Annotated in this window: 57 protein-coding genes, 3 tRNA genes and 3 pseudogenes (2 of these 63 cut by a window edge); 27 read left to right on the top strand and 36 right to left on the bottom strand. The window is 70.9% G+C overall.

Annotated features, from left to right (window positions below):
- On the top strand, nt 1-688 hold the 3' portion of the coding sequence (locus ACIQMR_RS29380; protein ID WP_401393513.1) for an adenosine deaminase. The gene continues 338 nt to the left of window position 1, outside the view; only the last 688 of its 1,026 coding nucleotides appear in the window; its start codon lies off the left edge, out of view; its stop codon occupies nt 686-688.
- A 2-nt stretch (nt 689-690) separates the two neighbouring features.
- On the opposite strand, the pseudogene ACIQMR_RS29375 reads toward ACIQMR_RS29380, so the two are convergent.
- Nucleotides 691-822, bottom strand: a pseudogene (locus ACIQMR_RS29375) (TetR/AcrR family transcriptional regulator); the annotation flags it as partial.
- Nucleotides 823-859: 37 nt separating this feature from the next.
- Here ACIQMR_RS29375 and ACIQMR_RS29370 point away from each other — a divergent pair.
- A pseudogene (locus ACIQMR_RS29370) lies at nt 860-1,048 on the top strand (NAD(P)H-binding protein); the annotation flags it as partial.
- A gap of 49 nt (nt 1,049-1,097) precedes the next feature.
- On the opposite strand, the gene ACIQMR_RS29365 reads toward ACIQMR_RS29370, so the two are convergent.
- The 8 genes from ACIQMR_RS29365 to ACIQMR_RS29330 all read right to left on the bottom strand — a co-directional run bounded on the left by ACIQMR_RS29365 (nt 1,098) and on the right by ACIQMR_RS29330 (nt 6,008).
- Nucleotides 1,098-2,216, bottom strand: coding sequence for a UDP-N-acetylmuramate dehydrogenase (locus ACIQMR_RS29365; RefSeq protein ID WP_401393510.1), 1,119 nt, complete (start codon nt 2,214-2,216; stop codon nt 1,098-1,100).
- Nucleotides 2,213-3,658: a DHA2 family efflux MFS transporter permease subunit gene (locus ACIQMR_RS29360; RefSeq protein ID WP_401393507.1), complete on the bottom strand. Its 1,446-nt coding sequence runs from the start codon at nt 3,656-3,658 to the stop codon at nt 2,213-2,215. Before ACIQMR_RS29360 ends, ACIQMR_RS29365 begins: the two co-directional genes overlap by 4 nt.
- Before the next feature lie 119 nt (nt 3,659-3,777).
- Nucleotides 3,778-4,347: a TetR/AcrR family transcriptional regulator gene (locus ACIQMR_RS29355; protein WP_401393505.1), complete on the bottom strand. Its 570-nt coding sequence runs from the start codon at nt 4,345-4,347 to the stop codon at nt 3,778-3,780.
- Nucleotides 4,348-4,555: 208 nt separating this feature from the next.
- Nucleotides 4,556-4,984 (bottom strand): MaoC family dehydratase, encoded by a 429-nt coding sequence (locus tag ACIQMR_RS29350; RefSeq protein ID WP_401393502.1) that lies wholly within the window; start codon nt 4,982-4,984, stop codon nt 4,556-4,558.
- A 5-nt stretch (nt 4,985-4,989) separates the two neighbouring features.
- Nucleotides 4,990-5,442, bottom strand: a complete 453-nt coding sequence (locus tag ACIQMR_RS29345) for a MaoC family dehydratase N-terminal domain-containing protein (protein ID WP_401393499.1) — start codon at nt 5,440-5,442, stop codon at nt 4,990-4,992.
- Nucleotides 5,443-5,562: 120 nt separating this feature from the next.
- The gene (rpmG, locus tag ACIQMR_RS29340) at nt 5,563-5,727 is read right to left on the bottom strand and encodes a 50S ribosomal protein L33 (protein ID WP_003948671.1); all 165 of its coding nucleotides are present in this window, start codon (nt 5,725-5,727) and stop codon (nt 5,563-5,565) included.
- A gap of 89 nt (nt 5,728-5,816) precedes the next feature.
- Nucleotides 5,817-5,889, bottom strand: a tRNA-Met gene (locus ACIQMR_RS29335).
- 46 nt (nt 5,890-5,935) lie between these two features.
- Nucleotides 5,936-6,008 (bottom strand) — tRNA-Thr (locus ACIQMR_RS29330).
- Between the two features lie 317 nt (nt 6,009-6,325).
- Here ACIQMR_RS29330 and ACIQMR_RS29325 point away from each other — a divergent pair.
- From ACIQMR_RS29325 to ACIQMR_RS29300, 6 genes are all read left to right on the top strand, one after another.
- A complete protein-coding gene (locus tag ACIQMR_RS29325) occupies nt 6,326-7,573 on the top strand; it encodes an amidohydrolase family protein (protein ID WP_401393496.1) in 1,248 nt (415 codons plus the stop codon).
- Nucleotides 7,574-7,655: 82 nt separating this feature from the next.
- Nucleotides 7,656-8,312, top strand: coding sequence for an SDR family oxidoreductase (locus tag ACIQMR_RS29320; RefSeq protein ID WP_401393493.1), 657 nt, complete (start codon nt 7,656-7,658; stop codon nt 8,310-8,312).
- Between the two features lie 188 nt (nt 8,313-8,500).
- Nucleotides 8,501-9,001 (top strand): GyrI-like domain-containing protein, encoded by a 501-nt coding sequence (locus ACIQMR_RS29315; protein WP_401393490.1) that lies wholly within the window; start codon nt 8,501-8,503, stop codon nt 8,999-9,001.
- A gap of 637 nt (nt 9,002-9,638) precedes the next feature.
- On the top strand, nt 9,639-10,097 hold the full coding sequence (locus ACIQMR_RS29310; protein ID WP_401393487.1) for a transglycosylase SLT domain-containing protein: 459 nt from the start codon (nt 9,639-9,641) through the stop codon (nt 10,095-10,097).
- 116 nt (nt 10,098-10,213) lie between these two features.
- Nucleotides 10,214-10,831: a hypothetical protein gene (locus ACIQMR_RS29305; RefSeq protein WP_401393485.1), complete on the top strand. Its 618-nt coding sequence runs from the start codon at nt 10,214-10,216 to the stop codon at nt 10,829-10,831.
- A gap of 47 nt (nt 10,832-10,878) precedes the next feature.
- On the top strand, nt 10,879-11,124 hold the full coding sequence (locus ACIQMR_RS29300) for a hypothetical protein (RefSeq protein ID WP_401393483.1): 246 nt from the start codon (nt 10,879-10,881) through the stop codon (nt 11,122-11,124).
- An 8-nt stretch (nt 11,125-11,132) separates the two neighbouring features.
- Here ACIQMR_RS29300 and ACIQMR_RS29295 read toward each other — a convergent pair whose 3' ends face one another.
- The 3 genes from ACIQMR_RS29295 to ACIQMR_RS29285 form a co-directional block, all read right to left on the bottom strand.
- On the bottom strand, nt 11,133-12,875 hold the full coding sequence (locus ACIQMR_RS29295; RefSeq protein ID WP_401393481.1) for an FAD-dependent monooxygenase: 1,743 nt from the start codon (nt 12,873-12,875) through the stop codon (nt 11,133-11,135).
- Between the two features lie 156 nt (nt 12,876-13,031).
- Nucleotides 13,032-13,295 carry a hypothetical protein gene (locus ACIQMR_RS29290; protein ID WP_401393480.1) on the bottom strand — a complete coding sequence of 88 codons (264 nt, stop codon included), beginning with the start codon at nt 13,293-13,295 and terminating at the stop codon, nt 13,032-13,034.
- A gap of 186 nt (nt 13,296-13,481) precedes the next feature.
- Entirely contained in the window at nt 13,482-14,507 is a 1,026-nt protein-coding gene (locus ACIQMR_RS29285; RefSeq protein ID WP_401393478.1) for an alcohol dehydrogenase catalytic domain-containing protein, read from the bottom strand.
- A gap of 422 nt (nt 14,508-14,929) precedes the next feature.
- On the opposite strand from ACIQMR_RS29285, the gene ACIQMR_RS29280 reads away from it, so the two are divergent.
- From ACIQMR_RS29280 to ACIQMR_RS29265, 4 genes are read left to right on the top strand one after another with little or no spacing between them, the layout of a single operon-like run.
- A complete protein-coding gene (locus ACIQMR_RS29280) occupies nt 14,930-15,322 on the top strand; it encodes a hypothetical protein (RefSeq protein WP_401393476.1) in 393 nt (130 codons plus the stop codon).
- Nucleotides 15,323-15,336: 14 nt separating this feature from the next.
- Nucleotides 15,337-16,905, top strand: a complete 1,569-nt coding sequence (locus tag ACIQMR_RS29275) for a peptidoglycan-binding protein (RefSeq protein ID WP_401393474.1) — start codon at nt 15,337-15,339, stop codon at nt 16,903-16,905.
- An 8-nt stretch (nt 16,906-16,913) separates the two neighbouring features.
- On the top strand, nt 16,914-17,345 hold the full coding sequence (locus ACIQMR_RS29270) for a hypothetical protein (RefSeq protein WP_401393472.1): 432 nt from the start codon (nt 16,914-16,916) through the stop codon (nt 17,343-17,345).
- A 22-nt stretch (nt 17,346-17,367) separates the two neighbouring features.
- Nucleotides 17,368-17,778, top strand: coding sequence for a hypothetical protein (locus ACIQMR_RS29265; protein ID WP_401393469.1), 411 nt, complete (start codon nt 17,368-17,370; stop codon nt 17,776-17,778).
- Nucleotides 17,779-18,105: 327 nt separating this feature from the next.
- Here the strand turns inward: ACIQMR_RS29265 and ACIQMR_RS29260 are convergent, their stop codons facing one another.
- The 4 genes and pseudogenes from ACIQMR_RS29260 to ACIQMR_RS29245 all read right to left on the bottom strand — a co-directional run bounded on the left by ACIQMR_RS29260 (nt 18,106) and on the right by ACIQMR_RS29245 (nt 22,290).
- Nucleotides 18,106-18,360 carry a hypothetical protein gene (locus tag ACIQMR_RS29260; protein ID WP_401393466.1) on the bottom strand — a complete coding sequence of 85 codons (255 nt, stop codon included), beginning with the start codon at nt 18,358-18,360 and terminating at the stop codon, nt 18,106-18,108.
- Between the two features lie 775 nt (nt 18,361-19,135).
- Nucleotides 19,136-19,540: a hypothetical protein gene (locus ACIQMR_RS29255; RefSeq protein WP_401393463.1), complete on the bottom strand. Its 405-nt coding sequence runs from the start codon at nt 19,538-19,540 to the stop codon at nt 19,136-19,138.
- 1,223 nt (nt 19,541-20,763) lie between these two features.
- Nucleotides 20,764-20,973, bottom strand: coding sequence for a hypothetical protein (locus ACIQMR_RS29250; protein ID WP_401393460.1), 210 nt, complete (start codon nt 20,971-20,973; stop codon nt 20,764-20,766).
- 754 nt (nt 20,974-21,727) lie between these two features.
- Nucleotides 21,728-22,290 (bottom strand): annotated as a pseudogene (locus tag ACIQMR_RS29245) (DinB family protein).
- Here ACIQMR_RS29245 and ACIQMR_RS29240 point away from each other — a divergent pair.
- Complete coding sequence (locus ACIQMR_RS29240; RefSeq protein ID WP_401393676.1) at nt 22,249-22,440, top strand: hypothetical protein; 192 nt, start codon at nt 22,249-22,251, stop codon at nt 22,438-22,440. The pseudogene ACIQMR_RS29245 and the gene ACIQMR_RS29240 overlap by 42 nt on opposite strands.
- Nucleotides 22,441-22,582: 142 nt before the next feature.
- On the opposite strand, the gene ACIQMR_RS29235 is transcribed toward ACIQMR_RS29240, so the two are convergent.
- Nucleotides 22,583-22,664 (bottom strand) — tRNA-Tyr (locus tag ACIQMR_RS29235).
- Between the two features lie 192 nt (nt 22,665-22,856).
- On the opposite strand from ACIQMR_RS29235, the gene ACIQMR_RS29230 reads away from it, so the two are divergent.
- The 3 genes from ACIQMR_RS29230 to ACIQMR_RS29220 all read left to right on the top strand — a co-directional run bounded on the left by ACIQMR_RS29230 (nt 22,857) and on the right by ACIQMR_RS29220 (nt 24,678).
- On the top strand, nt 22,857-23,345 hold the full coding sequence (locus ACIQMR_RS29230) for a YajQ family cyclic di-GMP-binding protein (protein WP_401393458.1): 489 nt from the start codon (nt 22,857-22,859) through the stop codon (nt 23,343-23,345).
- Nucleotides 23,346-23,503: 158 nt separating this feature from the next.
- The gene (locus ACIQMR_RS29225; protein WP_401393455.1) at nt 23,504-24,010 is read left to right on the top strand and encodes a methylated-DNA--[protein]-cysteine S-methyltransferase; all 507 of its coding nucleotides are present in this window, start codon (nt 23,504-23,506) and stop codon (nt 24,008-24,010) included.
- Nucleotides 24,007-24,678, top strand: a complete 672-nt coding sequence (locus ACIQMR_RS29220) for an alpha-ketoglutarate-dependent dioxygenase AlkB family protein (RefSeq protein ID WP_401393453.1) — start codon at nt 24,007-24,009, stop codon at nt 24,676-24,678. Before ACIQMR_RS29225 ends, ACIQMR_RS29220 begins: the two co-directional genes overlap by 4 nt.
- 9 nt (nt 24,679-24,687) lie before the next feature.
- On the opposite strand, the gene ACIQMR_RS29215 is transcribed toward ACIQMR_RS29220, so the two are convergent.
- A complete protein-coding gene (locus ACIQMR_RS29215; RefSeq protein WP_266381467.1) occupies nt 24,688-24,957 on the bottom strand; it encodes a GlsB/YeaQ/YmgE family stress response membrane protein in 270 nt (89 codons plus the stop codon).
- Nucleotides 24,958-25,063: 106 nt separating this feature from the next.
- Here ACIQMR_RS29215 and ACIQMR_RS29210 point away from each other — a divergent pair, with 106 nt between their 5' ends.
- Entirely contained in the window at nt 25,064-26,323 is a 1,260-nt protein-coding gene (locus ACIQMR_RS29210) for an APC family permease (RefSeq protein WP_401393450.1), read from the top strand.
- A gap of 106 nt (nt 26,324-26,429) precedes the next feature.
- Here the strand turns inward: ACIQMR_RS29210 and ACIQMR_RS29205 are convergent, their stop codons facing one another.
- The 13 genes from ACIQMR_RS29205 to ACIQMR_RS29145 form a co-directional block, all read right to left on the bottom strand.
- Nucleotides 26,430-26,825, bottom strand: coding sequence for a YccF domain-containing protein (locus tag ACIQMR_RS29205; protein ID WP_401393447.1), 396 nt, complete (start codon nt 26,823-26,825; stop codon nt 26,430-26,432).
- Entirely contained in the window at nt 26,822-27,685 is an 864-nt protein-coding gene (htpX, locus tag ACIQMR_RS29200) for a zinc metalloprotease HtpX (RefSeq protein ID WP_401393444.1), read from the bottom strand. Before htpX ends, ACIQMR_RS29205 begins: the two co-directional genes overlap by 4 nt.
- Before the next feature lie 155 nt (nt 27,686-27,840).
- Nucleotides 27,841-28,299: an MscL family protein gene (locus ACIQMR_RS29195; protein ID WP_401393441.1), complete on the bottom strand. Its 459-nt coding sequence runs from the start codon at nt 28,297-28,299 to the stop codon at nt 27,841-27,843.
- Between the two features lie 152 nt (nt 28,300-28,451).
- Entirely contained in the window at nt 28,452-29,987 is a 1,536-nt protein-coding gene (locus ACIQMR_RS29190) for an NADH-quinone oxidoreductase subunit N (RefSeq protein WP_401393440.1), read from the bottom strand.
- Nucleotides 29,984-31,585: an NADH-quinone oxidoreductase subunit M gene (locus tag ACIQMR_RS29185; protein ID WP_401393671.1), complete on the bottom strand. Its 1,602-nt coding sequence runs from the start codon at nt 31,583-31,585 to the stop codon at nt 29,984-29,986. Before ACIQMR_RS29185 ends, ACIQMR_RS29190 begins: the two co-directional genes overlap by 4 nt.
- A gap of 27 nt (nt 31,586-31,612) precedes the next feature.
- Nucleotides 31,613-33,601, bottom strand: coding sequence for an NADH-quinone oxidoreductase subunit L (locus tag ACIQMR_RS29180; protein WP_401393437.1), 1,989 nt, complete (start codon nt 33,599-33,601; stop codon nt 31,613-31,615).
- Nucleotides 33,598-33,957, bottom strand: a complete 360-nt coding sequence (nuoK, locus tag ACIQMR_RS29175) for an NADH-quinone oxidoreductase subunit NuoK (RefSeq protein WP_401393434.1) — start codon at nt 33,955-33,957, stop codon at nt 33,598-33,600. Before nuoK ends, ACIQMR_RS29180 begins: the two co-directional genes overlap by 4 nt.
- Entirely contained in the window at nt 33,957-34,559 is a 603-nt protein-coding gene (locus ACIQMR_RS29170; RefSeq protein WP_401393432.1) for an NADH-quinone oxidoreductase subunit J, read from the bottom strand. The genes nuoK and ACIQMR_RS29170 overlap by 1 nt, the downstream gene beginning before the upstream one ends.
- Complete coding sequence (locus ACIQMR_RS29165) at nt 34,556-35,146, bottom strand: NuoI/complex I 23 kDa subunit family protein (protein WP_401393429.1); 591 nt, start codon at nt 35,144-35,146, stop codon at nt 34,556-34,558. The genes ACIQMR_RS29170 and ACIQMR_RS29165 overlap by 4 nt, the downstream gene beginning before the upstream one ends.
- Nucleotides 35,146-36,114, bottom strand: a complete 969-nt coding sequence (locus tag ACIQMR_RS29160; RefSeq protein WP_266381439.1) for a complex I subunit 1 family protein — start codon at nt 36,112-36,114, stop codon at nt 35,146-35,148. The genes ACIQMR_RS29165 and ACIQMR_RS29160 overlap by 1 nt, the downstream gene beginning before the upstream one ends.
- Nucleotides 36,111-37,538, bottom strand: a complete 1,428-nt coding sequence (locus ACIQMR_RS29155; protein WP_401393425.1) for an NADH-quinone oxidoreductase subunit C — start codon at nt 37,536-37,538, stop codon at nt 36,111-36,113. Before ACIQMR_RS29155 ends, ACIQMR_RS29160 begins: the two co-directional genes overlap by 4 nt.
- The gene (locus ACIQMR_RS29150) at nt 37,535-38,296 is read right to left on the bottom strand and encodes an NADH-quinone oxidoreductase subunit B (protein ID WP_401393422.1); all 762 of its coding nucleotides are present in this window, start codon (nt 38,294-38,296) and stop codon (nt 37,535-37,537) included. Before ACIQMR_RS29150 ends, ACIQMR_RS29155 begins: the two co-directional genes overlap by 4 nt.
- Nucleotides 38,287-38,688, bottom strand: a complete 402-nt coding sequence (locus ACIQMR_RS29145; RefSeq protein WP_401393419.1) for an NADH-quinone oxidoreductase subunit A — start codon at nt 38,686-38,688, stop codon at nt 38,287-38,289. Before ACIQMR_RS29145 ends, ACIQMR_RS29150 begins: the two co-directional genes overlap by 10 nt.
- 189 nt (nt 38,689-38,877) lie before the next feature.
- Here ACIQMR_RS29145 and ACIQMR_RS29140 point away from each other — a divergent pair, with 189 nt between their 5' ends.
- The 5 genes from ACIQMR_RS29140 to ACIQMR_RS29120 all read left to right on the top strand — a co-directional run bounded on the left by ACIQMR_RS29140 (nt 38,878) and on the right by ACIQMR_RS29120 (nt 45,808).
- Nucleotides 38,878-40,134, top strand: coding sequence for a sensor histidine kinase (locus ACIQMR_RS29140; RefSeq protein WP_401393416.1), 1,257 nt, complete (start codon nt 38,878-38,880; stop codon nt 40,132-40,134).
- 223 nt (nt 40,135-40,357) lie between these two features.
- On the top strand, nt 40,358-41,674 hold the full coding sequence (locus tag ACIQMR_RS29135) for a sensor histidine kinase (protein WP_401393413.1): 1,317 nt from the start codon (nt 40,358-40,360) through the stop codon (nt 41,672-41,674).
- Between the two features lie 135 nt (nt 41,675-41,809).
- Entirely contained in the window at nt 41,810-42,481 is a 672-nt protein-coding gene (locus ACIQMR_RS29130) for a LuxR C-terminal-related transcriptional regulator (RefSeq protein WP_401393410.1), read from the top strand.
- A gap of 329 nt (nt 42,482-42,810) precedes the next feature.
- Nucleotides 42,811-44,754 carry a 2-oxoacid:acceptor oxidoreductase subunit alpha gene (locus tag ACIQMR_RS29125; RefSeq protein WP_401393408.1) on the top strand — a complete coding sequence of 648 codons (1,944 nt, stop codon included), beginning with the start codon at nt 42,811-42,813 and terminating at the stop codon, nt 44,752-44,754.
- Nucleotides 44,747-45,808 carry a 2-oxoacid:ferredoxin oxidoreductase subunit beta gene (locus ACIQMR_RS29120; protein ID WP_401393405.1) on the top strand — a complete coding sequence of 354 codons (1,062 nt, stop codon included), beginning with the start codon at nt 44,747-44,749 and terminating at the stop codon, nt 45,806-45,808. Before ACIQMR_RS29125 ends, ACIQMR_RS29120 begins: the two co-directional genes overlap by 8 nt.
- 41 nt (nt 45,809-45,849) lie before the next feature.
- On the opposite strand, the gene ACIQMR_RS29115 is transcribed toward ACIQMR_RS29120, so the two are convergent.
- Nucleotides 45,850-46,218, bottom strand: coding sequence for a winged helix-turn-helix transcriptional regulator (locus ACIQMR_RS29115; protein WP_401393403.1), 369 nt, complete (start codon nt 46,216-46,218; stop codon nt 45,850-45,852).
- Nucleotides 46,219-46,365: 147 nt separating this feature from the next.
- Here ACIQMR_RS29115 and ACIQMR_RS29110 point away from each other — a divergent pair, with 147 nt between their 5' ends.
- From ACIQMR_RS29110 to ACIQMR_RS29100, 3 genes are all read left to right on the top strand, one after another.
- A complete protein-coding gene (locus ACIQMR_RS29110; RefSeq protein WP_401393400.1) occupies nt 46,366-47,232 on the top strand; it encodes an SDR family oxidoreductase in 867 nt (288 codons plus the stop codon).
- A gap of 119 nt (nt 47,233-47,351) precedes the next feature.
- A complete protein-coding gene (rarD, locus tag ACIQMR_RS29105; protein WP_401393397.1) occupies nt 47,352-48,428 on the top strand; it encodes an EamA family transporter RarD in 1,077 nt (358 codons plus the stop codon).
- Nucleotides 48,429-48,591: 163 nt separating this feature from the next.
- Nucleotides 48,592-49,041, top strand: a complete 450-nt coding sequence (locus ACIQMR_RS29100) for a VOC family protein (protein ID WP_401393394.1) — start codon at nt 48,592-48,594, stop codon at nt 49,039-49,041.
- A gap of 3 nt (nt 49,042-49,044) precedes the next feature.
- On the opposite strand, the gene ACIQMR_RS29095 is transcribed toward ACIQMR_RS29100, so the two are convergent.
- Nucleotides 49,045-49,305 (bottom strand): hypothetical protein, encoded by a 261-nt coding sequence (locus ACIQMR_RS29095; RefSeq protein ID WP_401393391.1) that lies wholly within the window; start codon nt 49,303-49,305, stop codon nt 49,045-49,047.
- 320 nt (nt 49,306-49,625) lie between these two features.
- On the opposite strand from ACIQMR_RS29095, the gene ACIQMR_RS29090 reads away from it, so the two are divergent.
- Both ACIQMR_RS29090 and ACIQMR_RS29085 read left to right on the top strand, forming a co-directional pair.
- Entirely contained in the window at nt 49,626-50,954 is a 1,329-nt protein-coding gene (locus ACIQMR_RS29090; protein WP_401393388.1) for a M28 family metallopeptidase, read from the top strand.
- 112 nt (nt 50,955-51,066) lie between these two features.
- Nucleotides 51,067-51,615, top strand: coding sequence for a flavodoxin family protein (locus tag ACIQMR_RS29085; protein WP_401393385.1), 549 nt, complete (start codon nt 51,067-51,069; stop codon nt 51,613-51,615).
- Between the two features lie 24 nt (nt 51,616-51,639).
- Here ACIQMR_RS29085 and ACIQMR_RS29080 read toward each other — a convergent pair whose 3' ends face one another.
- The 3 genes from ACIQMR_RS29080 to ACIQMR_RS29070 form a co-directional block, all read right to left on the bottom strand.
- Nucleotides 51,640-52,653 carry an ABC transporter permease gene (locus ACIQMR_RS29080; RefSeq protein WP_401393382.1) on the bottom strand — a complete coding sequence of 338 codons (1,014 nt, stop codon included), beginning with the start codon at nt 52,651-52,653 and terminating at the stop codon, nt 51,640-51,642.
- Nucleotides 52,640-53,584: an ATP-binding cassette domain-containing protein gene (locus ACIQMR_RS29075; RefSeq protein WP_401393379.1), complete on the bottom strand. Its 945-nt coding sequence runs from the start codon at nt 53,582-53,584 to the stop codon at nt 52,640-52,642. The genes ACIQMR_RS29080 and ACIQMR_RS29075 overlap by 14 nt, the downstream gene beginning before the upstream one ends.
- A 113-nt stretch (nt 53,585-53,697) precedes the next feature.
- Nucleotides 53,698-54,553, bottom strand: partial view of an outer membrane lipoprotein carrier protein LolA gene (locus ACIQMR_RS29070; RefSeq protein WP_401393377.1) — the 3' portion only. The gene runs 422 nt beyond the window's last position; 856 of the gene's 1,278 nt are visible here — the last part of the coding sequence; its start codon lies off the right edge, out of view; it ends in the stop codon at nt 53,698-53,700.

Genomic DNA, 54,553 nt, shown 5'->3' with positions numbered 1-54,553 from the left:
GCTGATCCCGGCCCTGGAGGTGATCCTCGACGCGGTGGAGGGCGCGGCCCGCGAGACCGGCCTGGGGATGCGGGTCGTGGTGGCGGCCAACCGGATGAAGCACCCGCTGGACGCCCGCACGCTGGCACGGCTGGCCGTGCGCTACGCGGACCGGGGCGTGGTCGGCTTCGGGCTCTCCAACGACGAGCGCCGCGGCATGGCCAGGGACTTCGACCGTGCCTTCGCCATCGCGCGCGAGGGCGGGCTGCTGGCGGCCCCGCACGGCGGCGAACTGACCGGCCCCATGTCCGTACGGGACTGTCTGGACGATCTGCACGCCTCCCGGATCGGCCACGGGGTGCGGGCGGCCGAGGATCCGCGGCTGCTGCGCAAGCTGGCGGAGCGCGGGGTGGCCTGCGAGGTCTGCCCCGCGTCCAACGTGGCCCTCGGCGTGTACGAGAAGCCCGAGGACGTGCCGCTGCGGACGCTGTGGGACGCGGGCGTACCGATGGCGCTGGGCGCGGACGACCCCCTGCTGTTCGGGTCGCGGCTGGCGGCGCAGTACGAGATCGCCCGGCTCCATCACGGCTTCACCGACGCCGAGCTGGCCGAGCTGGCCCGCCAGTCGGTGCGGGCGTCGGCGGCGCCGGAGGACGTACGGGGCAAGCTGCTGAGCGGGATCGACGACTGGCTGACGAACACCCCGTAGCCGATCCCGCGCAGCAGCGTCCGGGCGAGGGCCGAGGCGAAGGTGTCGACGTCCTGCTGGGGCGGGCGCCTGCCCGCCGTCGCGTCGTACGCGAAGGCACGGTGCGCACAGGCGCCGAGGAGGAGCGAGGCGGCGGGGGCTCCGGCGGGGCGGAGTGGGCGGCGGGGGCTCGCGACGGAGTGGACGGCGGTGCGCCCGCCGCGGCTGACCGACGGCCCTGAGACCGGGCGCTACCGCACCGCGGTGGGCACGAGTCTGCGTGGCGGCGCCAGGATCTCGCGCGCGGATGTGGCCCACGCCATGCCGGCGATGGCGCAGGCCCCCGCGACGTTCAGGCGGCCGGTGGCCGTGGCCTGCTGACCGCCGGCGGTGGCGGTGGCCTACCGATACCGGGCCGTGCGGGCCCGGTTCAGAGGCTGACGCCGACCGTCACCGGCTCGTTGACGAGGGTGACCCCGAAGGCCTCGCGCACACCGGCGACGACCTCGCGGGCGAGCGCGAGGAGGTCTTCCGTGGTGGCCTCGCCGCGGTTGGTGAGGGCGAGCGTGTGCTTGGTGGAGATACGGGCGGGTCCGCTGCCGTACCCCTTGGTGAAGCCGGCCTTGTCGATGAGCCAGGCGGCGGAGGTCTTGGTGTGGCCGTCGACCGCGGGATAGGCGGGCGGGGTGACGCCGTCGCCGAGCCGGTCACGGACACGGCCGAGGAAGGTCTCGTACTCCGCCGCCGTCAGGATCGGGTTCGTGAAGAACGATCCGGCCGACCAGGTGTCGTGGTCCTCGGGATCCAGCACCATGCCCTTGCCCGCGCGCAGCTTCAGGACCGCCTCGCGCGCTGCCGCCGCCGGCACCCGGTCCCCCGCCTCGACGCCGAGCGTACGGGCGGTCTCGGGGTACTTGATCGGCGCGGACATGCCCCGCGCGTCCTCCAGCTCGAACCGCACGCGCAGCACGACATAGCGGTCCGGGTCGGCCTTGAAGCGGCTGTGGCGGTACGAGAAGCCGCACTCGGCGTTCGGGACGGTGACCGTCCCGCCGCTGCGGCGGTCGTACGCCACGACCTCGGTGATGGTGCTGGACACCTCCTGGCCGTACGCCCCGACGTTCTGGATCGGCGTGGCACCGGCCGAGCCGGGGATGCCGGACAGGCACTCCAGCCCGGCGAGGCCGGCCTCCACCGTCCTCGCCACGGCGTCGGTCCACACCTCGCCCGCGGCGAGCTCCAGCCGTGTGCCGTCCAGCCGGAATCCCGTGGTGGCGATGCGCAGGGCGGTGCCGTCGAACCCCTTGTCCCCGATCACCAGGTTGCTGCCGCCGCCGATCAGCAGCAGCGGCGTCCCGGCGTCGTCGGCCTCGCGGACGGCGGCGATCACCTCGTCGTCCGTGGTGGCGGTGACGAGGCGGGTGGCCGGTCCGCCCAGGCGGAACGTGGTCAGTGGGGCGAGGGGCGCGTCATGGAGTTCCTGCACGCCGACAAGAGTACGGGCCTGGGCACCCCGGCCCGGTGGGGGCCGGGGTGTGCTCGGGCTCACGCCACGGGGGCGACGACCACGTCGGGCCCCGAGGCCGTGACCTTGGCCGTGTGTCCGGCAGCGGCACGCCGGCGCGGGATGAGGAGGGCGATCGCCGCGCCCACCCCCACCGCCGCCGAGCCGATCCACAGTGCGGGCACGGTCCCGTCCACGAACGCGTCCGCGGATCCGTATCCGCCCTGCGCCGCGAAGACGGAGGCGAGGATCGCCACCCCGAGGGCTCCGCCGACCTCGCGCATGGCGTTGTTCGCGCCGGAGGCGATGCCCTGTTCGAAAGTGCGGACGCTGGACATGACGAGGCTGGCCGCGGGGGCGAAGTAGAGCGACATGCCGATGCCGCTGATGATCAGCGGCGGCAGCTGGGCCGCGTACGAGACATCGGGTGCGAGTATCAGCGCGAAGTAGCCGAGGCCCACGGCCTGCAGGGCGAGTCCGGCGACGACGACGGGCCGGCCGCCGACACGGTCGGAGAGATAGCCCGCGACCGGCGCGACGAGCATCGGCATGCCGGTCCACGGCAGCATCCGCAGCCCGGCCTCGGTCGGCGAGTAGCCGACGATCGTCTGCAGGAACTGGCTGAGCAGGAAGATCGAGCCGAACATCCCCAGGAACATCAGCAGGCTCGCCATGTTGATGCCGAGGAACCCACGGTCCCGGAAGAGCCGCATCGGCAGCATCGGCCGCTTGCCGTGGATCCCGTGCCACACGAACGCGGCCACCAGCAGGCCGCCCGCCGTCAGCCCGGTCAGCACGCGCCCGTCGGTCCAGCCGTGCGACGGCGTGCTGACCAGGCCGTACACGATGCCGAAGAGACCCGCGCTGATCAGGACCGTGCCGAGGACATCGAGTCGCGCGTCGGGCCCGTACGACTCCTTCAGGCGCAGCCGCGCCAGCGGCAGGAGCACGAGGCCGACGGGAACGTTGAGCCAGAAGATCCACTGCCAGGACAGATGCTCGGTGAGGCTGCCCCCGATCAGCGGTCCACTGGCCACGGCCAGACCGGTGACCGCGCCGAAGGCGCCGAGGGCCATGCCGCGGCGGGCGACGGGCACGGCGGCCGTGAGCAGGGTGAGGGTCAGCGGCATCATGACCGCGGCCCCCGCACCCTGCACCGCCCGGGCGGCGATCAGTTCGCCGATGCCGGGCGAGAGCGCGGCGGCGGCGGACGCCACGGTGAAGACCGTGAGCCCGGCCGTGAAGAGCCGTCGTCGGCCGAACCGGTCCCCGAGCGCCGCCCCGAACATGAGCAGGACGGCGAACGTGAGCGTGTACGCGTTCACCGTCCATTCCAGGTCCTCCAGCGCCCCGCCGAGGTCGGTGCGTATGGACGGAAGCGCGGTGGTGACGACGAGATTGTCGAGAGCCGCCATGAAGCCGGCGACGCTGGTGATGACGAGCGCCCAGATGGCGGGGCCGCCACCTCGGGCTGCTTGCTGAGTCACTGCTCTCTCCCCCTGCTGGTTAGTTATTGCTGACTAACTTCCTTGGTCATGGAAACGGTCGGCACGCAGATCCCGGGACACCTCGGCACGCACGACGGCGCGGCGGGGAACCACGGGGATCACGGCTCCTGCGGGGCAGGACGCCGGGCCGAGGCGTAGAACCCCTCCCATACCCGGTGACCGGCGGGGAAGCCCATGGCGACCAGCGTGTTGATCAGCATTCCGTACGCCATGAACTGCGTGGTCTCGCCGATGTCCGCGCCGAGCGGCAGATGGACCGCCTCCCAGAGCTCCATCCAGCAGCCGCGGACCTCTTCGCCGAACTCACGGTCACCTGCCGCTTCGGCGGCGGCCACGGCGACATAGGTCTGCATCTGCATCAGCAGCCGCTCGGGCTGCTCGTCGATGATCCGGGTGTACGCGTTCGCCATGGCGTGCAGGGCCTCCTCGCCCTCCAGCCCCTCGCTCGCCTCCTCGAACGCCTGGCGCATCTCGGTCATGCAGCGTCCCGCGGCGGCGAGGAAGATGGCCTTCTTCCCCGGGAAGAGCCGGAAGAGATACGGCTGCGAGACACCCACCCGTCTGGCGATCGCCTCGGTGGACGTACCGCTGTAGCCGCCGTGGGCGAACTCCGACATCGCCGCACGGATGACGCTCTCGCGCCGCTCCTCTGCACTCATCCGGACCATGAGAGTGAAGTTAGTGCTCAATCACTAACTACGTCAACGGCGCGGCACGGACAGCAGCGAAGGCGGACAGCAGCGAAGGCTCGGGCGACAGAGAAGGCGCGAACAGCGGTCAGGGGGCGAAAAGCGGTGAAGGGGCGCCGCCCGATGAGCCGCGCCCCTTCCTCCATGCTTTCCGCCGTCGGCAGCCCTCGGCCGCGCGACGCGGCGGTCAGGCGAGCCGTACGACCGCCCGCGACATCCCCAGCACCTTCTGGCCCGCCGACATCGCCGTCAGGTCGACCCGCACCCGGCCGTCGTCCAGCTTCGCCGCGACCTTGCCGCTGACCTCGATGAGCGCGCCCTGGTCGTCGTTGGGCACGACCACCGGCTTGGTGAAGCGGACCCCGTACTCGACGACCGCCGCCGGGTCGCCCACCCAGTCCGTCACCACACGCGCCGCCTCGGCCATCGTGAACATGCCGTGCGCGATCACGTCCGGCAGCCCGACCTCCTTGGCGAACTTCTCGTTCCAGTGGATCGGGTTGAAGTCCCCGGAGGCGCCCGCGTACTGCACCAGCGTCGCCCGCGTCACCGGAAAGCTCTGCGCCGGCAGTTCCGTACCGACCTCGACGTCCGCGTATGCGATCTTCGCCGCCATCTCGATCAGCCTTCCTCGGCGCCGCGCGCCACCAGCTTGGTCCACGCCGTCACGACGTGCTCCCCGGCCTCGTCGTGCACCTCACCGCGGATGTCCAGGATGTCGTTGCCCGCGAGGGACTTGACGGCCTCGATGGTCGAGGTGACCGTCAGCCGGTCACCCGCCCGCACCGGACGGGTGTACGCGAACTTCTGGTCGCCGTGCACCACACGGCTGTAGTCCAGGCCCAGTTGCGGATCCGCGACGACCTGTCCCGCGGCCTTGAAGGTGATCGCGAACACAAAGGTCGGTGGAGCGATCACATCGGAGTGGCCGAGTTGCTTGGCGGCGTCGGGGTCCGTGTACGCCGGATTCGCGTCGCCGACCGCCTCCGCGAATTCCCGGATCTTCTCCCGGCCTACCTCGTACGGCGCGGTGGGCGGATAGGTCCGCCCGACGAAGGACTGGTCGAGCGCCATGGACTCGCTACCTCCTGGTTTTCGTTCCCTGGCCGGAGGCACCGGAACCAGCCGGTAACCCCGTAACAAACGACACGAGGCCGCCCCCTCGACGGGGGCGGCCTCGCATTCGAGCCTGATTCAGCGCGTCTCGCGGTGTGCAGTGTGCGCGTTGCAGCGCGGGCAGTGCTTCTTCATCTCAAGACGGTCCGGGTTGTTGCGCCGGTTCTTCTTGGTGATGTAGTTCCGCTCCTTGCACTCCACGCAGGCCAGCGTGATCTTCGGGCGGACGTCGGTGGCAGCCACGTGAGTGCTCCTTGGACGGACGGATGGACGGGTGAACGCAGAAAAGAGTAGCCGATCGAAGGACCGACCCCACAATCGGCTACTGTGTGTAGCGGTGACCGGACTTGAACCGGTGACACAGCGATTATGAGCCGCTTGCTCTACCGACTGAGCTACACCGCTTCGATGCCGGATCCCCTCGCCCGAAGGCGAGGATCACCAACATCAGAGCCCCAATACGGAATCGAACCGTAGACCTTCTCCTTACCATGGAGACGCTCTACCGACTGAGCTATTGGGGCGAGCGATGAAGACATTACACGGTCGGTCGCCGATCGCCCAAATCCGTTTACGAGCCACGTTGGCCGCCTTCGGCGCGTACCCGACGGAGCGCCGTCACACCCGCCTCGTCGGCCACACGCGGACACAGACGGTGACGCCTCCACGTCCCTCCCCGTACGCCACTCGTGGTCACACCGGTACGACTATTGCGCTCCTCCTCGATGCGCGGTCGGCGCGCCCCTAGGCTCGGCTCACGCCGGGTGATCATGATCGTCCGCAGGCCACCCGCGGCCACTCCCCCGCCCCCGGGCCACTCCCCCCGCCCATCAGGAGCGCGATGCCCGACAGTCAGGCGCAGCCGCCCGACCGCGCCACCGCAGACACCACGGCGCTGCTCCTGTGCGGCGCCCGCCTCACCGACGGCCGCACGGTCGACGTGCGGCTCAGCGGCGCGCGGATCGAGGCCGTCGGCACCGCGGGCAGTCTCAGCACGTCCCCCAAGGTGCACTCCGCGCGAGTGGACCTGAGCGGCTATCTCCTGCTCCCCGCACCCGCGGAGCCGCACGCCCACGCGGACACGGCCCTCACCGCGCTCGCCGCCGCGGGGCCCGTCTCGTACGCCGCCGAGGACGTCCAGCGGCGGGCCACCGAGGCCGCACTGCTGCAGCTCGGGCACGGGGCGACCGCGCTGCGCTCGCACGTGCGGATCGGCGATGTGCAGGGCCTCGGCCCGCTGGAGGCGGTGCTGCAGGCGCGCCGGTCGCTGCGCGGACTGGCCGAGCTGACCACCGTCGCCGTGCCGCGGCTGCTCACGGGAGTGGCGGGCGCCGACGGCCTGGCGGTGCTGCGGGACGCGGTGAAGACGGGCGCGTCCGTGGTCGGCGGCTGCCCGGACGCCGACCCGGATCCGACCGGCTACACGGAAGCGGTCCTGGAGATCGCCGCCGAGTACGGCTGTCCCGTCGATCTCCACACGGACGGTGACGATCCGGCGCGGCTGGCCCGGCTCGCCGCCATGGCCGGCGGGCTGCGGCCCGGCGTCTCGATCGGCCCGTGCGCGGGTCTCTCCCGGCTGCCGGCCGAGGTCGCGTCCCGGACCGCGGACCAGTTGGCGGCGGCCGGGGTGACCGTGGTCTGCCTGCCGCAGGGCGGCTGCGCCGGCGCGGAGCTGCGCGGCGTCGCACCGGTGCGGCTGCTGCGGGCGGCCGGGGTCCGGGTCGCGGCGGGCGGCGGGGCGATGCGCGACGTGGCGAATCCGGTCGGGCGCGGCGATCCGCTGGAGGCCGCCTTCCTGCTCGCCTCCCAGGGCGGGCTGCGCGCGGCGGAGGCGTACGACGCGATCGGCACGGCGGCACGCGCGACGATGGGGCTGCCGGAGGTGCGGGTCGAGGCGGGGTTCCCGGCCGAGCTCCTCGCGGTGCGCGGCGAGCAGCTGGAGGGCGTGCTGTCGCTGGCGTACAGCAGGATCGTCATCCACCGGGGACGCGTCGTGGCCCGGACGAGCGCGGTACGCGAGTACTGCGACTCGGCGGCGGCCGTCGCCCTCGAACTGCCGCGCCAGGGACGGCCGGACCCGAGGCCGTGAGGCGACCGCCCGTTGGCCGGAACGGGGCGGTGCGTCCGGATGTCGCGCGCGGGGCGGGGTGGACCGGCGTACGGTCGTGAGCATGCGCATCGTCATCGCTGGGGGACACGGTCAGATCGCACTGCGCCTGGAGCGGCTGCTCGCGGCGGGCGGACACGAGCCGGTGGGCATCATCCGCAAACCGGAGCAGGGTGACGACCTGCGCGAGGCCGGTGCGGAGCCGTGTCTGCTGGATCTGGAGTCGGCCTCGGTGGATGAGGTCACGGCGGTCCTGACGAGCGCGGACGCGGCGGTCTTCGCGGCGGGTGCGGGGCCGGGAAGCGGCCCGGAGCGCAAGGACACGGTCGACCGGGACGCGGCGATCCTGTTCGCGGACGCGGCCGAACGGGCGCGTGTGCGGCGGCACATCGTCGTCTCGTCCATGGGCGCCGACCCCGAGCACGAGGGCGACGACGTCTTCGACGTGTACCTGCGGGCGAAGGGCGCGGCCGACGCGTACGTACGCGGCAGGAGCGGTCTGGACGTGACGATCCTGCGCCCCGGGATGCTGACCAACGACGCCGGGACGGGGCTGGTCCGGCTGGAGGCCCGCACCGGGCGCGGCCCGGTGCCCAGGGACGACGTGGCCGCGGTCATCGCGGAACTCGTCGAGACTCCGGCGACGACCGGGCTGACGCTGGAGCTGATCAGCGGGGCGGTACCGGTCACGGTCGCGGTGAAGGACATCGCGGGCAACTGACGTCGGGAGCAGGCGTGGTGGGGCGTTGTGCGGGGCAGCGCAAGGGGCGGGTGCCGGGGTGGAACGCCGGGGTGGAACGCCGGGGGTGAGCACCGCGGGCGAGCACCGTGGGATGAACGCGGAAGGACCGGGCGGGTGACCGATGAATTCCGGCCGCCGAAGTGGTCCTTGACATCATGAGGGAACCCATGGAGCAGCAACCCACCGTCGAACAGCGCCCCGAGCAGACCTACGTGGCCGTCAGAAGGTCGGTCCGGATGGACGCCTTCGGCGTCATCGCCGACCGCCTGCCCGAAATCTTCGGCTGGCTGGCCTCCCACGACACGACCCCGGCCGGACCCCCCTTCTTCCGCTTCCACACCGTCGACATGCAGGGCGAGTCGGAGGTCGAGGCAGGCGTCCCGGTCGATTCCCCGCCGGCCCCCGAGGGCGACATCGTGATCGGCACCCTCCCCGCGGGCCGCTACGCACGCCTGACGCATGCCGGTCACCCCGACAGGCTCTTCGGCGCCATCACCCGGCTGCGGGAATGGGCGGCGGAACAGGGCCTGGAGTGGGACCTGATCACGGACCGGGACGGCGTGGAGCACTGGGGCTGTCGCGTCGAGTCGTACCTCACGGACCCGCGCGTCGAGCCGGACATGAACAAATGGGAGACGGAACTCGCGTTTCGTCTGGCCGACCAATAGGTCTGGCGGACTGGCGGACTGGCGGACTGGCGGACTGGCGGACTGGCGGACTGGCGAGTGTTCTGACTTACCGTCACTCACGCAATGGGCGTGCCGAATTCCTGCAGGCCCACGGAATTCGATACCCACCCACTCGAAGCCGGTAGCCGCAACGTCGTTGCGCGGGACGGGAATTGCGCGTAAGCGACGCCGGGCTCGGCCGTGGCGTCCGGCAACCAGGCGGCACAAGGAGCGTCGGACGCCCCCGAGGGCCGGGCGGCGCATGCCCCGGTACTCACAGTGGGCGGCGGGCGGAAGCGGTGCCGGGCGGGGCGCGCCGCCTGCACTCCGGCGCAGAACCACTGGCCGGCGGTCCGACCTGCGCTGACTCGCATCGCCGGATCCGGCACCGAAGGCTGCCGCTTTCCGTGCCTTCTGTCCGTATTCAGGCGATTTACACCTGATCGCGGGGCCACGTGATGCGAAGCACATCCCGCTTTACCCCGCATTTATTCCTCTTGTGGCGCCAATCACAGAAATGCCCCTTGCCGCCGCCCCTCTCCATTCGGATGCTGAAAACCCGGCGGAAATCCCCATTCTCCGATTAACCGCCTTGCATGAGATCAACATCCACAGATTCATGTGAAAGGGCGGCATCATGCAGCTTTCTCTGCTCCCCAAGCAGGCCACCTCCAAGATCGCCAGGTGCCTCGCCGGCGGCCTCGCCACCGCCACGGTCCTGATCGGCGTGAGCACCGCCGTCGTACCGGCCCAGGCGTCGGCGGCCCCCTCCAGCACGCAGCGGATCGACGGCTGGATCAAGCACGCACTGCTGGTCATGAAGGCCAAGGGAATCCCGGGCAGCTACGACGGGATCCACCGGAATCTGATGCGCGAGTCGAGCGGTGACCTCTTCGCGATCAACCTGTGGGACTCGAATGCGCAGAAGGGCATTCCGTCCAAGGGCCTCATGCAGGTCATTGACCCCACATTTCGGACATACCACGTGGACGGTACCTCGTGGGACATTTATGACCCGATTGCGAACATCACGGCCGCATGCAATTACGCAGCCCAGCGCTACGGGTCCATCGACAACGTGAACGGCCCTTACTGACAGGCCGCTGATCGGGGCCTGTGATCGGGGCTTCCGATCGGCCACCGGTCAGCAACCGGTCGACCGCCCGCGCGTAGTCCGATTCGCCGGGGTCCAAGCGCCGGCAAGGTACGTCCATGGCCCTCCCCGAGGGCCATGGCTACGTTCCGGGCCATGCCGATCTCCCAGATCCGTACCAGGATCCGTACCAAGCCCGCGGCCATCGCCGTGACCGCACTCATGGCCACGTCGCTCACCGTGACCGGCCCGCTCCCGCACCCACGGCCGCCGCCCGTGAAAAGCCCCATGGAAACTCGGGCACCACCTACTACGTGGACTGCCTGCGCGGCAGCGACACGTCCTCGGGCACCAGCGCCGGCAGGCCCTGGCGGAGCCTGGCCAAGGCCTCGCGCACGTACGGGCCGGGTGACCGGCTGCTGCTGCGGCGCGGCACCAGCTGCACCGGCGTGCTCGCCCCCACCGGCTCCGGTACGGCCGCCCTCCCGATCTCCGTCGACGCGTACGGCAAGGGGGTCAAGCCGCGCATCGACGGCGCCGGGGCCCGGGCCGCCGTGCTGCATCCCAGCGGCGGCATCCTCTTCTCGGTCACGGGCTCGGCCGTGCCGACGCGCTTCGACGGCGTGCGGATCGAGGACTCCACCGTCCGCCACGTCGACCGCACCGGCATCGGCACCTCCACGACACCCAGGTCTACGGCAACACCGTCGTCACCGGTCAGCCGGGCACGGCGCTGATCTGCGTCCTCGTCGGCGCGGCGGAGGGCTCGCCGGTCAACGACTCCGTGAGCACCTACGAGAACAACCTGTACTGGCGCACCGCGCAGTCCCGCGACACCTCGGCGATCAACGCCGACCCCATGTTCGTCTCGGCGTCCCCGACCGCTCCGGCCGACGTACGGCTTCGCCCCGGATCCCCCGCGCTCGGCACGGGCCTGCCGATCGCCGACGGGGTCACCCGGGACTACTTCGGCCACCGGATCCCCACTCCGCCGAATCTTGGAGCGGACCAGGCGCGCAACGGCCGGTGAGTGGCGCGTCAGACGTCGAAGACGCGCGAGAGATGGGCGGACAGCTCGGGGGCGGCCACCGGGGTCAGGCGCGTGCCCAGGTAGCCGTCGGGGCGTACGACGAACGCTGCGGAGTCCGTGACACGGTAGGCGCGGCGGAACTCCTCGCGGGTGTCGCGGAAGACCGGCGGCCTCAGCCCGTACGCATCCGCATCCAGGTTCCCGGCTGCGTCTGCGTCCGTGACTGGGTCTGCGTCTGCGTCTGCGTCCGCCCGCAAGCCCAGGTCCGCTGCTTCGCTCATGTCCGCGCCCTCGGCCAGGACGACGCAGGTCCACATCCGTCCATCGCTCAGACGGTGTGCTGTGGAGGCGAGTTCGCCGAACGAGGCCACCGGCCCGTCCGTTCCCGCGTAGAGCAGCAGCACATGGCCACGGTCGCGGAACAGGTCGTACAGACGCAGCGGGTACGTGGCGACGCCGCCGGTGAGACCGCCGCAGTCGGGCGCCCGGTCACCGGCGTGGGGGCCCTCCTCGCCCGGGTTGCGCGGAGCGGCCGGGCCGACGATGGGGCTGTCGGGGTAGGCGACCAGCAGTTGGGCCTCCCGCAGCATGATGGTCGCGGGGTCGCCGGGGTCGGCCTGGACGCCCTCGGCGGCATGCCGGACGGTGCGTCCCACGACTTCCTCTCCGACGGGGCGTCGTTCGGCGTCGTAGCTGGCGAGCAGTCGGGGGTGCGCCCGGCCCGTTGAGGCGAGGGCCAGCTTCCAGGCCAGGTTGCAGGCGTCCTGGATACCGGTATTCATGCCTTGGGCACCGGTCGGCGGGTGGATGTGGGCGGCGTCGCCCGCGACGAAGACCCGGCCGTTCGCGTACCGGTTCACCAGGCGGTGGCTGATCCGGAAGACGGAGGACCAGCGCATGGCGGACGCGGTGGTGGGCTCGGGCGAGAGGCGGTCGAGGACCGCCTGGATGTGTTCGAGTCCCGGGGTCCGCCCGCGTTCCGGCTCCAGCCCGTGGGCGACGTCGTCCCGTTCGCCCGGCCGTCCCCGCGCGGACAGCTCGGGCGGAACCAGCATGGACATCCGGTAGCGGCGGTGTCCGGGCAGCGGGATGCAGACGAGCAGGTCGTCGACGGCCCCGTCCTCCCCGTGGTGCATGGCGCGTACTCCGTAGCCCTGGGGCAGGCTCCAGTCCACCTCGACGTCCGCGAGCATGTACTCGTCCGGGAACGCGTCGCCCTCGAAGGTGAGCCCGAGGGTCTTGCGGACGACGCTGTGCGCCCCGTCGCAGCCGATGAGGAAACGGGACCGGATCTCCTGCTCCTCACCGGACGACGTGGTGACGCGGCTGACGACGCCGTCGCCGTCCTGCACGAACGACACGAGTTCGGTGCCGCGCTCGATCCGGGTGCCGAAGCGGGCGAGGTGCTCCTCGATGATGCGCTCGGTCTCGTACTGGGGCAGGGCGGCGAAGCCGTACGGGACGTCCGGCGGAAGAGCGAGGTCGATCCGTGCCCCCTCGGCACCGTCCATGTACGTCAGCTGCCCGTGCATCGGCACGGCCGCCTCCAGCGCGGCCCGCACCATGCCCATCCGGTCCCAGATCTCCATGGTTCTGGGCTGGATCCCCACGGCTTTCGCGTACGGCAGCCGGGCGGGGAGCCGGTCGACGATGCGGCAGCCGGCGCCGTTCCGCCGCAGTTCCGCGGCCGCGGTCAGCCCGACAGGACCGGCGCCCACGACCAGTACGTCCAGCACCTGGTTGCGCACCATCGGGACCTCCCGCCACGAGACCGCCCGCGGCCGGACCGGACCGCCCCTCCATGCTCGCCCGGCCGTGCCGCTCCGGCGACTTCGGCCGCACGGCGCACCGACGGCCTCCGATCCACGTTCGCGCAGATCAGAGGCCGACGGCGGGTGCGACTACGCTCAGTAGTACAGGGACAGCCAGTCGGCCGCGCCCCAGTCCTCGCTCTCCTGGTCGTCGTCATCGTCATCGTCACTGTCGTCGCACCAGTCCGACGAGCAGTCGTCGTCGCTGGTGTGTGCGCTCGCGATCGCGCTGCCCGGGTACTGCGTGGCCGGTGCGGCGAACGCGCTGGAGGACATCGAGGCACCTCCCGCGGCCAGGGCGGTCACGGCGGCGAGCGCAAGAAGACGCTGGGTGCGGGTGCGGGTGCTTGTGCGGTTCATGGGAAGGCTCCTGATCGGGATGGAGTGAGGTCTGTCGAGCGAGTGGGCCGTACGACCTGCGTGAGCCCACGCCTCAATTCACCCCCGGGCGACCCAGGGCGTCACGCCACTGGATGTCGGGACTTGACAGCCCCGTACGGGAGCTGCGAAGCGCGTTGACAGCCCCGTACGGGAGCGCGAAACGCGTCAGTGCGGGGTGATCACCATCCGGAAGCGCGCGGCGCCGGCCATCATCTTCTGGTACGCCTCACCGGCCTGGGTCAGCGGAACGACCTCGACCGTCGGACGGATCCCGTGCAGGGCGCTGAACGCCATGGTGTCCTGCACGGCCTGCGCGGTGCCGGACGGGTGGCCGCGGACGACCCTGCCGCGCAGGATCAGCTGGGCCGGGCTGATGGCGAGCGGGTCGATGTCCACGCCGACCACGACCAGCTCGCCGCGGTGCGACAGCCCGTCGACGGTCGCCGCGATGGCGTCGGAGTTCGAAGCGGTGGCCATGACGACCTTGGCGCCGCCGAGGGACAGCAGCGCGTCCGCGACGGCGGTGCCCGCCGTGCTGTCGACGTAGTGGTGGGCGCCGAGTTGCTTGGCGAGGTCGGCCTTCTCGGCGCCGCGGGCGATGGCGACGGTCTCGAAGCCCATGGCGACCGCGTACCTCACCGCCAGGTGTCCGAGCCCGCCCAGGCCCAGTACCGCGACCAGGTCCCCCGGCAGGGCGGAACTGCGCCTCAGCCCGTCGAACGTGGTCACCCCCGCGCAGGCCATGGGCCCCGCGTCGGTCGCCGACAGCGAATCGGGGATCCGGGCCAGGGCGTCGGCCGGCACGACGACCGCGTCGGCGAACCCTCCGTCGTACGCCCACCCCGGAACCTTGAGGTTGTCGCACACGACGAAGTCGCCCTGCCTGCAGGGCGTGCAGTGGCCACAACTGCCGCCGAACCAGCCGACGGCCACTCGGTCGCCGACCTGCCAGCCCTTCTCCTGCGTGTACTCGCCCAGTACCTCGATACGCCCGGCGATCTCGTGGCCGGGAACCACCGGGAAGCGGACGCCCGGTAGCCCCGCGTCCACGAAGAAGGAATCGCTGTGGCAGACCCCGCAGGCGTCCACGGCGACCCGCACATGACCGGGGCCCGGCTGCGGCAACTCACGCTCGACGATCTCGAAGGGCCCACTGGCGGCGGCGACCTGCGCGACTCGATAAGTGCTCATCTGGATCTCTCCCGGCAAACGCGGGCAACGTCCCCTGCAGTCCAGCAGACCAGCTTCGGCTCCATCACGCGCGCCGAAGCATTGCCGGGATGGGCTACAGCGCCGCCGGCCACGCCGCGAGCCGCCGTCCGGATCATCGAGAAGCCTCCCGCCGCACCACGTCTGCGCAGTTCAACGAGGCTCCGGTGCCGCCCACCGGAGCCCGCTGGGCGGCACCGGAGCAGTACCGGAGCAGTACCGGCGCCGCTCGATCCCGGCGATCTCCGCGAGCGCCCGGGTGGTACGCGGGAACCCTGCGGGGAACCTGTGGCACCGAGCGTGTCCATGCCAGCCTTCTGCTAACTTCCTGACAGTTGTGACCTGGCCCGACCTCCCTGTCCGGAAAGCGTCGGGTCGGGTGAGCGAGAAACGGGGGAAGGGCCATGACCTCTCCGGAGGGCTACCGGGTCGGGCACAAGGGCATGTCGGGACAGGCCGGCGAACTGGACGGTTCCGGCGACGACGTGGGCAAGATACGTAAGGCCGTCGCCGGCACGATGTGCTGCACCCAGGACGCCCTCGGCGGCTCCGACACCGGGCCCGCGTTCAACGCGTTCGCGGCCGCCTGGGAGGCCGAGACCAAGGTCCTCGAAGCGGCCCTGCACCAACTCGCGGACAAGGTCCGCCTCTCCAGCCACGCGTACCGCGGTTCCGACGTCGACGTCCGTACGGGAGCCCGCGCCGTCTCCGTCGGCTCGGCGGCCGACCCGGCCGACGCCGGCGTCAGCACGATGCCGGCCCACGCCCAGCGCCCCTCCGCGCTGGCCGCCTACTGACGAGGTACGCGTCCATGACGGAATCCACGAACGACCGCAGGCAGAAGCTCGACGGCCTGCGCGGGCGCATCTCCTCGGCCGGCAGCAAGAACGACCTGATCGACGCGATCGAGGACGCCCTCGGCGTCTCGGCACCGGTCGGAGAACCGAAGGTGATCGAGGCCCTGGGCAAGCGCTACACCGGCCAGATCGACGAGGCCGACGCGGTGAGCGACCGGATCGACAAGATCGCCCGCAAGGGTCTTCCGACGGTCTGGGTCGGCGACACGAGCGTCCTCGCCTCCGACGTGGTGGGCGCCGCCTCCCGCGACGCCCGGCAGATGATCGAGGCGTTCCAGGGCGGCGGCAAGGCACTGATCGCGCTGTCCGACGCGCTGGAGAAGGCGCAGACCAAGGACGGCACCGGCCGCGGCAAGCTGCGCGACGCCCGCACCATGCTCGGCGGCAAGGACGGCTTCTTCGACGACTGGCACGAGGACGACGACGAGGAGGAACTCCGGCTGCGGGCCCGCTCGCTGGCCTCCCACGGCGTCGACGACCTGCACACGGCGGCCGTCGACGCCGATGACGCCGCCCGCGTCGCGGCCCGCGACCTCAACAAGTTCGCCGCCGAGGCCCGCGCCGGCCGGATGGACACCGACGAACTCACCGCCGCCGACCGCCTCGCCCTCGCCGACACCAGCAACGTCGGCGGCGACGCCGAACTGAACGAGATCCTCAGCGCCAACGACCTCGAACGCTCGGGCCGCGCCATGGAGAACCTCTCGCCCGCCGAACGGGCCCGTATGGAACGGCTCCTGGCGAACGCGTCGAGCCCGCAGGAGAAGGCGTACCTCATGAAGGCCCTCGCCGCGGGCTACGACGTCGGCGAGGTCGAGGAGTTCGGCGGGAAGATCCACGGCAAGGACTCGGCATGGCTCCAGGAGCACCTCGCACCGGTCACCACCGGCTCGTCCACGGGGCAGGAGGACCAGAAGTTCGGTGACGAGAAATGGTCCCAGGACGACGCGACCTGCGTCCCGTCCTCGACGGTGACCGCGCGTGCCCTGGTCGACCCTGTCTATGCCCTCGAACTCACCGGCGGACCCGACGGCCAGGACGACGACCCCGACCGCTTCCGCGAGCGCCTGCACGACGAGCAGTTCCGGATGAACGAGGAGGGGGACGGCGAGTACGACGGCTGGTGGTGGGACCGCCACCCGGCCGGCATGGACTCCGACGGGCAGGAGGAGATCTCGAACAACGAGATCGGGCCGCGCACCGGCGACAGGTACGACACGCAGGAGATGGACAGCGCGGACGACCGGCGCGGGGTCCTGCCGGACATCGAGAAGTCCGTGGCCGACGGGAAGCCGGTTCCGATCAACATCTCCGGCAAGGGAGACGACGGCGGCTGGGTCGGCCACAGCATGGTGATCGTCGGGCACGAGGACGGAAAGCTGCAGGTCTACAACCCCTGGGGCACCACCACGTGGGTGAGCGAGGACGACTTCATCAACGGCGACCTCAGCGCGGCCACCGACGACCGCTTCTCCAAGGCCAACAACGGCGATGTCAGCACCGTCTATATCGAACAGGACTGATGATGTCCATGCGATCCTCCCTGTGTACGGCGCCCGTGCTGGCCGCCCTGCTCCTCGTCCTCACCGGCTGCGGCGACTCCGCGTACGAGACCGACGAGCGGACCATCTCGGTCGAGAGCGGCGAGAAGTTCACGCTGGAGGTCCCGGCCGCCATGGAACTCGGCCAGAACTGGTACGTGGCGGACCCACGCCCGGACCCGGACGTCCTGGAGTACCGGGGCGACCGCGAACACACCGGCGATGTCAGCGACGGAGCCCAGTACTTCGACTTCACCGCGCTCTCACCCGGGAAGACGACCGTGAAGCTGCTCTTCTGCCCCTACGCCCGGTGTCACAGCGCCGGTGAGGTCACGGCGTCACCGGTCCCGACGGCCACGGGCACCCCGAAGAACTCGGACCAGGAAGCCGCCTACTACCTCTATACGATCACCGTCCGCTGAGCCGGACCGGAACGGAACGACGATGGTCCACGACCGCTCCCCACGCACCGACGACGAGGTGCTCGCCGCCACCGACATCGAGGCCCTGCTGCGCCACGGCCTCAGCCGCGACGCGTTGCGCACCGCGCTGTTCGGCGACGGTGCGATCGCCGCCGCCGTCACCCTCGACCGGCTCGGCGTGCTGCCGCGCTCGGTGACGTACATCGCGAAGATCGTCCGGGTCGGTGGCCTCGCGTACGCGGCCCGGCTCACCGAGCCCCTGCCGTCGGGTGCCGCGTCCGCGTGCCTGCGGGACTGGCTGGAGAGCGCCGCGCAGGTCGCAGGCACACCGGACGACGAGGCGCGCGCCGCACGCTGGCTGGAGACGGTCGCCTCACTCATCGGCCTGCGCCGCGGCAGCCGGGCCGCGACGTCGGGGACCGGTCCGGCCTGATCCGCACGCGACGGCTCCTTCGCAGGGCCGGACCACGAGATGAGGGCCGGACCACGAGATGGACGGGACGTCCGCGTTCTCCCGCGTGCTGCGGGGCATCGACGACAGTGGCCCGGGACCTGACCTGGTGCTGCGGCGATCCCTGATCCAGGTTTCCACAGATCAGGGGCCACTTCATCGCGTGGCGGCGCCAGGATTCGAACCTGGGTGGGCTAAGCCGACGGACCCGCCTCTCACCTGGAATGCGTCCACCAGCGCTCCCCCACGCGCACCTGTGGCCCAACAGCCGGCCCGGATCTTGCCCTGACAGCCACCACTCCCACCCGCTCAGGGGGCTTCGAGCCGACGTCTCCACCACGGATCCCGAGGCGACGCGAACGGGTCATTGAGCGTGCGGGCGAGGAAGCGCTCATCGAGCGGCTTGAGCAGCTCGCGGAGTTCACGCGCCGAACGCGTGGAGAGACTGGAGCACAGCTCTTCCAGGAACGCGCGGACGTCGGCGCCGGTGAATGGATCACAGCACTCGCAGCCGTCGCCCTCCGGCGCGGCATACATCACCCACGGCCCGGGTTTGTACGCCATGGCCCGCCATCGCACCAACGCTCGGTGCGCATCACCGGACCAGTACCGGCGCCCTTCGATCCGGGCAATCTCCGCAAGTGCCCGGCCGGAGAGCCCAGGTATCACCGCTCTGCTGTCCCACGGACGTGGGACTCGTGGCAGGCCCAGCCTGACCTGCGAGGGAGCCCTACGCGGCATAGGCCTTTCGTACGTCAGTCATGCGGCAATCATGCACCGCTCCGTGCTGCCTGCCCAGCCACTTTCCGCCGGCCGTCCCATCCGGGTGCCACGGGCTGAGGTGAACGGACGAGGCCTCGTGGGAACGATCGACCGCATGGCCAAGAGGCGAGGCACGACAGAGGGTCCCACGAAGCCCGTCGGCTGGAGGCCGCAGCGAATCGCCGCTCAACGCCTCGCGGAAGGCTGGGCTGGCCCCGCCGACGCTTCGGTCAGCGACGGAAGAGCCGGAAGCCATGGTCGCCGAAGCCATCCGCCAGAACTTCATCGCGACCTGCCCCAACCGGGCTCTCGACCAGACACCGCAGGTGCTGACCACGGAACTCGAATCGGTACTCCGCCGTGGCGGGAACAGACTGCTCGAGCTGGGCTCAGCTCACACACTGCAGTGGCGAAGGTCAATGCTCTGGCCGCGACTCCACCTGCCCAGAAGCCAGGGATCGGCGCCGCGCTGCTTCGACGGTGCGGCCAGGTTCCGCCCGCCCGCATTCGATGCTGAGGCATACCAGCAGCGCAACACCGTCGAGCGATGCATCAACCGGCGCAAGCGGCGAGCGCGCTACCGCAGGTCTGTGCTCGGTTGGCGACGCCAGTCCCATTCCGGGTGATGGTCCAACATCGCGAGAAAGTCCTTCGCCGGCAGGATTTCGAAGTGGTTGGTGTCGATGAGACCGTCGAAGCCATCGAGAACGCAACGAAGGAAAGTCCGGGCCGCGTTCATGGACTCGCACGAGACATAGACCCCGTACGGCGCACCGATCCGGTTCGTCACCTGCTCGAGGTCGTCCGGCTCGTAGTCCGCCAGGATCCTGCCCGAGAGATCTAGGTAGTACGAGTACCCGTGCCAGTGGAGCCGTTCGTCGCCGGTCGCAGAATCCGGCACGAGCTCAAAGGAACGGATACGTCCTTCAAGCGAAGGGCGTTGCTCCGCGGAGGCAAGAATGATCACAGACGGCCAGGACACGCGTTCACCTCCGCAGCGACATTATCCGAGTAGCCCCTCGGCCAGAGCAGGTTGCACCGCGCACGTCCAAAGCCGCAGCGCGTTGGAGATCACCACCACCGGGCTCAGGTGCGCCCAACCCCTCGCCGAACCCTGGACCGCGCATCACCCGCACGCGCTGGTCAGCGCCCAGATCCGAGCGGAACGAAGTCAGGCAGGCCACCTGTCTTCGATTCCGATCGAGAGATTGCCCCGGAGCAACGAGAAGACCCCAGCTGACCTGCGTCTCTTCAGGTCAACGGGGGCCTCGCATCGCCTGGCGGCGCCAGGATTCGAACCTGGGTGGGCTACCGCGACGGATTCACAGTCTTCTGCCGTTCAGCCTCGGCGCTCCCGTTGACCTGCGGCGTAAGCCTGACGCCATCAGGCCGCGCGGCCGTCCACATGCCGTCCAGATCGTGCTCTCAGGCCTTCGAAACGACAGCTGCCGATCTCCGCCCCACGAAGCCACGGGCCGTTCTCAGGATCGGACTCGCGAGCCTGCCAGTCGGCGCCCATGCTGGGTAATAGGGCGCCCCTGGCTTCAGGAACTGGTCGTCCTAAAGTGGGGACCGGACCGGGGGTGCCGGAGTGGAGTGATCCATGTTCATACGACGACTGATCGGCCTCACTCTTGCCACAGCAACTCTCGTCGGCATGAGCGCCATTGGAGCTTCCGCCGCCCAAGCAGCGGCGTCCCCAGCCATCACGGCCGAAGAATGCACAGCGCAGGGCGGAACGGTTAAGAACATCCCGTACGGCGGCACTGTGTGCTCGCTCCCCGACGGAAGCACGGCCAAGATCACCTGACGGTGCGTTCTCCCTCTCAACCGCAGCTGCGGGGCCCTTGGCCGGCGCGGTCGATGTCTCGGGCGACACGATGCCCTCTCTTCCTGGATGACTTCCGGAGGGCAGATGCACCGCAATCGATGGATTCCCTGATGGGCTGCAGCACCCGGGTGTTACGCCGCCTGTGACCGGACACCCCGGACAGACCAGGATTGGGCCGTCCGGGGTGTGACCAGCGACAACTCCCACGCCTGCGGCAGCGATTGCCTCCGCCGCCCCCACTGTCGGCAGCTCTCTGAGTACCGCGACTGCCCTGACCGGCGTGCCCGACGGGTTGGCACAGTCCCTGCGACTCTCCTGGCTACGCTCACGCGTGAGCGCCCCGCGGCGGGTGGCTGCGGGGCGCCTTGCGGGGTTCAGTCGATCTGCTGCCCGTCGTACGTACCGCCCTTGCAGAGGTTGTCCGCCAGATCAGCCGTTCCGCCGCCCTGCCTGCACTCAGAAGGGCTGACGGCGGACGGGGCGCCCTGTGCGGCGGCGGTGGCGGCGGTGGCGGCGCCTGTGAGGCCGAGTCCGGCGAGGGCTGCCGTGGCGAAGGCGGCGGCGAGGAGTCGACGAATGCGCATTTGGTTCCCCTTTCACGGATTGCCACAGTTGGGGCACTAATCAGCTTATCTTCACCCATGTGGGCACGTCCTGTTGCGCCGTTCGCGTGACAGTGAGGTCGAGTACGGGGTCGGTGACGCGACCCGTCGGACAGGCCGTGGGCGGCTTGCTTTCCGGTAGCTGCCGTACGACGGCTTGAGGGCCGATGCTCGCCCGATGCCGCCCGGCAGGATGTGAGCCATAACGGCGCTTCCGACGAAGAGTTGAGCCAAGGGAAGGACGCCGGGCCAAGCGGGCCCGCGGGCAGGCCGACGGCATTCTCCACGTCACCGGTCGCGATGTGAACGAAGCGGAGTACGCGCTCCAGTTCCAGGAAGCCTCCGGTGCTTGGCATTTGCTGGACGGCCCGGTATCGGACCACCCCATCGGCGACAACCGCGCCGCGATCCTCCGGCACGTCCGGGCCAACCCCGGCGCCAAGCCCGAGGACATCGCCGAAGCCCTGCCGCCGGTCAACGTGGCCACCATCCGCCGCACTTGCTCCCCCATGGCCGCCGACGGACAGCTCACCAAGGACGCGAGCGCGCGCTACTTCCCGGACACGAGACCCGGACACAGGCCAACCAGGAGGTGTCCGAGCTGTCCGGGCTATCCGGCTCCGCAACTCACGAGAAGGAGGGCGCCCGATGACAACCCCTGCCCGCCGCCGTTGACCCCCCGATCACCGATCACCGATCACCGATCACCGATCACCGATCACCGATCACCGAGAAGTCATATTCGGCGCGGTACGGCTCCGTCCTGCCAGCGGTAGAGGTCGCGCAGCAGGGAAATCGCGGCGCCGTGATGGATCAGCTCCCTGTTGACGTGCTGGACGATGACCTCCATGGGAATCCGCTCGGGACCCACCGCAGGCGGATTCTCCAGGTCGGCGTCCGAGAGTTCGCGGACCCCGCGTTCCATCTCCCGTACATCTCATCGAGCTGTTTCAGCGCCTCGTCAGCGGTCCCCGCGTAGGCGAACGTCTGGGAGTCGACGTCCTGGCCGCCGAAGTGCCATCCGACCCGATAGCCCAGGCACGAGACGATGATGTGCGCCAGCCGCCAGGCAATCGTGGTCACCGGCGCCGGCACCGGGTCAGGGGACGCGAAGTCCATCGTCCACTGCCCCGAACCTGCGGACATCGGTGCGGCCGACCTGCCACGTGGGCGGATGCTCCAGCAGCCGCGCACCGGCTCCCAGAAGTACTCGTCATCGGCAAGACCGTCCAGCCGCGGCCGCAGGTTCTTTCGCCAGTGCCGGTCCAACTGCTCCGCGAGCCGCTCGCTTCTGGTCATTTGCGCACCCTGCAGACCACGGAGTCCTGGCTGCGGGCCTCGCAGACACCGTCGCCGGCCGTGGGCCGCGGGCACGTACCGCAGCGGGAGATGCGCGACCCGGACAAGGAGCTGTCCGTCCGCGAGCTTGCCGTCGGCCGGGCGCCCTGAGATCTCGTCCACGTGTCGTCCAGAGACGCTGGTAGAGAGCAGGATTCAGTGAGACAGGTCGAGACGGCCATGCCCTGAGCGCAGACGCAGCAGAACGGCCCCTGATCCGCGTTTCCGCAGATCAGGGGCCGTTCTCATCGCGTGGCGGCGCCAGGATTCGAACCTGGGTAGGCTAAGCCGACGGATTTACAGTCCGCTCCCATTGGCCACTCGGGCACACCGCCATGGGATGTCGCACTGGAGGTCCGCTGTTCGGCGGTGCTCCGTGGCAACGACGTAAACGATACCTGATCCGTGGGGGTGCTCCGCCACCGGATTGATCAGGGCTCGGGCGGGTGCGGGTGGCTAGGCTTTGCGGTGGCGGTCCGGGTTGCCCGGCCGTACGTCTACGCCCCCGATACAAGGAGCCACAGCACATGGCCGACTCCAGTTTCGACATCGTCTCGAAGGTCGAGCGGCAGGAGGTCGACAACGCCCTCAACCAGGCCGCCAAGGAGATCTCGCAGCGCTACGACTTCAAGGGCACCGGCGCGACCATCGAGTGGTCCGGCGACAAGATCCTTATGCAGGCGAGCGGTGAGGAGCGGGTCAAGGCGATTCTCGACATCTTCCAGTCCAAGCTGATCAAGCGTGGTATCTCGCTGAAGTCCCTGGACGCGGGTGAGCCGCAGCTCTCCGGCAAGGAGTACAAGATCTTCGCCTCGATCGAGGAGGGCATCTCCCAGGAGAACGCCAAGAAGGTCGCCAAGGCCATCCGTGACGAGGGCCCGAAGGGCGTCAAGGCACAGGTCCAGGGCGACGAGCTGCGCGTCAGCTCGAAGAGCCGTGACGACCTGCAGGCCGTCATCTCGCTGCTGAAGGGCAAGGACTTCGACTTCGCCCTGCAGTTCGTGAACTACCGCTGAGTTGCCCGACCGGCGGATCCGGGCCTTCGGGGGTGGTGCGGTGCGGTCGCTCCGCCCCCGCCTCGCGTTCCGGCCGCGATGTCCGAATACCGCCAGCCAGCGCCGGGTGCGCGGCCCAGACTCGTTGGTGCAAGGCCGTACGAGGAGAGGAAAGAGCCATGACGGTGTACGCGACGGTCGACAGCCCGCTCGGTGAGCTGCTGCTGGTCGGCGAGGTGTCCGCGAGCGCCGTGGGTGGTACCGCGCTCGTCTCGCTGTCTCTGCCCGGCCAGAAGGGCGCGGCCGAGATCCAGGACGACTGGCGGTGCGACCCGGGGGCATTCGAGGAGATCGCCGGGCAGCTGCGGGGGTACTTCGCGGGGGAGCTGACGCACTTCGCGATCGAGTACGCGCCGGGTGCCGGCACGGACTTCCAGCGTCGCGTCTGGCGGGCGGTGGAGGAGATTCCGTACGGGCAGACGGCGACCTACGGCCAGATCGCCGAGCGGGTCGGGGCCGCGGGTGCAGGTGTGCGGGCCGTGGGGACCGCGATCGGGCGCAATCCGCTGCTGGTCGTACGGCCGTGCCACCGGGTGATCGGCGCCGATGGCGCGCTGCGCGGCTACGCGGGCGGGGTGGAGCGCAAGGAGCGGCTCCTCGGGCTGGAAGGCGCGCTGGTGTCGTGACGTCCGGGCTGTTCCCGCGCGAGCGGGCCGTGGTGGCACCCGGGGCGGTGCACGTCCCCGGGTGGTTGCCGGCGGCCCGGCAGCGCGAACTGGTCGAGGCGTGCCGGGATTGGGCCCGCGGGCCCGTGCCGCTGCGCCGCACCAGGCTGCCGCGCGGTGGGGTGATGTCCGTGCAGACGGTGTGCGTGGGCTGGCACTGGCAGCCGTATCGGTATACGCGTACGGCCGATGACGTGAACGGCGCGAGGGTCGCCGGGTTCCCGGACTGGCTGGTGGAGTTGGGGCGCGAGGCGCTGGCCGGAGCGTACGGGGACGACGCGGCGGGCCGCGCCGCGTCGGAGGCGTACGCGCCGGACACCGCGCTGGTCAATTTCTATGACGGCGACGCGAAGATGGGCATGCACCAGGACAAGGACGAGAGGTCCGGCGCCCCGGTGGTGTCGCTGAGCATCGGCGACACCTGTGTCTTCCGCTTCGGGAACACGGAGGGCCGCGGGCGGCCCTGGACGGATGTCGAGTTGGGGTCGGGGGACCTGTTCGTCTTCGGCGGCGCGTCCCGGTTCGCGTACCACGGGGTGCCCAAGGTGTATCCGGGCACGGCCGATCCTGCGCTGGGCCTGACCGGCCGGCTGAACCTCACCCTGCGGGAGACCGGGCTCCCCGGCTGACCTCGGGACCTAGCGGGAACGCGAGTGGCCGAACAGGATCCGGTAGGCGATCAGCAGCACGAGCGCGCCGCCGATGGCGGACACCCATGTGGCGCCGTCGTAGAAGTCCTTGGCGATCGGCCGGTCCAGGAAGCGGGTCGATATCCAGCCGCCGACGAAGGCGCCCGCGATGCCGATGAGGGTGGTGCCTATGAAGCCCCCCGGGTCGCGCCCCGGCAGCAGGATCTTGGCGACGATCCCGGCGAGCAGCCCCAGGACGATCCAGCTGATGATGCCCATGCCATGACCTGCCTTTCTTCTGTTCGTGCACGTTCCTCGTGCGGTGTTGTCCTCTCAGACGACGTGCGTACCGAGTGCGGTTGCGGCGATCAGTAGGGTGCGGTCCATGACACAGGAGCTGCGACGGTCGCTCGGCGTGTTCGACGCGGTCGTCATCGGGCTGGGTTCGATGGTCGGCGCCGGGGTCTTCGTCGCGCTGGCCCCCGCGGCCGCGGCGGCCGGTTCCGGGAGGCTGCTGCTTCTGGGGCTGGGGCTGGCCGCGGTGGTGGCGTACTGCAACGCGATGGCGTCGGCACGGCTCGCGGCCCGGTACCCCGCGTCGGGCGGGACGTACGTCTACGGGCGGGAGAGGCTCGGCCCGTTCTGGGGTTATCTGGCGGGCTGGGCGTTCGTCGTCGGCAAGACCGCGTCGTGCGCGGCGATGGCGCTGACCGTCGGCGCGTACGTGTGGCCGGAGCAGGCGCACGCCGTGGCGGTCGCCGCCGTGGTCGCGCTGACCGCCGTGAACTACGGGGGAGTTCAGAAGTCGGCGTGGCTGACCCGGGCGATCGTGGCGGTCGTGCTGGCGGTCCTCACGGCGGTGGTGGTCTCCTCTCTCACGTCGGCGTCCGCGGATCTGGGCAGGCTCGGGTCGGAGGGCCCCGGCGGCGGCGCGGGAGGTGTCCTTCAGGCGGCCGGGCTGCTGTTCTTCGCCTTCGCCGGGTACGCGCGGATCGCCACGCTCGGCGAGGAGGTGCGGGACCCGGCCCGGACCATTCCGCGGGCGATTCCGATGGCACTCGGGATCACGCTGGTCGTGTACGTATGTGTCGCGTTGGCGGTCCTTTCCGTGCTGGGCGTGGCAGAGCTGGGCCGGGCGACGGCTCCGCTGGCGGATGCCGCCCGGGCGGCGGGCGCGGACTGGCTGGCCCCTGTGGTGCGGGTCGGGGCGGCGGTGGCCGCGCTCGGCTCGCTGCTGGCGCTGATCCTCGGTGTCTCACGGACGACGCTGGCGATGGCCCGGGACGGCCACCTCCCACGCACGCTCGCGGCCGTCCATCCCCGCTTCCAGGTCCCGCACCACGCGGAGCTCGCGGTGGGGCTGGTGGTGGCCGTCGTGGCGGCGACGGTCGATGTGCGGGGAGCGATCGGCTTCTCGTCGTTCGGTGTGCTCGTGTACTACGCAATTGCCAACGCCTCGGCATGGACGCTGAGTTCCCGATGGCGTGTGCCGGCCGCGTGTGGTCTCGCGGGTTGCCTGGTGCTGGCGTTCGCCCTGCCGCTGTCCTCGGTCCTTGCGGGCGCCGCGGTGCTGGCGGTGGGGGCCGCGGCGTACGCGGTGCGGGCGGGATCGCGGGAGCGCGGCGGCCGTCAGGGCCACGGCTGACAGGCGGCCGCGGCCGGCCACCGGCGGTACCGCCCGGCCGCCCGGCCGCCCGGCGCCTCCTACCGCTCAGCGCCGCTACCGCTACGCCGCTCCGCCGCTCCGCCGCTCAGTACCGGGCCGTGAACGGCTGGTCCGTCGACACGATCTCCTTGCCCAGCGGCAGCAGTGAGACCGGGATCAGCTTGAAGTTCGCGATGCCCAGCGGGATGCCGATGATCGTGATGCAGAGGGCGATGCCCGTGACGACATGGCCGAGGGCCAGCCACCAGCCCGCCAGGACCAGCCACAGCACGTTGCCGACGCAGGACGGCGCACCTGAGTCCCTGCGGTCCACCACCGTGTAGCCGAACGGCCAGAGCGCGTAGACGCCGATGCGGAACGCGGCCAGGCCGAAGGGGATGCCGATGATCGTGATGCACAGCAGCACACCGGCCAGCAGATAGCCGAGGAACATCCAGAAACCGCACAGGACGAGCCATATGACGTTCAGGATTGTCTTCATGGACGGTGACCTGCCATCTGTTCGAGGCGGGCGATGCGCTCCGCCATCGGTGGGTGCGTGGAGAACATCTTGGACAGGCCCTGGCCGGGGCGGAAGGGATTCGCGATCATCATGTGGCTCGCCGTCTCGATCTTCGGCTCGGGCGGCAGCGGCAGCTGCTTGGTCCCCGCGTCGAGCTTGCGCAGGGCACTGGCGAGGGCGAGCGGGTCTCCGGTGAGCCTGGCTCCCGACGCGTCGGCCTCGTACTCCCGGGAGCGGCTGATGGCGAGCTGGATGACGGACGCCGCGAGCGGGCCCAGAATCATGATCAGGAGCATGCCGAGAATGCCGGGGCCGTCATCGTCGTCCGAGCGGCCTATGGGGATCAGCCAGGCGAAGTTGACCAGGAACATGATGACCGAGGCGAGGGCGCCGGCCACGGACGAGATGAGGATGTCCCGGTTGTAGACGTGGCTCAGCTCATGGCCGATGACTCCGCGCAGCTCCCGCTCGTCGAGGATCCGCAGGATCCCTTCGGTGCAGCAGACCGCCGCGTTGCGCGGATTACGTCCCGTGGCGAACGCGTTCGGCGCCTGGGTCGGGGAGATGTACAGCCGGGGCATCGGCTGACGCGCCTGGGTGGAGAGCTCCCTGACCATCCGGTAGAGGGCAGGTGCCTCGAACTCGCTGACGGGGCGGGCGCGCATGGCGCGCAGGGCCAGCTTGTCGCTGTTCCAGTACGCGTAAGCATTCGTCCCCAGGGCCACGAGACCGGCGATGATCAGGCCCATACGGCCGAACAGACTGCCGATGACGATGATGAGGGCTGACAGTCCCCCGAGGAGAACGGCAGTCCTCAGTCCGTTGTGCCGGCGGTGCACGGTACGCCCTCCAGGTGGTGCGGCAGGGGAACCCTCTGCTGGTCGTGGTCCGCTCTCCAGTGGACCCTCCCGTACTGGTCAACGCCAGGCGGGAGCCGCGGGTTCCCCCGCCCTCACGGGCGGGGGCGTCGGCACCGTTGGGCCGTTCGGGTGAATCAGCGCGGGGCCGGGAGCAGCCCGGCCTTCTCCAGTGCCTCCGGAAGGGGCTCCACCTCACTGGTGCAGTGCGCGCAGCGGCTGGCGATCGCGGGGATCTCCGTGTAGCAGCGGGGGCAGTCGCGGACGGCCGCCTTGACACTGACCGGCTCGTCCTTGGTGAAGCGGTTCTGCACCTTCATCATCGGGACGACGACGCAGAAGTAGAGCACCCCCGCGGTGATCACGAAGGCGATCGCGGCACTGATGAAGAGGCCGTAGGGGAACTTCACGCCCTCCGCGGAGAACGTGGCCTTGCTGAAGTCACCGGTGCCGCGGGTGGCGAGGCCGATGAGCGGGGTGATGAAGGCGTTGCTGAATCCCGTGACGACCGCGGTGAAGGCGGAGCCGACGGCGAGACCGATCGCCATCGTGATCACGTTTCCGCGGAGAATGAAGTCCTTGAACCCGCTCAGCACGGCTGGATCTCCTCAGTTTTTCTGATGTGCAGATGCGCGGAACACCGTGCCCCGTAGGGGCACGGCTTGTCGAACCGCCAGGTCAGAGCCTTGTGGGCGGCTGTCGCATCAGAAGATCCGGCGCATCAGAAGAGCCGCCGCGGCAGAAGACGTCAGAAGAGGCTCACCGCGGCGAATCTCAGCACCAACTGGGGCCAGCCGGACAGCAGGACGGCCGCGGCGCCGGTCAGGGCGATCGCAACCGTGACAGGCGTGGGTGCCCGGTGCCGCTCCGGGGCGGTTTCCGGTGCGCCCGCGGGTGCCTCCTCGGGCGCCCTGAAGAGCAGGGCGGTCCACTGCAGGTAGTAGTAGAGCGCGATCACGACGTTGACGGCCATGACGACCGCGAGCCAGCCGAGACCCGCGTCGACCGCGGCAGAGAACACCGTGACCTTCGCGAAGAGCCCGATGATGCCGGGCGGCAGTCCGGCCAGGCAGAGCAGGAAGAAGCCCATCAGCAGGGCGGTCACGGGGCGGGTCGCGTACAGGCCCCGGTAGTCCGCGATCCGGTTCAGCGGCTTCGTGCGCGCGACCAGGGCGACGACGGCGAAGGCACCGAGGTTCACGACGGCGTACATGAGGGCGTAGGCGACGGTGGAGCCGATCTGGTCGTCGCTGGAGTACGCGGCCGCCGCGATCGGCACCAGGATGTAGCCGGCCTGCGCCACCGAGGACCAGGCGAGGAGCCGTACCGCGCTGTTCGCACGTGTGGCCGACTGGCGCAGGGCCGCGACATTGCCCGCGGTCATGGTGAGACCGGCGAGTACGACCATGACGGGCCCCCATACGTCCGCGTAGGCGGGGAAGGCGATGACCGTCACCAGGACCAGCCCGGAGAAGCCGACCGCCTTGCCGACGACGGAGAGGTAGGCGGCGACGGGCAGCGGCGCGCCCACGTAGGTGTCGGGCACCCAGAAGTGGAAGGGCACCGCGGCCGTCTTGAAGGCGAAACCGACGAGGGTGAGGGCGACTCCCGCCTGGGCGAGGGTCTCCAGCTGCCCGGGAACGGCGTCCATGCGGGCCGCGATCTGCGTGAGGTGCAGGGTGCCGGTCGACGCGTACACGAAGCTGACGCCGAGGAGCATCACGGCGGTGGCGGTGACCGAGGAGAGGAAGAACTTGAGCGCGGCCTCGCTGGAGAGCCGGTCGCCGCGACGCAGGCCGACCAGGGCGAACGCCGGGAGGGAGGCCACTTCGAGGGCGACGACGAGGGTGGCGAGGTCGCGCGAGGCGGGCAGCAGGGCGGCTCCGGCGGCCGAGGACAGCAGCAGGAACCAGTACTCGCCCGCGGGGAGCCGGTCCTTGGTCTCGGTGACGGACAGGAGCGCGGTCAGGAGCGCGCCGCCCAGCACGAGGAGTTGGATGACCAGCGCGAAGTGGTCCGCCGTGTAACTGCAGGCGTCCGGGGCCGTGGTGAGGCAGAAGGTGGAGCGGTCGCCCTTGCGCAGCGGGACGAGCGGGATCACCGCGGCGACGAGGCCGGCGATGGCCGCGTAACCCAGGAACTTCTTGTTCCGCTCGGCGACGAAGAGGTCGGCGACCAGGATGAGCAGGGCGGCCACCGCGGCGATGGTCGGCGGGGCGATCGCGAGCCAGTCGACGGACTGGACGACGGGCGCGGACAGCGCGTGCGTGGCGGCCGGGGTCATGCCTTTCCTCCCGCGAGGAGCTTCTGCACGGCCGGGTCGGTGAGGCCGAGGAGGACCGCGGGCCAGAGTCCGGCGAGGACGGTGAGGACGACGAGCGGCGTCCAGGCGGCGAACTCGTAGCCCTGGACGTCGGCGAGCTGCGCCTCGCCGGCGGGCCGTGCGGCGCCCATGCAGACGCGGCGGACGATGATGAGGAGATAGGCGGCGGTCAGGAGCGTGCCGAGACCGCCGATCGCCATGAAGGTGAGGAATGCGGGCCGGCTGAGACCGTCGGCGGGGTCGAACGCGCCGAACAGAGCCAGCATTTCCCCCCAGAATCCGGCGAGGCCGGGCAGGCCGAGCGAGGCGACGGCGGCGAAGGCGAGCAGTCCGCCGAGGCGGGGCGCCCGGCCGTAGAGCGCGGCGCCGGTGGCGCCGGCCAGCGTGTCGAGGTCGGCGGTGCCGTAGCGGTCCTTGATGGCTCCGACGAGGAAGAACAGCAGGCCGGTGATGAGGCCGTGGGCGATGTTGGCGAAGAGCGCGCCGTTGACGCCGGTCGGGGTCATGGTCGCGATGCCGAGGAGTACGAAGCCCATGTGGCCGACGGAGGAGTACGCGATCAGCCGCTTGAGGTCGCCCTTCGGGCCGGTCGGGAGCGGTTCGAAGAGGCTCGCCGAGGGGCGGTGTTCGGACGACGGGCGGGACAGGGCGAGGCAGGCGAGCGATCCGTAGATGATGCCCGCGACGGCGAAGGCCGCGAGGTACGGGGCGAAGACCTGCATCCCGTCGGGCGCGATCGGCAGAACGATCCGGACGAATCCGTACGTACCCATCTTCAGCAGTACACCCGCGAGAAGGACCGAGCCGACGGTCGGGGCGGCGGTGTGGGCGTCCGGGAGCCAGCTGTGCAGCGGCCACATCGGCGTCTTCACCGCGAGGCCGATCCCGATCGCGAGAACGGCGATGACCTGCACGGATGTACTCAGGCCCCGGCCGTTGTCAGTGGCGAGTGCCACCATGTCGAACGTGCCGGCCTTCACTCCGACGAGGAGCAGGCCGAGCAGCATGACGACCGAACCGAGCAGAGTGAAGAGGATGAACTTCCAGGCCGCCGGGTGGCGGCCCTCACCACCCCAGCGGGCGATGAGGAAGTACATCGGGATGAGGACCATCTCGAAGGCGAGGAAGAACAGCAGCAGATCGAGGACGGCGAAGGTGGCGAGGGTGCCGGACTCGAGCAGGAGGATCAGTGCGACGAAGGCCTTCGGGGACGGGCCCGACGGCATCTTGAAGTAGCTGTAGAGCGCGCAGAGGAAGGTCAGCAGCGCGGTCAGGACCAGAAGGGGGAGGGAAATGCCGTCGGTGCCGAGGTGGATCCGCACGTCCAGCGCCGGGATCCAGCTGATGTCCGTCGTGGCCTGCATCTTCGCCGGCTGGTCGTGGTCGAAGCCGAGCGCGAGGACGATCGCGGCGGCGAGGATCACGCCGGTGACGGTCACACCGTGGCGGAGCACGGCCTGGTCCGGGGACTTCCCCTTCAGTCCGGGCGGGGCCGGAAGGAGGGCCGCCACGGCGCCGATGAGCGGACCGACGACGATGAACGCCAGAAGGACCTGCATCACGGATTCGCTGATATCGATCACGACTCACGCTCCTGCGGCGACGAGTACGGCGGCGATCGCCAGGACGACGGAGCCGGCCAGCAGCGCGCTGAGGTAGGTCTGCACATTGCCGGTCTGGGCGCGGCGGACGAGCCATCCCAGCCAGTTGGTGCCGGTGCCCGCACCGCGTACGTAGGTGTCCACGACCTCGCGGTCGAGGAATCGGACCAGTTCGGCAGCGGCCAGGACGGGGCGGACGAACAGGGCGTGGTAGACGGCGTCGAGGTGGAAGCCGGCGGCCGCGGGGCGGTGCAGCGGGCCGAGCAGCAGGCGACCGGGGTCGGCGGGGTCGGCCACGGGATGCGGCATGTGCAGGGCCTCCGCCTCGACGAGTGCGGGTTCGGCGTCCGGGTGGGCGACGAGCTGGGGCTCGGCGACGGGCGCGCCGGCCCGGGCCCGGGCGGCGAGGGCCGTGGTGTGCCGCCAGGTGGCGTAGGTGACCAGTCCGCCGACGAGGGCGACACCCGTGCCCAGTACGGCGGTGGTGAGCGTCGGCTCCAGGGGCCGTCCGTCGAACCAGTCGTCGAGGTAGGCCGCGGTCAGGCCGAAGCCGAGCGACGGAACGACGAGCACCCACAGCACGGCGCTCATGGCGAGGGGCTGCCTGCCGTGATCGGGCGCCTCGGCACCTCGGCCGCGGAACGCGAGCAGCCACAGCCGGGTGGCGTACGCCGCCGTGAGCAGGGCGGTGAGCAGACCGGCGATCAGGACGGCCCAGCCCGCCGCGGCGGGGGCGATCTCGGACTCGCCGAGCGCGGAGTGCTCGGCGGCCACGAGGACGGCTTCCTTGGAGAAGAAGCCGGCGAAGGGAGGAATGGCGGCGAGCGCGAGCAGGGCGACGGTCATCGTCCAGTACGCGTCGGGGATCCGCCTGGTCAGGCCGCTCATCCGGGACATGGCGGCCAGCGAGTTGGTGCCGGCCGCGTGGATGATCACGCCGGCGGCGAGGAAGAGCAGTGCCTTGAACGCGCCGTGCGAGAGGAGGTGGAAGACGGCGGCGCCACGGTCGCCCACGGCGAGGGCGCCCGACATGTAGCCGAGCTGGCCGATGGTCGAGTAGGCGAGGACCCGTTTGATGTCGTCCTGGGCGAGGGCGGCGAGGGCCGAGCCGACCATCGTGATCGCGGCCATCACGGCGAGCACGACCAGCGCGGCCGCGGAGGCGGCGAAGACCGGGAGGAGCCGGGCGATGAAGTAGATACCGGCGGCGACCATCGTCGCGGCGTGAATCAGCGCGGAGACCGGGGTGGGGCCGGCCATGGCGTCGGGAAGCCAGGTGTGCAGCGGGAACTGGGCGGATTTGCCCGCCACACCGGCGAGCAGCAGCAACGCCACCAGGGTCGGGTGCTCGATGCCGCCTGCCGCGACGGCGCCGAGGACGCCGGTGATGCGGAACGTCCCGGCGTCCACGGCGAGCGCGAACAGACCGAAGAGGAAGGGGATGTCGCCGAGCTTGGTGACCAGGAACGCCTTCAGGGAGGCGGCCCGCGCTTCGGGCGTCTCCCAGTAGTGGCCGACCAGGAAGTAGGAGCAGATGCCCATGATCTCCCAGCCGACCAGCAGCACCATCAGGTCGCCGGAGTAGACGACGAGCAGCATCGCGGAGGTGAAGAGGGAGACGAGGGCCGCGTAGGAGGGGTAGCGGGGGTCGTCGCGCAGATACGCGGTCGAGTAGATCTGCACGCAGGACGCGACGACGCCGACCAGGACGGCGACCAGGACGGCGAATCCGTCGAGGTAGAGGGCGAGGTCGATGGGGACCGAGCCGGTGGGGGTGAGCTGCGTGGCGGCGGTGATCGGCGTGCCACCGCCCTGGCGTACGGCGACGAGGACCGCGAGCGCGGTCGCGGCGAGCGTCGGCAGAACGGCCAGGGGGCGGACGAAACCGGGTGCGTTGCGGCCGAGGAGCAGGCCGGCGACGGCGCCGAGGAAGGGAAGGAGAGGGACGAGAACGGCGAGGGTCGTCGTGGTCACGCGGTGGCCTCAGCCTTCTCTGCCGGGGCGGCGGCCTCGGCCGGTTCATGGCCCTCGGCGGTGTCGCGGAGCTTGTCGATGTCCGAGGTGCCGCGATTGCGGTACACCATCAGCACGATCGACAGGCCGATGCCGATCTCCGCCGCGGCGATGGCGATGGTGAACAGGGTCAGCGCCTGGCCGGTGTGGAGGGTGTCGCGGAGCCAGACGTCGAACGCGACGAGGTTGAGGTTGACCGCGTTGAGCATGAGCTCGACGGACATCAGGACCAGGATCGCGTTGCGGCGGGCGAGCACTCCGTACAGCCCGGTGCAGAAGAGCAGGACGGAGAGCACCGCGGGATAGGCGAGATGCATCAGCTCTGCCCCTCCTGGTCCTGGGAGTTCTTGCGGGACAGGACGATCGCGCCGACCAGTGCGGCGAGGAGCAGGACCGAGAGCGCTTCGAACGGCAGCACCCAGTGCCGGAACAGCGTCTCGCCGGAGACCCGGGTGGAGCCCTGCACCGGACCGTCCAGGTCGATCCAGGTGGTACGGAACGCGTCGACGACCACCCAGACCAGGGCGGCCGCGGCGGCCACGGCCACGACGAGGGCGGCCGGGCGGTTGCCCGAGTCGGCGTCCGGGGAGCGGCCGATGGGGGCCTTGGTGAGCATCAGCCCGAAGAGGAGGAGGACGACGACGGAACCGACATAGATCAGCACCTGCACCCAGGCGATGAACTCGGCGGTGAGCAGGAGGTACTCGACGGCGAGGCCGCCGAGCGCGACGACCAGCCAGAGGGCGGCGTGCACGAGCTGTCTGGTCGTGACCGTGACGACGGCCGCGGCGAGGGTGGCGATGCCGACGAGGAGGAACGCGATCTCGACGCCGGTCGGGGACAGGAAACCGTTGCCGGTCTGGGCGACGGCGCTCTGGGCGGACGCGGTCAGGGCGACGGCGTGGGCGGCGAGCGTCATGCCTGGCCTCCCTCGACGGGCGGTGCGGCCGGGTCCGCGGAGTCCGGGCCGGCCCCGGCTGCCTGGGCGGCGGCGAGCTTCTCCGCGGTCTTGCGGGCCGCGGCGATCTCCTTCGGCTCCTCCGCGGCCGGGTCGAGCGCGGGCGGCGCCGGGACCGTCCACATCCACTCCCGGAGCTTGTCCCGCTCATGGGTCAGCTCACGGATGTCCGTCTCCGCGTACTCGAACTCCGGAGACCAGAACAGCGCGTCGAAAGGACACACCTCGATGCAGATACCGCAGTACATGCAGAGCGAGAAGTCGATGGCGAACCGGTCGAGGACGTTACGGCTGCGCTCACGTCCGCCGGGCACCGCGGCCGGGACCGTCTCCTTGTGGGAGTCGATGTAGATGCACCAGTCGGGGCACTCGCGGGCGCAGAGCATGCAGACCGTGCAGTTCTCCTCGAACAGACCGATCACGCCGCGCGTACGGGGCGGCAGTTCGGGCTGGGTGTCCGGGTACTGCGCGGTGTGCGAGCGCCTCGTCATCGTCCGCAGGGTGACGGCGAGACCCTTGGCCAGGCCTGATCCGGGAATCGGAGGCATTACTGCATCACCACCTTGACGACGCCGGTGAGGGCGATCTGGGCGAGGGCGAGCGGAACGAGCGTCGTCCAGGCGAGCCGCTGCAGCTGGTCCTCGCGCAGCCGCGGATAGGTCACGCGGAGCCAGATCACGATGAAGGCGAGCACGCCGGTCTTGAGCAGGGTCCAGACCCAGCCGAGACCGTCGGCGCCGAACGGACCGTGCCAGCCGCCGAGGAAGAGGACGGTGGTCAGACCGCAGAGGACGACGATGCCCGCGTACTCGGCGAGCAGGAAGAGCGCGAAGCGCAGCCCCGTGTACTCGGTGTACGCACCGAAGATGATCTCGGAGTCGGCCACCGGCATGTCGAACGGCGGACGCTGCAGTTCGGCGAGACCGGCGACGAAGAAGACGATCGCGCCCACGATCTGCCAGGGCAGCCACCACCACTCGAAGGCGTTCAGGATGCCGGGGAGTGAGACCGTGCCGGCCGCCATCGCGACGGACGCGGCGGCGAGCAGCATCGGCAGCTCGTACGCGAGCAGCTGGGCGGCGGTACGCAGACCGCCGAGGAGGGAGAACTTGTTGGCCGAGGCCCAGCCCGCCATCAGCGAGCCGAGCACGCCGACACCCATGACCGCGAGCACGAAGAAGATGCCGGCGTCCACGACGATCCCGACCGCGCCCTCGCTCGGGCCGATGGGGATCGCGACCAGCACGAGGAGATACGGCAGCAGCGCGACGGCGGGGGCGAGCTGGAAGATACGGCGGTCGGCGTTGGCCGGGACCACGTCCTCCTTCTGCGCGAACTTCACGCCGTCGGCGACGAGCTGGGCCCAGCCGTGGAAGCCGCCGGCGTACATGGGGCCGAGGCGGCCCTGCATATGGGCCATCACCTTGTGCTCGGTCTGCCCGATGACGAGGGGCAGGACGAGGAACACGGCGAACACGGCGAGGAGCCGCAGCGCGACGTCGAGTGCGTCGTTCACGCGGGGTCGCCTCCTGTGGCGTCGTCCGGCCGCCCGCCGCGTCCTTCGTCGGACCCGGCGTCCGGCCCGGGGGTGGTGGATGGGTTCTCGGCGTCGCCGGCGCGGGTGGCGGACTCCCTGCCGGCGCGGGACTCCGTCCCCGATCCCTCGGGCTCCGGCTCGGGCCCGCTCCCGGCGGCGGGAGCGGCGCCCGGCTCCGGCACGCTCGCGGGCTCGGGCTCGGGCTCGGCCGCGGTCTCAGGCGCGGCCTCGGCGTCCGGCTCGGGCTCGGCCTTGTGCTGCGTACCCGCCGCAGGGGCCGCTTCCGGGGTCCCTTCAGGCTGGGCTGCCTCCGGCTCCGGCGCTGTGCCGGGCGCGGCCTTCGCGTCGGTCACGGCACCGGGCCCTGATGCCGTCGCGGGGTCGGGCTCGGGTGCCGGCTCAGCCCCAGCCCTGGCCTCGGGTTCGGTCCCGGACTTGGGCTCCGTCCCGGGCTCAGGGGTGTCGAAGGCCGGGCGGGCGTGGTGCCACGGGGCGTCGGCGCTGCGGGGGCGGGACGGCGGGGCGTCGGCGGGCTTCGGTTCCGGGGCGTCGGCGGGCTTCGGTTCCGGGGCCTGCGGGCGCTGGCTTGCCGAGCCTTCGGAGACGCTGCGGGAGCGGCGCGCCGTGGCCTCCGGCGCCGTACGGGAACTGCCCGCCGGGACATCGGCGGCAGCGGACTGCGGCGTCCCGGCCGGACCTGCCGGGGCTGCCGGACCTGCCGGGGCTGCCTGGCTCGCCGAACCCTCGGACACGCTGCGGGTACGGCGCGCAGGGCGGTCGCCGGCGGCGCGGGGGGCACGGGCGGGGCGCGCCGGGGCCGGGGGAAGCTGGCCCTTGAGGGGGCCCCACTCGTTGGGGTCGGGAACGCCCGGCGGCAGCATCTGCCGCCGCTTGGGCCCACCGTGATCGGACTCCCCCGGCTCCTTCGCGCCCGGCCAGGCCTTCGCGACCCGGGCCGCGAGCACGAAGTCCTTGCGCAGCGGGTGCCCCTCGAAGCCCTCCGGCAGGAGCAGCGGGACCAGGTGCGGGTGGCCGGTGAAGTCCACGCCGAACATCTCGTACGTCTCGCGCTCGTGCCAGCCCGCCCCGGCGTAGATCGCCACGGCGGACGCGAGCACGGGGGCGTCGTGCGCGACGGTGGTGCGCAGCAGCAGCCGACGGACGCCGTGCCCCTGCGGGCCGGTGTCCAGCGCGACGACGTGTGCGCAGACGCGGAAGCCCGTGCCCGGCTCGTCGACGGCGCTGAGCCAGTCGAAATACGCGCAGCCGAGTTCGTCGCGGGCGATGCGCAGCGCGTCGGTCCAGGAGGCCGCGGGGACGTCCATCGTCAGCAGGTCGTACGCCGTCTCGGCCGTGGCGTCGGGCCCGAACCGCTCGGCGACGTCCATGTCGAAGGCGCTCATGACGCGGCTCCTGACGAGGCTCCCGGCCCGGACGCCGCCGGCGGCTCCGGTGCCGGAGGCGGGGTCACCAGCCCGCTGCGGAGTTCGCCGACGGAGCTGCGCGCCGGGGCGGACCCGTAGCGCTCGCTCAGCGACTCGCGTGCGATCTTCTCCTGAAGCTTGAGGATGCCCTGCAGCAGTGCCTCGGGCCGCGGCGGGCAGCCCGGGACGTACACGTCGACGGGGATGATCTGGTCGACGCCCTTCGTCACCGAGTAGGAGTCCCAGTAGGGCCCGCCGCAGTTCGAGCAGGCGCCGAAGGAGATGACGTACTTCGGCTCGGGCATCTGCTCGTACAGCCGCTTCACCGCGGGCGCCATCTTGTCCGTGACCGTGCCGGACACGACCATCAGGTCCGCCTGGCGCGGCCCTGGCGCGAACGGGATCACGCCGAGCCGGATGAAGTCGTGCCGGGCCATCGACGCGGCGATGAACTCGATCGCGCAGCAGGCGAGCCCGAAGTTGAAGACCCACAGGCTGTAGCGGCGGCCCCAGTTCAGGACCACCTTCATCGGCTCGGGCGCGAGCCGGGCGAGAGCGCCGAGTCTCTTGGGCTCCGGAAGCAGCACGGGCTGTGTGGCCTGCCCATCGGTGGCGGCCTGTCCATGGGTGCTGGCCTGCCCATGCGTGTCGGCCTGCACGCCGGCGGCGGCATGCCCGGCCGCAGCGGTCTGCGCCCCGGCCTCCGCCGGGCCGGGGGTCTGCGGGGTCACGTCCATGTGAGGACGCCCTTCTTCCATGCGTAGAGAATTCCGACGGCCAGGAAGCCGAGGAAGATGAACATCTCCACGAGCGTCGTCGCGCCGTATCCGGCCGCGGCGAAGACCGTGGCCCACGGGAAAAGGAAGATCGAGTCGACGGCGAAGATCACGTACAGGAAGGCGTAGACGTAGTAGCGGACCTGGGTGTGGGCCCAGCCCTCGCCCACCGGGTCGACGCCGCATTCGTAGGTGAGCAGCTTCTCCTGGGTCGGTACGACCGGACGCAGCAGCCGCCCGGCGCCGAACGCCACCGCGACGAACAGCACCCCGACCAGCGCGAGCAGTCCGACGACCGAGTAGCTCTGGAAGTAGTCGGCCGCGAGTACGGTCGGTTCGGGAAGTCTCCGCACGTCCGCCCCTCGCTCCCTGCGCCCCGTTCGATCTGTACGCACGGGAGTCTAGGCCCTGTTAAAGAGACGGTAAGCAGCTGTGTCATGCATCGGTCCGGATCGGGCGCTCGGCAGGTGGGGATATCCCCACTCCGCCCCCACCCACGCACCCCATGGCGTGCGTGGATACGAGCGTGCAGGCTGTCCCTCATGACCCCGACCAGCACCATGACCGACGGCTCCGCGGACCGGTACGACGGGCCGCCGCCCGCCCGGTTCGCGTACGACCGGCACACCTGGAAGGAGATCGCCCATCTCCTCTCCGGTCTGCCCGTCGCGCTGCTCGGGTTCGTGTACACCGTCGTCATGGTCGCGGTCGGTGCCGGGCTGTCGGTGACGGTGATCGGTCTGCCGCTGCTCGCGGCCGGGCTGGCCGGCTCACGGCGGCTCGGCCGGTGGGAGCGGGCGCGGGCCCGGGCGCTGCTCGGTGTACGCGTGGACGAGCCCAGCCCGCTGCCGCGCCGCCGCGACGGCGGAACGTTCGGCCGCCTGTGGACCGGGCTGAAGGATCCGGTGGGCTGGCGGACGGTCCTGTACGGGTTCATCCGGCTGCCCTGGGCCGTGGTGTCCTTCGTGGTGACGCTGGTGGGGCTGTTCGTGCTGTGGCCGGTGCTCCCCTTTGTCGTCCGCGCAATGGCCAACGCCGACCGGGCGATGGTCCGTGGGCTGCTCTCGCCTTCCGACGAGCTGGAGCGGCGCATCGCCGAGCTGGAGTCGGACCGGGGCGTGGTCGTGGACACGGCCGCCGCGGACCTTCGGCGCATCGAACGCGATCTCCACGACGGCGCCCAGGCCCGGCTCGTCGCCCTCGCCATGGGGCTCGGGCTGGCCAAGGAGAAGCTGCTGGAGGACCCCGACGCCGCGGCGGCGATGGTCGACGAGGCGCACGGCGAGGTGAAGCTGGCCCTGCAGGAGCTGCGGGACCTGGCACGCGGCATCCACCCGGCCGTCCTCACCGACCGCGGCCTGGACGCCGCGCTCTCCTCCGTCGCCTCCCGCTGCACCGTGCCCGTGCAGGTCACGGTCGATCTGCCGGCCCGTCCGGCAGAGGCGATCGAGGGCATCGCGTACTTCACGGTCTCCGAGCTGCTGCAGAACGTCAGCAAGCACAGCGGGGCACGGACGGCGGCCGTCGAGGTGTGGCGGCGCGAGGACCGGCTCCTGGTCCAGGTACGGGACGACGGCCATGGGGGCGCCGCTCCGACCGGCGGCACCGGTATGGCCGGGCTCGCGGAGCGGCTCGGGGCCGTCGACGGGCTGTTCGTCGTCGACTCACCGGCCGGCGGCCCCACCGTCGTCACGGCGGAGCTGCCCTGGCGCGACCGGGTCCAGCCGGACCGGGGCGCGGCGAAGGCGGGCATGGCGAGGGCAGGCACCCGGCCCGCTCCCGGCGCGCGTACCCGTTAGGGAACCCGCTCACGGCTCAGCCCTGGGCGCCCCTCAGGCGCACCGTCCCTCAAGTGCCCGAGATGCGACCGGTGCACCCGGGAAGCGAACCGGCGAGCGGGCAGGCCGAACGGTAGGGAAAACCCCACGGACAAGACGGAGAAGGGCCACATGGTGTGCGCCGGGCCCGGCCTGGAGTCTTGAGGCAGTGCACCACCCGCCGAGCAGAACGGACGACACGACGATGGCCACGGCATACCGCGCCCAGCCCCAGCCCCGGGCCCACCGCCTCCCCTCGGCACTGCGCGCGCCGTTCGAGGGCCGCACCTGGCGCGAGTTCGCCTACCTCCTGCTGAGCCTCCCGCTGAGCGTCGTCTTCTTCTCCCTCGCGCTGGCGCTGACCGCGGCCGGCGCCGGGCTGGTGGTCACCTTCCTCGGCATCCCGGTCCTCGCCGGAGCGCTCGCCATGTGCCGCGGCTTCGGCGCGGTCGAGCGGGCCCGGGCGCGGGCGCTGCTGCGACTGGACGTCGCCGATCCGGCGCCGGTCCGGGCGCAGCGGGCCGGGCTGATGGGATGGATCGGCGCACTGCTCAAGAGCGGGGTGTCCTGGCGGCACCTTCTCTACGCGCTGGTGCACATGCCGTGGGCGGTGTTCGCCTTCTGCGTCTCGCTCACCTTCTGGACGTACGGCTGGAGCCTGCTGACGTATCCGCTGTGGCAGTGGGTCTTCCCCGTCTACGCGGGCGTCGACGGGCTGCAGCTGTACGGCGACGGCACGCACAACTTCTACCTCGACTCCCCCTTCGAGCTGGCCGTGACCAGCATGATCGGTCTGCTGTTCGTCCTGGTCACGCCCTGGTTCATCCGTGGGTTCGCCGCGGTGGACCGGGTGCTCGTCGCCGGGCTGCTCGGGCCGTCGCGGCTGGAGGGGCGGGTCGTGGAGCTGGAGTCGGACCGGGGCGTGGTCGTGGACACGGCCGCCGCGGACCTTCGGCGCATCGAACGCGATCTCCACGACGGCGCCCAGGCCCGGCTCGTCGCCCTCGCCATGGATCTCGGGCTGGCGAAGGAGAAGCTGTCCGAGGATCCGCAGGCGGCGGCGCGGATGGTGGACGAAGCGCACGGCGAGGTGAAGACGGCGTTGCAGGAGCTGCGCGACCTGGCACGCGGCATCCACCCGGCCGTCCTCACCGACCGCGGCCTGGACGCCGCGCTCTCCTCCGTCGCCTCCCGCTGCAGCGTGCCCGTCGTGGTGGAGGTGGACCTGCCGGCGCGGCCGGTTCCGGCGATCGAGGGCATCGCGTACTTCACGGTCTCCGAGCTGCTGCAGAACATCAGCAAGCACAGCGGGGCACGGACGGCGTCCGTGGACGTGTGGCGTTCGGAGGACCGGCTTCTGATCCAGGTACGGGACGACGGCCGCGGCGGTGCGGACTCGTCGCAGGGCGGCGGGCTGGCCGGGCTCGCGGAGCGGCTCGACGCGGTGGACGGGCTCCTCGTCGTCGACTCACCGGCCGGCGGCCCCACCGTCGTCACCGCGGAGCTGCCCTGGCGCACCTGACCGGCCGATCCCGCCCGACACCCGTGAAGCGGCTGCACACGGTAATGGGCCACGCGCGTCGCGCAATGCTGGGATGCTGGTCGACGCAAGGTCCGACGGAGCGGGAAGCACAGGGAACGCAGGGGGACGCGGGTCGTGGAGGACAGGGTGCGGGTGGTCATCGCCGAGGATTCCGTGTTGCTGCGGGAGGGCCTCACCCGGCTGCTGACCGACCGGGGGCACGACGTGGTCGCGGGCGTCGGGGACGCCGAAGCGCTGATCAAGACGGTCGCGGAGCTCGCCGCGCAGGACTCGCTGCCGGACGTCGTCGTCGCCGACGTACGCATGCCGCCGACGCACACCGACGAGGGCGTGCGCGCGGCCGTGCGGCTGCGCCGCGAGCACCCCGGGATCGGGGTGCTCGTGCTGTCGCAGTACGTGGAGGAGCGCTACGCCACGGAGCTGCTCGCCGGGAACACCCGCGGTGTGGGCTATCTGCTCAAGGACCGCGTCGCCGAGGTCCGGGAGTTCGTCGACGCCGTCGTACGGGTCGCCCGCGGCGGCACGGCGCTCGACCCGGAGGTCGTGGCGCAGCTGCTGGGCCGCAGCCGCAAGCAGGACGTGCTGGCCGGGCTGACGCCGCGCGAGCGGGAGGTGCTCGGTCTGATGGCGGAGGGCCGGACGAACTCGGCGATCGCGAGGCAGCTGGTGGTGAGCGACGGCGCGGTGGAGAAGCACGTGAGCAACATCTTCCTGAAGCTCGGGCTGTCGCCCAGCGACGGCGACCATCGGCGTGTACTTGCCGTGCTCACCTATCTCGACTCCTAGATACCTGACACTCCGTCAGGTAAAAGAGGGAAGGGTCAGCCGCACAGAACCGGCAGAACCACCAGAACCCGCAGAACCCGCAGAACCCGCAGAACAGCCAGAACCACCAGAACGGCCGGAACCGCCAGAACCGAACCACCGACGGGGAGCGTCTCACCGAAAGGACCGGGGGCGAACGGGAACATGGCAAACCAGGGCACAGCGGCATCTCAAGACCACGTCCGACATGTGAGCGCTCCAGGGAAGGCGACCCTTACGGACGTAGGGTTGGCCTTGGAGCGACCGGCGCGCCGGCCGCAGTCCAGCCGCCTCGAGGGAGGTCCAGTTCAGTGACGCAGGTCAGCAGCCCAGCAGAACACGCAGACGAGGCAGACGAGACCGGCGAGACCCTGGTCGGGGGGCAGCGACGGCCCCCCGGCGAGAAGGAAGTACGGCAGCTGGACCGGGTGATCATCCGCTTCGCGGGTGACTCCGGTGACGGCATGCAGCTGACCGGTGACCGATTCACGTCGGAGACGGCATCGTACGGCAACGACCTGTCGACCCTGCCGAACTTCCCGGCGGAGATCCGTGCACCCGCCGGCACCCTGCCGGGTGTGTCCAGCTTCCAGGTGCACTTCGCCGACCACGACATCCTCACCCCCGGCGACGCTCCGAACGTACTGGTGGCGATGAACCCGGCCGCGCTGAAGGCCAACATCGCCGACGTGCCCCGCGGCGGCGAGATCATCGTCAACACCGACGAATTCGCCAAGCGCGCGATGGCCAAGGTCGGCTACGAGGCCTCCCCGCTGGAGGACGGGTCGCTGGACGGCTACAACGTCCACCCCGTCCCCCTCACCACCCTCACGATCGAGGCGCTGAAGGAGTTCGGGCTCTCCCGCAAGGAGGCCGAGCGCTCGAAGAACATGTTCGCGCTGGGTCTGCTGTCGTGGATGTACCACCGGCCCACCGAGGGCACCGAGAAGTTCCTCAGAGCCAAGTTCGCGAAGAAGCCGCAGATCGCCGAGGCGAACGTGGCCGCCTTCCGGGCCGGCTGGAACTTCGGCGAGACCACCGAGGACTTCGCCGTCTCCTACGAGGTCGAGCCGGCCAGGACGGCCTTCCCGCCCGGCACGTACCGCAACATCTCCGGGAACCTCGCCCTGTCCTACGGGCTGGTCGCCGCCTCCCGGCAGGCGGACCTGCCGCTCTTCCTGGGGTCGTACCCGATCACCCCGGCCTCGGACATCCTGCACGAACTGTCGAAGCACAAGAACTTTGGCGTGCGCACCTTCCAGGCCGAGGACGAGATCGCCGGCATCGGCGCGGCACTCGGCGCCGCGTTCGGCGGCTCGCTGGCCGTGACCACCACCTCCGGACCCGGCGTCGCCCTGAAGTCGGAGACCATCGGCCTCGCGGTGTCCCTGGAGCTGCCGCTGCTGGTCATCGACATCCAGCGCGGCGGGCCCTCGACCGGTCTGCCCACCAAGACCGAGCAGGCCGACCTGCTCCAGGCCATGTTCGGCCGCAACGGTGAGGCGCCCGTGCCGATCGTCGCCCCGCGCACGCCGGGGGACTGCTTCGACGCGGCGCTGGACGCGGCCCGGATCGCGCTGACCTACCGCACCCCGGTGTTCCTGCTCTCCGACGGCTATCTGGCCAACGGCTCCGAGCCGTGGCGGATCCCGGACATCGACGAGCTGCCCGACCTGCGGACCCAGTTCGCCACCGGGCCCAACCACACGCTCGACGACGGCACCGAGGTGTTCTGGCCGTACAAGCGTGACCCGCAGACGCTGACCCGCCCCTGGGCGGTGCCCGGCACACCGGGCCTGGAGCACCGGATCGGCGGCATCGAGAAGCAGGACGGTACGGGGAACATCTCGTACGACCCGGCCAACCACGACCTCATGGTCCGCACCCGCCAGGCCAAGATCGACGGCATCGAGGTGCCGGACCTGCAGGTCGACGACCCCGACGGCGCGAGGACCCTGGTCCTCGGCTGGGGATCGACGTACGGGCCGATCACCGCCGCGGTCCGGCGCATCCGCCGCGAAGGCGGTGCCATCGCCCAGGCTCATCTGCGCCACCTCAACCCGTTCCCGCGGAATCTGGGCGAGGTCCTCGGACGTTACGGCAAGGTAGTGGTACCGGAGATGAACCTCGGCCAGCTCGCCGCCCTGATCCGGGCGAAGTACCTGGTCGACGCGCACTCCTACAACCAGGTGAACGGCATGCCGTTCAAGGCCGAGCAGCTCGCTGCGGCTCTCAAGGAGGCCATCGATGACTGAGACAGCGTCCTCACTGCTGTCCCTGGTTCCCAAGGCCGAGGCCAAGCAGTCCATGAAGGACTTCAAGTCGGACCAGGAGGTCCGCTGGTGTCCTGGCTGCGGTGACTACGCGATCCTCGCCGCCGTGCAGGGCTTCATGCCCGAGCTCGGTCTGGCGAAGGAGAACATCGTCTTCGTCTCCGGCATCGGCTGCTCCTCCCGCTTCCCGTACTACATGAACACGTACGGGATGCACTCCATCCACGGCCGCGCCCCCGCGATCGCGACCGGACTCGCCTCCTCCCGCCGCGACCTGAGCGTGTGGGTGGTCACCGGTGACGGCGACGCGCTGTCCATCGGCGGCAACCACCTCATCCACGCCCTGCGCCGCAACGTCAACCTCAAGATCCTGCTGTTCAACAACCGGATCTACGGTCTGACCAAGGGCCAGTACTCCCCGACCTCCGAAGTCGGCAAGATCACCAAGTCGACGCCGATGGGCTCGCTGGACGCGCCCTTCAACCCGGTGTCACTGGCGATCGGCGCCGAGGCGACCTTCGTCGCCCGCACCATCGACTCCGACCGCAAGCACCTCACCGAGGTACTCCGTGCCGCGGCCGACCACCCGGGCACGGCACTGGTGGAGATCTACCAGAACTGCAACATCTTCAACGACGGCGCCTTCGAGGCCCTCAAGGACCAGCAGAAGGCCGAGGAGGCCGTGATCCGGCTGGAGCACGGGCAGCCGATCCGCTTCGGCGGCGACGACTCCAAGGGCGTGGTGCGGGACCCGGCCACCGGAGACCTCAAGGTCGTCGCGGTCACCGCGGAGAACGAGTCGCGGATCGTCGTCCACGACGCGCACAGCGCCAGCCCCACGACCGCGTTCGCGCTGTCCAGGCTGGCCGACCCGGACACGCTGCACCACACCCCCATCGGGGTGTTCCGCAGCATCGACCGCCCGGTCTACGACACCCTGATGGCCGACCAGCTCGACGCGGCGATCGAGCAGAACGGCAAGGGTGACCTGGGCGCGCTCCTCGCCGGCAACGACACCTGGACCGTCGTCGGCTGACGCACAGCAGCCCGGCGCGACCACGAGGCCCGGATCTCCGCTCAGGAGGTCCGGGCCTCGTCGTACTCCGCCCGCGCCCGCTGCACGTCGCCGAGGCGCCGCTCCGTCCAGCGCGCCAGTGCCCACACCTGCTCGGCGGCCTCCGTACCGAGCGGCGTGAGGGAGTAGTCCACGCGCGGCGGGATGACGGGCTTGGCGTCACGGTGCACGAAACCGTCCCGCTCCAGGGTCTGCAGGGTCTGCGCCAGCATCTTCTCGCTGACGCCGCCGACGGTGCGGCGCAGCTCGCTGAAGCGGTACGAGCGCTCCAGCAGCGCGGCCAGGACGAGGACGCCCCAGCGGCTGGTCACATGCTCCAGGACGACGCGGGACGGGCACAGCTTCTCGTTGACATTGGCACTAACGCTCATATCAGTACCTTACTTCAAAGTGGGTACTTTCGATTGGTTAGCGCTCACCGTAGGGTCGGTACGAGCTCGACGAGCCCGTACAGAACTGCCCCACAAAGGTCCGTCGAAGGCCTTCGTGCGGGCCCCCACGAAACGGAGAGACCACCCATGAGCAGCATCGTCGTCACCGGAGCCACCGGACGACTCGGCCGCCTCGTCATCGAGCGGCTGCTGGCGACCGGCGTCCCCGCCGGCACCATCGCCGCCGTCGTGCGCGACGAGGAGAAGGCCGCGGACCTCGCGGCGCGCGGCATCGAGCTGCGGGTCGCCGACTATGGGGCGCCGCAGACGCTCACGACCGCGTTCCGCTCCGGCGACCGGGTGCTGCTGATCTCCGGCAGCGAGGTCGGGCAGCGGGTGCCGCAGCACACGGCGGTCGTCTCGGCCGCACAGGCGGCCGGGGTCGCCCAGCTCGCGTACACGGGCGTCCTCGGCGGCCCCGGGGCCGACTTCGAGCTCGCCGCCGAGCACAAGGCCACCGAGCAGGCGATCCTCGACTCCGGCCTGCCGTACACCTTCCTGCGCAACGGCTGGTACACCGAGAACTACACCGAGCACCTCGCCACGGTGCTGGAGCACGGAGCCGTCGTCGGCAACACGGGCGAGGGCCGGATCGCCTCGGCGACCCGCGCCGACTACGCCGCCGCCGCGGCCGCCGTGCTGACCGGCGACGACCACCTCGGCCGGGTGTACGAACTCAGCGGCGACACCGCGTGGTCGCTCGCCGAGTACGCGGCCGAGATCGCGAAGCAGTCCGGCAGGGACATCGCCTACACCGACGTCCCCGCCGAGGCGCATCTGCGGATCCTGACCGGCGCCGGTGTACCGGAGGCCTTCGCCGCGATCCTCGTCGACGTCGACCACGCCATCGGGCGCGGGCGGCTCGCCGGCGGCAGCGGCGATCTGGCCCGGCTCGCCGGACGTCCGACGACACCCCTCGCCGACACGGTGGCCGAGGCCCTCGCACACCACTGAACGGCGCGTCATGACCGTATGGCGATACGGACATGACAGCGCGGCCCGCTCGGCGCTACCTTCGACGAGGACGGGGCAGCCGACGGGATCACCGCGGCACAGGGCGGGCTGGAGGGCCAGTGAAGGCGGACAACGAGCAGCGGATCGGCCTGTTGTACGGGATCGGCGCCTACGGCATGTGGGGTCTGGTCCCGCTCTTCTGGCCGCTGCTGAAGCCGGCGGGTGCCGTCGAGATCCTCGCCCACCGCATGGTCTGGTCCCTGGCCGTCGTCGCTGTCGCGCTGCTGGCGCTGCGCCGCTGGGGCTGGATACGGGAACTGCTGCGCGAGCCGCGCAAGCTCGGCCTGATCACCGTCGCCGCCGCGGTGATCACCGTGAACTGGGGGGTCTACATCTGGGCCGTCAACGCGGGCCAGGTGGTGGAGGCGTCACTCGGCTACTTCATCAATCCGCTGGTCACCATCGCGATGGGGGTGCTGCTGCTCAAGGAGCGGCTGCGGCCGGCGCAGTGGACCGCCGTCGGTATCGGCTTCGCGGCCGTGGTGGTGCTCGCGGTCGGGTACGGGCGGCCGCCGTGGATCTCGCTGGTCCTGGCCTTCTCGTTCGCCGTCTACGGGCTGTTCAAGAAGAAGATCAACATCGGCGGCCTCGAATCGCTGGCGGCCGAGACGGCGGTGCAGTTCCTGCCGGCCCTCGCCTATCTGCTGTGGCTGGGCTCGCAGGGCTCGGCCGACTTCGGCGCGCACGGCACCGGGCACGCCGCCCTGCTCGCGGCGACCGGCATCGTCACCGCGGTGCCGCTGGTGTGCTTCGGCGCGGCGGCGATCCGGGTGCCGCTGTCGACGCTGGGACTGCTGCAGTATCTGGCGCCGGTGTTCCAGTTCCTGCTGGGCATCGTGTACTTCCACGAGGCCATGCCCGCGGAGCGGTGGGCCGGCTTCTCCCTGGTGTGGCTGGCGCTGAGCATGCTGACCTGGGACGCCCTGCGTACGGCCCGCCGCAACAAGGCGGAGGCGGCGCGTCTCGCCCAGGCCCCCCGGGCGGCGTCCACGGCCACCGTTGCGGACGCCGCGGCCGGTGCCGTTCTTCCGGGCGCGGCGACCGCCACGATCCCGGACCCCGTGGCCGCCACCGTTCCGGACCCTGTGGCCGCCACCGTTGCGGACCCGGCGAAGCGTCCGGAGCCCGCGGCCTGACGCGTCGCCCCGGCCGCGGACGCTCGCGGTCTGACCCGTCGCCCCGGCGCGGACGCTTCGGCGGCCGTGTGCGGGCGGGGCGCCTTCCGGTCGTCCCGGGTGAAGTGCCCGTCCCGGCGCGCCCGTTGCCGCGCCGTTGACGGAGCCACTATGACTGGTGGGCATGACGCTGCACTGGAAGCTCGTGATCGACGCGACCGACCCGCTCGCCCAGGTCGACTTCTGGGCCGAGGCCCTCGGCTACACCGCGGAGGACAACAGCGCCCTGATCGAGCGGCTGCTGGAGTCGGGGGCCGTACCGGAGACCCTGACCACCGACCGGCACGGCCGCCGCGTCTGGCGCGATCTGGCCGCCGTCCGGCATCCGGACGATCCGTACGAGGAGGCGACCGGCATCGGGCTCGGCCGGCGGCTGCTGTTCCAGCGGGTGCCCGAGGCGAAGACGGTCAAGAACCGGCTCCATCTCGACCTCCACTCCGGCCCCGGGCAGCGCGACGAGGAGGTGGCCCGGCTGGAGCGGCTGGGGGCGACGCTGCTGCGCGAGGTGAAGGAGCCGGGCGGGGAGTGGTGCGTGATGCAGGATCCGGAGGGCAACGAGTTCTGCGTGCAGTAGGCGTCACGGCCTGCTCCGCTCGTCCCGCCGGCCCCGCTCCTCCGGCTCGCCCCGCTCCTCCGGCTCCTCCTCCCAGTGGAAGTCCGCGAGCGACGCCGCCTGCCCGGCGGGCTCGCCGGCGCCCTGCCGGCGGCGGACGGCACGCAGCACAAGTGCCATCGCTCCCGCGGTGAGGCCCATCAGAACGACCGCCGCGGCCGCCAGCAGCAGCACCCCGAGCACTCCCTGCCCCGCCAGCCGCCACGCGACCTCACGGAGGTCCATACACCCGCACGCATGCATGGGGGCAGCCTGCCCGCCGCCGGGTGCGGGGAGAAGACGCGTACGCGGACCGCCGCGCGGTATTGACCATTCCGTTTCCCTGCCGAGCACTGACGTCCGCTTATCGAACCCAACTGACCGGTTTCCGCCCTTGACGGTCAGTCAGCATCTCGCTGACCATTCAGCACACAGCCGCACCGCACACGCGCTCGTACCGCATACACGCACTCGCACCACGCACAGCTCCAGCCTCCTGGGACACCGTCGTCGCAGGAGGTCTCGCACGTTCCGTCCTGTCCCCGTACGGAATCCGGAGCCCCCACATGACCCACTCCGCGCACAGACGCACCGCCGCAGCCGCGGTGCTCGCTCTCGCCGGGCTGCTCACAGCTGCCGTACCGGCCGCCACGGCGGCGACTGCCGCACCGAGCGCCGCCACTTCCCCGGCGGCGCTCGCCGCGCCCGACATACCTCTCGCCAACGTCAAGGCGCACCTCTCCGAGCTGCAGTCCATCGCGACCGCCAACGGCGGCAACCGCGCACACGGCCGCCCCGGCTACAAGGCCTCGATCGACTACGTGAAGGCCAAGCTGGACGCCGCCGGTTTCACCACCACCGTCCAGCAGTTCACCTCCTCGGGCGCCACCGGCTACAACCTGATCGCCGACTGGCCGGGCGGCGACGCCAACCAGGTGCTGATGGCGGGTGCCCATCTCGACTCGGTCAGCTCGGGGGCGGGCATCAACGACAACGGCTCGGGTTCCGCCGGCGTCCTGGAGACCGCGCTCGCCGTCTCCCGGGCACAGCTGCAGCCGGCGAAGCATCTGCGCTTCGCCTGGTGGGGCGCGGAGGAGCTGGGCCTGGTCGGCTCGAAGTACTACGTCAACAACCTCCCAGCGGCCGACCGTTCGAAGATCTCCGGCTATCTCAACTTCGACATGATCGGCTCACCGAACCCCGGCTACTTCGTCTACGACGACGACCCGACGATCGAGCAGACCTTCAAGGACTTCTACGCCGGGCTCGGTGTGGCCACCGAGATCGAGACCGAGGGCGACGGCCGCTCGGACCACGCGTCGTTCAAGAACGTCGGGATACCGGTGGGCGGGCTGTTCACCGGCGCGAGCCGTACGAAGTCGAGCGCGCAGGCCCAGAAGTGGGGCGGCACGGCCGGGCAGGCCTTCGACCGCTGCTACCACTCGTCCTGCGACACCACGGCGAACATCAACGACACCGCGATCGACCGCAACAGCGACGCCATCGCCCACGCCATCTGGACCCTGTCCGCCGGGACGACCGTCCCGGGCGACGTGTACGAGGCCACCGCGGACGTCGCCGTCCCCGACAACGGAGCCGCGGTGACCTCGTCCGTCACCGTGTCCGGCCGTTCGGGGAACGCACCGACGACGCTCAGGGTGGGCGTGGACATCAAGCACACCTGGCGCGGTGACCTGGTCGTCGATCTGCTGGCGCCCGACGGTACGTCGTACCGTCTGAAGAACTCCAGCGGCAACGACTCGGCGGACAACGTCATCGCCACGTACACCGTGAACGCGTCGAGCGAGACCGCGAACGGCACCTGGAAACTCCGGGTGCAGGACGTCGCGTCACAGGACACCGGCTACATCGACAGCTGGAGGCTCACCTTCTGAGCCCTCCCCCAACGCGCCACCCCCCACAGACTGCATGCGCATGCATATACTGCATGCGCATGCAGTTGTGTTCTGCGGGTGGCTGCGGTCACCCCGGGAGGGTGGAGCCTTCATGACCAGGTCGTTTCTCTTTCTGCTCGGCAGCAGCCGCACCGGCGGCAACACCGAGGCGCTGGCGCGGCTCGCCGCCGAGCAGCTCCCGGCCGGGGCCGGGCAGCGCTGGCTGCGCCTCGACGGCCTCCCGCTCCCCGACTTCGAGGACCTGCGCCACGAGGGCGACGGCCGCTACCCCGCACCGGCCGGGCACGCGGCCACACTGCTGGACGCGACGCTGGAGGCGACCGACCTCGTCCTCGCCTCCCCGCTGTACTGGTACTCCCTCTCCACCACGACCAAGCGGTATCTGGACCACTGGTCGGGCTGGATGCGGGCGCCGGGGCTCGACTTCCGGCCACGGATGGCGGGACGCACGCTGTGGGGCGTGACGGCGCTCGCGGGCGCGCCGGGTGACGCGGACCCGCTGGTGGGTACGTTGCGGCACACCGCGAGGTACATGCGGATGGAGTTCGGCGGGGTGCTGCTGGGCAATGGCACACGACCGGGCGACGTGGCAGGGGACGACGAGGCGGCTCAGCGGGCGAAGACGTTCTTCACGCCGTGACGCCGGCCTCCGCCGGGTCGTGGTTCACGCCGTGATGTCCTTCGAGGTGAACCGCGCCCACGCCGCCGAGCCGAACACCGCCACGTAGGCACCCTGGAGGCCCAGGTTCCGCAACACGTCGTCCCAGTACACGGGTTCCCGCAGCGCGTCGGCGAAGGACAGCCAGTGGTGCGGGAACAGATACGGGTGCACCGCGTCGAGCTGCGGGATCGAGTCCAGGATCTGCACCGTGATCACGAGCCCGACGGTCGTCGCCATGGCGGCGACCCCGCTGCCCGTGAGCGTCGAGACGAACAGCCCGAGCGCCGCGATCCCCGTCAGCGACGCGGCCACCAGCACCGCGACCAGCAGCGCGCGAAGCAGTCCGTCCGTGAAGGAGATCCGCGTCCCGGAGATGGTGGTGACGTCGCCGAGCGGAAAGAGCAGAGCCCCGGCGGCCAGGGCCGAGGCGGCCACGGCGAGTGTCGCCGTCAGGCAGAAGGCCAGTGTGGCGGCGTACTTGGCGAGCAGCAGACGGGTCCGGCCGGCCGGGGCGACGAGCAGATAGCGCAGCGTTCCGCTGTTCGTCTCGCCGGCGACCGCGTCCCCCGCGACCACGCCGACCGCCATGGGCAGGAACACCGGCAGGGTCGCGGCGAGCGCGGCGAAGACGAGGAACAGGCCGTTGCCGGTGATCTGGGTGAAGAAGGCGGGACCCTGACCGCCGCCGCCCGCCGAACCGCCGTCGCGAGTCTCGATCCTGATGGCGACGCCGATGAGTACGGGTACGGCGGCGAGCACGCCGAGCAGCGCGAGGGTGCGCCAGCGGCGGAAGGTCGTGACCAGCTCGGAGCGGAAGAGCCCGAGGGACCAGAGGAGTCGGGGTGTGCCGGCGGCGGACGTGCCGATCCCCGTCGTCCCGGCACCGGAATCCGTGGCTGCCGGACCCGCTTCCGTCGCCCCGGCCTCCTTCGCCGCGGTCTCCTTCGCCCCGGCCTCCGTCGCCGCGGTCTCCTTCGCCCCGGCGCCGGGATCCGTGCGCGCATCAGCCCGCGACATCGAAACCCTCCCCCGTCAGCGCAACGAACGCGTCCTCCAGGGAAGCCCGTTCCTGGCCGAAGGCCCGGACCCGGACACCCGCACGCACCAGGGCAGCGTTGATGTCCGCCAGTTCGGCATCGGCGGGCACCTCGCCCGTCACCCGGTCCTCGGTCACGGCGAGGTCGGTGATTCCGTGCTCCTTCAGCACCCTGGCGGCGTCGGCGGGGTCGGGTCCGGTGACGCAGAGGCGGCCCCGGGTCCGCGCCGCGAGCTCGCCGACGGTGCCCTGCGCGATCAGGGCGCCCCGGTTCATCACCGCGGCGTGGGTGCACACCTGCTCGATCTCGTCGAGGAGATGGGACGAGAGGAAGACGGTCGTGCCGTCCGCCGCGAGTTCCCTGATCAGCGTGCGGATCTCCCGCATGCCCTGCGGATCGAGCCCGTTCGTCGGCTCGTCCAGCACGAGCAGGCTCCGCGGCTGGAGCAGCGCGGCCGCGAGCCCGAGCCGCTGCTTCATGCCGAGCGAGTACGTCTTCGCCTTGCGCGCCGCGGCCGCGCCGAGCCCCACCCGGTCGAGCGCGCCGGCGACCCGGGCGCGGCGGGTGCGGGGGTCGGCGGAAGGATCCGCCGAGTCGTACCGCACGAGATTGTCCCGGCCGCTCAGGTACCCGTACAGCGCGGGCCCCTCGATCAGCGCTCCCACCCTGGGCAGGACGGCGCGGGAGGCGCGGGGCATGGGGGCGCCGAGGACGGTGGCGGTGCCGGAGGTGGGCGCGAGGAGCCCCAGCAGCAGACGGATCGTGGTGGTCTTCCCGGATCCGTTCGGCCCGAGGAACCCGAAGACGCTCCCGGCGGGCACCCGGAGATCGAGCCGGTCGACGGCCGGATGCCCGCCCCGGTACCGCTTGGTGAGCCCGCGCGTCTCGATGACGGCGGCGGCGTCGGTCATCCGTCCCCCTTCGTACGCCCGGGTGCGGGGTGCCCCGTAGGCCACCCCGCACCCGGCTCGAACCCGAAACCGACCCGGCGGCCGGATCGCCCGGCCACCCGGTCACTTCGCCGCTACTTCGCCGCGTTGGCCGCCTTGACCAGCGCGTCCTTGGTGACGGCACCCACGTAGACCTTGCCGTCGTCCGTCATGAGGGCGTTGACCAGACGGGTCTTGAAGACCGTACCGGTGCCGAAGTCGCCCTTGACCTGGTCACCGAGCGCGTCCAGGAACTTCTGGGCCTCCGGCGGGGTGTCACCGGACTTCGGAGCGGTGAGGCCCTCGCCGCCCGGGACGGTGAGTTCGGCGATGGCGGTCCAGCCCTCACCGATGACGTTCACCCCCTGGGAGCCGTCCACGCCCTCCAGGCCCAGGCCTTCGAGGCCCTTGAAGCCCTTCAGCCCCTCGGGGTGCCCGGTGGCGCCCTTCTCCCGTCCCTCCAGCTCGTCCGCCTCGGTGACCTTCGCGCCCTTCGGCGGGGTGAAGTCGAACGCCGAGGCGTCGGGCTTCGAGAAGTCGACCTTGGTGAAGCCCGCGTCGACCACGGCCTTGCCCCCGCTGCTCGGCAGCAGCGTGAACTTCAGCGGCACGCCCTTCTCGGCGTCCACCGCGATGCGTACGGAGCCGATGGTCGAGCCGCTCTGCTTGGGCTTGATGAGCAGCTGGTAGGCGTCGCGGCCGGCGATCCGGGCCGTGCCGTCGACGGTCACCGAGGTCGTGTCGTCCACGGCCTTCAGCGCCTCTTCGGCGAAGTCCTTCGGGGTGCTCGGCAGCTCGCCCGGGGCCGCGTGCTCCTCGTCGGCGCCCTTGCCCGCGGGCTTGTCCGCGTCCTTTCCGTGGAAGACCTCGTTGGACTTGCTGTCGTACGCCCAGACGTCGTTCCCGTTGTGGATGACGCTGTACTCAGCGGCGTCGTTCAGGATCGACAGC

Source organism: Streptomyces sp. NPDC091376 (genome assembly GCF_044757085.1).
GTDB lineage: Bacteria > Actinomycetota > Actinomycetes > Streptomycetales > Streptomycetaceae > Streptomyces > Streptomyces pratisoli.
This window is presented reverse-complemented; position numbering and strand designations above follow the sequence as displayed.

Excerpts from the sequence above, each read along its gene's own strand:
- ACIQMR_RS29080 (WP_401393382.1), bottom strand. The coding sequence starts at position 52,653 with ATGTCGCGGGCTGATGCGCGCACGGATCCCGGCGCCGGGGCGAAGGAG.
- ACIQMR_RS29185 (WP_401393671.1), bottom strand. The coding sequence starts at position 31,585 with ATGCAGGTCCTTCTGGCGTTCATCGTCGTCGGTCCGCTCATCGGCGCC.
- ACIQMR_RS29155 (WP_401393425.1), bottom strand. The coding sequence starts at position 37,538 with ATGAGCGCCTTCGACATGGACGTCGCCGAGCGGTTCGGGCCCGACGCC.
- ACIQMR_RS29085 (WP_401393385.1), top strand. The coding sequence starts at position 51,067 with ATGACCAGGTCGTTTCTCTTTCTGCTCGGCAGCAGCCGCACCGGCGGC.
- ACIQMR_RS29135 (WP_401393413.1), top strand. The coding sequence starts at position 40,358 with ATGGCCACGGCATACCGCGCCCAGCCCCAGCCCCGGGCCCACCGCCTC.
- ACIQMR_RS29120 (WP_401393405.1), top strand. The coding sequence starts at position 44,747 with ATGACTGAGACAGCGTCCTCACTGCTGTCCCTGGTTCCCAAGGCCGAG.
- ACIQMR_RS29350 (WP_401393502.1), bottom strand. The coding sequence starts at position 4,984 with ATGGCGGCGAAGATCGCATACGCGGACGTCGAGGTCGGTACGGAACTG.
- ACIQMR_RS29275 (WP_401393474.1), top strand. The coding sequence starts at position 15,337 with ATGACGGAATCCACGAACGACCGCAGGCAGAAGCTCGACGGCCTGCGC.
- ACIQMR_RS29325 (WP_401393496.1), top strand. The coding sequence starts at position 6,326 with ATGCCCGACAGTCAGGCGCAGCCGCCCGACCGCGCCACCGCAGACACC.
- ACIQMR_RS29270 (WP_401393472.1), top strand. The coding sequence starts at position 16,914 with ATGCGATCCTCCCTGTGTACGGCGCCCGTGCTGGCCGCCCTGCTCCTC.
- ACIQMR_RS29150 (WP_401393422.1), bottom strand. The coding sequence starts at position 38,296 with ATGGACGTGACCCCGCAGACCCCCGGCCCGGCGGAGGCCGGGGCGCAG.
- ACIQMR_RS29260 (WP_401393466.1), bottom strand. The coding sequence starts at position 18,360 with ATGGCGTACAAACCCGGGCCGTGGGTGATGTATGCCGCGCCGGAGGGC.
- ACIQMR_RS29075 (WP_401393379.1), bottom strand. The coding sequence starts at position 53,584 with ATGACCGACGCCGCCGCCGTCATCGAGACGCGCGGGCTCACCAAGCGG.
- ACIQMR_RS29210 (WP_401393450.1), top strand. The coding sequence starts at position 25,064 with ATGACACAGGAGCTGCGACGGTCGCTCGGCGTGTTCGACGCGGTCGTC.
- ACIQMR_RS29100 (WP_401393394.1), top strand. The coding sequence starts at position 48,592 with ATGACGCTGCACTGGAAGCTCGTGATCGACGCGACCGACCCGCTCGCC.
- ACIQMR_RS29265 (WP_401393469.1), top strand. The coding sequence starts at position 17,368 with ATGGTCCACGACCGCTCCCCACGCACCGACGACGAGGTGCTCGCCGCC.
- ACIQMR_RS29110 (WP_401393400.1), top strand. The coding sequence starts at position 46,366 with ATGAGCAGCATCGTCGTCACCGGAGCCACCGGACGACTCGGCCGCCTC.
- ACIQMR_RS29315 (WP_401393490.1), top strand. The coding sequence starts at position 8,501 with ATGGAGCAGCAACCCACCGTCGAACAGCGCCCCGAGCAGACCTACGTG.
- ACIQMR_RS29205 (WP_401393447.1), bottom strand. The coding sequence starts at position 26,825 with ATGAAGACAATCCTGAACGTCATATGGCTCGTCCTGTGCGGTTTCTGG.
- ACIQMR_RS29215 (WP_266381467.1), bottom strand. The coding sequence starts at position 24,957 with ATGGGCATCATCAGCTGGATCGTCCTGGGGCTGCTCGCCGGGATCGTC.
- ACIQMR_RS29355 (WP_401393505.1), bottom strand. The coding sequence starts at position 4,347 with ATGGTCCGGATGAGTGCAGAGGAGCGGCGCGAGAGCGTCATCCGTGCG.
- ACIQMR_RS29090 (WP_401393388.1), top strand. The coding sequence starts at position 49,626 with ATGACCCACTCCGCGCACAGACGCACCGCCGCAGCCGCGGTGCTCGCT.
- ACIQMR_RS29310 (WP_401393487.1), top strand. The coding sequence starts at position 9,639 with ATGCAGCTTTCTCTGCTCCCCAAGCAGGCCACCTCCAAGATCGCCAGG.
- ACIQMR_RS29115 (WP_401393403.1), bottom strand. The coding sequence starts at position 46,218 with ATGAGCGTTAGTGCCAATGTCAACGAGAAGCTGTGCCCGTCCCGCGTC.
- nuoK (WP_401393434.1), bottom strand. The coding sequence starts at position 33,957 with ATGCATCTCGCCTATCCCGCGGTGCTCTCCGTCCTGCTCTTCTGCACC.
- ACIQMR_RS29285 (WP_401393478.1), bottom strand. The coding sequence starts at position 14,507 with ATGAGCACTTATCGAGTCGCGCAGGTCGCCGCCGCCAGTGGGCCCTTC.
- ACIQMR_RS29250 (WP_401393460.1), bottom strand. The coding sequence starts at position 20,973 with ATGCGCATTCGTCGACTCCTCGCCGCCGCCTTCGCCACGGCAGCCCTC.
- ACIQMR_RS29290 (WP_401393480.1), bottom strand. The coding sequence starts at position 13,295 with ATGAACCGCACAAGCACCCGCACCCGCACCCAGCGTCTTCTTGCGCTC.
- ACIQMR_RS29165 (WP_401393429.1), bottom strand. The coding sequence starts at position 35,146 with ATGCCTCCGATTCCCGGATCAGGCCTGGCCAAGGGTCTCGCCGTCACC.
- ACIQMR_RS29095 (WP_401393391.1), bottom strand. The coding sequence starts at position 49,305 with ATGGACCTCCGTGAGGTCGCGTGGCGGCTGGCGGGGCAGGGAGTGCTC.
- ACIQMR_RS29190 (WP_401393440.1), bottom strand. The coding sequence starts at position 29,987 with ATGACCCCGGCCGCCACGCACGCGCTGTCCGCGCCCGTCGTCCAGTCC.
- ACIQMR_RS29230 (WP_401393458.1), top strand. The coding sequence starts at position 22,857 with ATGGCCGACTCCAGTTTCGACATCGTCTCGAAGGTCGAGCGGCAGGAG.
- ACIQMR_RS29305 (WP_401393485.1), top strand. The coding sequence starts at position 10,214 with ATGGCCCTCCCCGAGGGCCATGGCTACGTTCCGGGCCATGCCGATCTC.
- ACIQMR_RS29345 (WP_401393499.1), bottom strand. The coding sequence starts at position 5,442 with ATGGCGCTCGACCAGTCCTTCGTCGGGCGGACCTATCCGCCCACCGCG.
- ACIQMR_RS29225 (WP_401393455.1), top strand. The coding sequence starts at position 23,504 with ATGACGGTGTACGCGACGGTCGACAGCCCGCTCGGTGAGCTGCTGCTG.
- ACIQMR_RS29170 (WP_401393432.1), bottom strand. The coding sequence starts at position 34,559 with ATGACGCTCGCCGCCCACGCCGTCGCCCTGACCGCGTCCGCCCAGAGC.
- ACIQMR_RS29295 (WP_401393481.1), bottom strand. The coding sequence starts at position 12,875 with ATGGTGCGCAACCAGGTGCTGGACGTACTGGTCGTGGGCGCCGGTCCT.
- ACIQMR_RS29140 (WP_401393416.1), top strand. The coding sequence starts at position 38,878 with ATGACCCCGACCAGCACCATGACCGACGGCTCCGCGGACCGGTACGAC.
- ACIQMR_RS29320 (WP_401393493.1), top strand. The coding sequence starts at position 7,656 with ATGCGCATCGTCATCGCTGGGGGACACGGTCAGATCGCACTGCGCCTG.
- ACIQMR_RS29280 (WP_401393476.1), top strand. The coding sequence starts at position 14,930 with ATGACCTCTCCGGAGGGCTACCGGGTCGGGCACAAGGGCATGTCGGGA.